The organism is Pseudomonas sp. GW821-FHT09H03 (assembly GCF_059415945.1).
In genome coordinates this window covers 1-57161 of sequence record NZ_JBWKOF010000001.1, presented here as the reverse complement: position 1 = coordinate 57161, position 57161 = coordinate 1, and the positions used below count along the sequence as shown (strand labels likewise).

50 protein-coding genes and 2 pseudogenes (1 of these 52 running past the window's edge) are annotated in these 57161 nt (G+C 59.3%); 23 read left to right on the top strand and 29 right to left on the bottom strand.

What is annotated here, in order from left to right; translation table 11 throughout:
* Together choW and AC07OG_RS00255 are read right to left on the bottom strand one after the other, a co-directional pair.
* Positions 1-350: the 5' portion of a choline ABC transporter permease subunit gene (gene choW / locus AC07OG_RS00260; protein WP_495065955.1), read on the bottom strand. The gene continues 496 nt to the left of window position 1, outside the view; only the first 350 of its 846 coding nucleotides appear in the window; the start codon lies at positions 348-350; the stop codon falls past the left edge of the window.
* Positions 351-415: 65 nt separating this feature from the next.
* A complete protein-coding gene (locus AC07OG_RS00255) occupies positions 416-1363 on the bottom strand; it encodes a choline ABC transporter substrate-binding protein (protein WP_495065954.1) in 948 nt (315 codons plus the stop codon).
* Positions 1364-1797: 434 nt separating this feature from the next.
* Here AC07OG_RS00255 and AC07OG_RS00250 point away from each other — a divergent pair, with 434 nt between their 5' ends.
* Positions 1798-3174: an L-serine ammonia-lyase gene (locus tag AC07OG_RS00250; protein WP_060542351.1), complete on the top strand. Its 1377-nt coding sequence runs from the start codon at positions 1798-1800 to the stop codon at positions 3172-3174.
* A 514-nt stretch (positions 3175-3688) separates the two neighbouring features.
* Positions 3689-4792, top strand: coding sequence for a choline metabolism transcriptional regulator GbdR (gene gbdR, locus AC07OG_RS00245; RefSeq protein ID WP_060542350.1), 1104 nt, complete (start codon positions 3689-3691; stop codon positions 4790-4792).
* Between the two features lie 103 nt (positions 4793-4895).
* Here the strand turns inward: gbdR and AC07OG_RS00240 are convergent, their stop codons facing one another.
* The 6 genes from AC07OG_RS00240 to AC07OG_RS00215 all read right to left on the bottom strand — a co-directional run bounded on the left by AC07OG_RS00240 (position 4896) and on the right by AC07OG_RS00215 (position 10374).
* Positions 4896-5162, bottom strand: coding sequence for a hypothetical protein (locus tag AC07OG_RS00240; protein WP_060542349.1), 267 nt, complete (start codon positions 5160-5162; stop codon positions 4896-4898).
* 333 nt (positions 5163-5495) lie between these two features.
* The gene (locus AC07OG_RS00235) at positions 5496-6659 is read right to left on the bottom strand and encodes a gamma-butyrobetaine dioxygenase (protein ID WP_495065953.1); all 1164 of its coding nucleotides are present in this window, start codon (positions 6657-6659) and stop codon (positions 5496-5498) included.
* Positions 6660-6671: 12 nt separating this feature from the next.
* Positions 6672-7148, bottom strand: a complete 477-nt coding sequence (locus AC07OG_RS00230; RefSeq protein ID WP_060542347.1) for a thioesterase family protein — start codon at positions 7146-7148, stop codon at positions 6672-6674.
* Between the two features lie 124 nt (positions 7149-7272).
* Positions 7273-8238: an L-carnitine dehydrogenase gene (locus tag AC07OG_RS00225; RefSeq protein WP_495065952.1), complete on the bottom strand. Its 966-nt coding sequence runs from the start codon at positions 8236-8238 to the stop codon at positions 7273-7275.
* 203 nt (positions 8239-8441) lie between these two features.
* Complete coding sequence (gene cdhC / locus AC07OG_RS00220; protein ID WP_008019488.1) at positions 8442-9329, bottom strand: 3-dehydrocarnitine:acetyl-CoA trimethylamine transferase CdhC; 888 nt, start codon at positions 9327-9329, stop codon at positions 8442-8444.
* Between the two features lie 100 nt (positions 9330-9429).
* Positions 9430-10374 carry a choline ABC transporter substrate-binding protein gene (locus tag AC07OG_RS00215; RefSeq protein WP_060542344.1) on the bottom strand — a complete coding sequence of 315 codons (945 nt, stop codon included), beginning with the start codon at positions 10372-10374 and terminating at the stop codon, positions 9430-9432.
* A gap of 209 nt (positions 10375-10583) precedes the next feature.
* On the opposite strand from AC07OG_RS00215, the gene AC07OG_RS00210 reads away from it, so the two are divergent.
* The gene (locus AC07OG_RS00210; protein WP_495065951.1) at positions 10584-11528 is read left to right on the top strand and encodes a GlxA family transcriptional regulator; all 945 of its coding nucleotides are present in this window, start codon (positions 10584-10586) and stop codon (positions 11526-11528) included.
* 122 nt (positions 11529-11650) lie between these two features.
* Here AC07OG_RS00210 and AC07OG_RS00205 read toward each other — a convergent pair whose 3' ends face one another.
* The 4 genes from AC07OG_RS00205 to AC07OG_RS00190 all read right to left on the bottom strand — a co-directional run bounded on the left by AC07OG_RS00205 (position 11651) and on the right by AC07OG_RS00190 (position 13275).
* On the bottom strand, positions 11651-12067 hold the full coding sequence (locus AC07OG_RS00205) for a DUF3010 family protein (protein ID WP_495065950.1): 417 nt from the start codon (positions 12065-12067) through the stop codon (positions 11651-11653).
* Between the two features lie 32 nt (positions 12068-12099).
* Entirely contained in the window at positions 12100-12423 is a 324-nt protein-coding gene (locus tag AC07OG_RS00200) for a helix-turn-helix domain-containing protein (protein ID WP_060542341.1), read from the bottom strand.
* Entirely contained in the window at positions 12407-12661 is a 255-nt protein-coding gene (locus AC07OG_RS00195) for a type II toxin-antitoxin system RelE family toxin (RefSeq protein WP_495065949.1), read from the bottom strand. The genes AC07OG_RS00200 and AC07OG_RS00195 overlap by 17 nt, the downstream gene beginning before the upstream one ends.
* Positions 12662-12873: 212 nt before the next feature.
* Complete coding sequence (locus tag AC07OG_RS00190; protein ID WP_495065948.1) at positions 12874-13275, bottom strand: lysozyme inhibitor LprI family protein; 402 nt, start codon at positions 13273-13275, stop codon at positions 12874-12876.
* 224 nt (positions 13276-13499) lie between these two features.
* Here AC07OG_RS00190 and AC07OG_RS00185 point away from each other — a divergent pair, with 224 nt between their 5' ends.
* The 7 genes from AC07OG_RS00185 (at position 13500) to AC07OG_RS00155 (ending at position 22465) form a co-directional block, all read left to right on the top strand.
* The gene (locus AC07OG_RS00185; RefSeq protein ID WP_427681121.1) at positions 13500-14477 is read left to right on the top strand and encodes a dipeptidase; all 978 of its coding nucleotides are present in this window, start codon (positions 13500-13502) and stop codon (positions 14475-14477) included.
* Between the two features lie 106 nt (positions 14478-14583).
* Positions 14584-15114, top strand: coding sequence for a DUF5943 domain-containing protein (locus AC07OG_RS00180; RefSeq protein WP_495065947.1), 531 nt, complete (start codon positions 14584-14586; stop codon positions 15112-15114).
* A gap of 15 nt (positions 15115-15129) precedes the next feature.
* Positions 15130-17190, top strand: coding sequence for a dimethylglycine demethylation protein DgcA (gene dgcA / locus AC07OG_RS00175; protein WP_060542337.1), 2061 nt, complete (start codon positions 15130-15132; stop codon positions 17188-17190).
* Between the two features lie 222 nt (positions 17191-17412).
* Positions 17413-19362: a dimethylglycine demethylation protein DgcB gene (gene dgcB, locus AC07OG_RS00170; RefSeq protein ID WP_495065946.1), complete on the top strand. Its 1950-nt coding sequence runs from the start codon at positions 17413-17415 to the stop codon at positions 19360-19362.
* The gene (gene etfA / locus AC07OG_RS00165) at positions 19362-20582 is read left to right on the top strand and encodes an electron transfer flavoprotein subunit alpha (protein WP_495065945.1); all 1221 of its coding nucleotides are present in this window, start codon (positions 19362-19364) and stop codon (positions 20580-20582) included. Before dgcB ends, etfA begins: the two co-directional genes overlap by 1 nt.
* Before the next feature lie 15 nt (positions 20583-20597).
* On the top strand, positions 20598-21368 hold the full coding sequence (gene etfB, locus AC07OG_RS00160; protein ID WP_218423684.1) for an electron transfer flavoprotein subunit beta: 771 nt from the start codon (positions 20598-20600) through the stop codon (positions 21366-21368).
* A gap of 143 nt (positions 21369-21511) precedes the next feature.
* Positions 21512-22465, top strand: coding sequence for an RHS repeat-associated core domain-containing protein (locus AC07OG_RS00155; protein ID WP_082457567.1), 954 nt, complete (start codon positions 21512-21514; stop codon positions 22463-22465).
* 843 nt (positions 22466-23308) lie between these two features.
* On the opposite strand, the gene gbca is transcribed toward AC07OG_RS00155, so the two are convergent.
* Positions 23309-24604, bottom strand: a complete 1296-nt coding sequence (gbca, locus tag AC07OG_RS00150) for a glycine betaine monooxygenase oxygenase subunit (RefSeq protein ID WP_060542333.1) — start codon at positions 24602-24604, stop codon at positions 23309-23311.
* A 283-nt stretch (positions 24605-24887) separates the two neighbouring features.
* Here gbca and gbcB point away from each other — a divergent pair, with 283 nt between their 5' ends.
* A complete protein-coding gene (gene gbcB / locus AC07OG_RS00145; protein WP_060542332.1) occupies positions 24888-25988 on the top strand; it encodes a glycine betaine monooxygenase reductase subunit in 1101 nt (366 codons plus the stop codon).
* 117 nt (positions 25989-26105) lie between these two features.
* Here the strand turns inward: gbcB and AC07OG_RS00140 are convergent, their stop codons facing one another.
* Together AC07OG_RS00140 and AC07OG_RS00135 are read right to left on the bottom strand one after the other, a co-directional pair.
* Entirely contained in the window at positions 26106-26930 is an 825-nt protein-coding gene (locus tag AC07OG_RS00140) for an SDR family oxidoreductase (RefSeq protein WP_060542331.1), read from the bottom strand.
* A gap of 231 nt (positions 26931-27161) precedes the next feature.
* On the bottom strand, positions 27162-28199 hold the full coding sequence (locus tag AC07OG_RS00135; RefSeq protein ID WP_060542330.1) for a threonine aldolase family protein: 1038 nt from the start codon (positions 28197-28199) through the stop codon (positions 27162-27164).
* A 131-nt stretch (positions 28200-28330) separates the two neighbouring features.
* Here AC07OG_RS00135 and AC07OG_RS00130 point away from each other — a divergent pair, with 131 nt between their 5' ends.
* From AC07OG_RS00130 to fdhA, 8 genes are all read left to right on the top strand, one after another.
* Positions 28331-29059 carry a TraX family protein gene (locus AC07OG_RS00130; protein ID WP_495065944.1) on the top strand — a complete coding sequence of 243 codons (729 nt, stop codon included), beginning with the start codon at positions 28331-28333 and terminating at the stop codon, positions 29057-29059.
* A 292-nt stretch (positions 29060-29351) separates the two neighbouring features.
* On the top strand, positions 29352-30605 hold the full coding sequence (gene glyA, locus AC07OG_RS00125; protein WP_060542328.1) for a serine hydroxymethyltransferase: 1254 nt from the start codon (positions 29352-29354) through the stop codon (positions 30603-30605).
* Between the two features lie 23 nt (positions 30606-30628).
* Positions 30629-31879 (top strand): sarcosine oxidase subunit beta, encoded by a 1251-nt coding sequence (locus AC07OG_RS00120; protein ID WP_007980419.1) that lies wholly within the window; start codon positions 30629-30631, stop codon positions 31877-31879.
* Positions 31880-31894: 15 nt separating this feature from the next.
* Positions 31895-32224, top strand: a complete 330-nt coding sequence (locus AC07OG_RS00115; RefSeq protein WP_047534309.1) for a sarcosine oxidase subunit delta — start codon at positions 31895-31897, stop codon at positions 32222-32224.
* Positions 32221-35238: a sarcosine oxidase subunit alpha gene (locus tag AC07OG_RS00110; RefSeq protein WP_495065943.1), complete on the top strand. Its 3018-nt coding sequence runs from the start codon at positions 32221-32223 to the stop codon at positions 35236-35238. The genes AC07OG_RS00115 and AC07OG_RS00110 overlap by 4 nt, the downstream gene beginning before the upstream one ends.
* Before the next feature lie 156 nt (positions 35239-35394).
* A complete protein-coding gene (locus AC07OG_RS00105) occupies positions 35395-36027 on the top strand; it encodes a sarcosine oxidase subunit gamma (protein WP_060542326.1) in 633 nt (210 codons plus the stop codon).
* A gap of 440 nt (positions 36028-36467) precedes the next feature.
* Positions 36468-37325, top strand: a complete 858-nt coding sequence (gene purU / locus AC07OG_RS00100) for a formyltetrahydrofolate deformylase (RefSeq protein WP_060542325.1) — start codon at positions 36468-36470, stop codon at positions 37323-37325.
* A gap of 200 nt (positions 37326-37525) precedes the next feature.
* Positions 37526-38725, top strand: a complete 1200-nt coding sequence (fdhA, locus tag AC07OG_RS00095; RefSeq protein ID WP_060542324.1) for a formaldehyde dehydrogenase, glutathione-independent — start codon at positions 37526-37528, stop codon at positions 38723-38725.
* A gap of 43 nt (positions 38726-38768) precedes the next feature.
* Here the strand turns inward: fdhA and AC07OG_RS00090 are convergent, their stop codons facing one another.
* Together AC07OG_RS00090 and AC07OG_RS00085 are read right to left on the bottom strand one after the other, a co-directional pair.
* Entirely contained in the window at positions 38769-39776 is a 1008-nt protein-coding gene (locus AC07OG_RS00090) for an RHS repeat-associated core domain-containing protein (RefSeq protein ID WP_495065942.1), read from the bottom strand.
* Between the two features lie 249 nt (positions 39777-40025).
* Positions 40026-40517, bottom strand: a complete 492-nt coding sequence (locus tag AC07OG_RS00085; RefSeq protein WP_495065941.1) for a DUF3757 domain-containing protein — start codon at positions 40515-40517, stop codon at positions 40026-40028.
* Between the two features lie 266 nt (positions 40518-40783).
* Between AC07OG_RS00085 and AC07OG_RS00080 the strand changes: the two genes are divergently transcribed.
* A complete protein-coding gene (locus tag AC07OG_RS00080) occupies positions 40784-41338 on the top strand; it encodes a DUF2780 domain-containing protein (RefSeq protein ID WP_218423691.1) in 555 nt (184 codons plus the stop codon).
* 1 nt (position 41339) lies between these two features.
* Here AC07OG_RS00080 and yihG read toward each other — a convergent pair whose 3' ends face one another.
* A complete protein-coding gene (gene yihG, locus AC07OG_RS00075) occupies positions 41340-42227 on the bottom strand; it encodes a 1-acylglycerol-3-phosphate O-acyltransferase, YihG family (protein ID WP_495065940.1) in 888 nt (295 codons plus the stop codon).
* A 289-nt stretch (positions 42228-42516) separates the two neighbouring features.
* On the opposite strand from yihG, the gene rloA2 (AC07OG_RS00070) reads away from it, so the two are divergent.
* The gene (gene rloA2 / locus AC07OG_RS00070) at positions 42517-43023 is read left to right on the top strand and encodes a retropepsin-like aspartic peptidase RloA2 (RefSeq protein ID WP_060542320.1); all 507 of its coding nucleotides are present in this window, start codon (positions 42517-42519) and stop codon (positions 43021-43023) included.
* 474 nt (positions 43024-43497) lie between these two features.
* Here rloA2 (AC07OG_RS00070) and AC07OG_RS00065 read toward each other — a convergent pair.
* Positions 43498-43812, bottom strand: a pseudogene (locus AC07OG_RS00065) (RHS repeat-associated core domain-containing protein); the annotation flags it as partial.
* Between the two features lie 182 nt (positions 43813-43994).
* On the opposite strand from AC07OG_RS00065, the pseudogene rloA2 (AC07OG_RS00060) reads away from it, so the two are divergent.
* Positions 43995-44426, top strand: a pseudogene (rloA2, locus tag AC07OG_RS00060) (retropepsin-like aspartic peptidase RloA2); the annotation flags it as partial.
* 62 nt (positions 44427-44488) lie between these two features.
* On the opposite strand, the gene AC07OG_RS00055 reads toward rloA2 (AC07OG_RS00060), so the two are convergent.
* The 10 genes from AC07OG_RS00055 to AC07OG_RS00010 all read right to left on the bottom strand — a co-directional run bounded on the left by AC07OG_RS00055 (position 44489) and on the right by AC07OG_RS00010 (position 56319).
* On the bottom strand, positions 44489-45520 hold the full coding sequence (locus AC07OG_RS00055; protein WP_495065939.1) for an RHS repeat-associated core domain-containing protein: 1032 nt from the start codon (positions 45518-45520) through the stop codon (positions 44489-44491).
* Between the two features lie 102 nt (positions 45521-45622).
* Positions 45623-46252 (bottom strand): glutathione S-transferase family protein, encoded by a 630-nt coding sequence (locus AC07OG_RS00050; protein WP_495066151.1) that lies wholly within the window; start codon positions 46250-46252, stop codon positions 45623-45625.
* Positions 46253-46425: 173 nt separating this feature from the next.
* Complete coding sequence (locus AC07OG_RS00045) at positions 46426-47718, bottom strand: MFS transporter (protein WP_495065938.1); 1293 nt, start codon at positions 47716-47718, stop codon at positions 46426-46428.
* Positions 47719-47978: 260 nt separating this feature from the next.
* Positions 47979-48158 (bottom strand): hypothetical protein, encoded by a 180-nt coding sequence (locus AC07OG_RS00040; RefSeq protein ID WP_495065937.1) that lies wholly within the window; start codon positions 48156-48158, stop codon positions 47979-47981.
* Positions 48155-49285 (bottom strand): PepSY-associated TM helix domain-containing protein, encoded by a 1131-nt coding sequence (locus tag AC07OG_RS00035; protein ID WP_495065936.1) that lies wholly within the window; start codon positions 49283-49285, stop codon positions 48155-48157. Before AC07OG_RS00035 ends, AC07OG_RS00040 begins: the two co-directional genes overlap by 4 nt.
* 72 nt (positions 49286-49357) lie before the next feature.
* A complete protein-coding gene (locus tag AC07OG_RS00030; protein WP_495065935.1) occupies positions 49358-51796 on the bottom strand; it encodes a TonB-dependent siderophore receptor in 2439 nt (812 codons plus the stop codon).
* A 135-nt stretch (positions 51797-51931) separates the two neighbouring features.
* Positions 51932-52906 carry a FecR domain-containing protein gene (locus AC07OG_RS00025; RefSeq protein WP_495065934.1) on the bottom strand — a complete coding sequence of 325 codons (975 nt, stop codon included), beginning with the start codon at positions 52904-52906 and terminating at the stop codon, positions 51932-51934.
* Positions 52903-53421, bottom strand: coding sequence for an RNA polymerase sigma factor (locus AC07OG_RS00020; protein ID WP_495065933.1), 519 nt, complete (start codon positions 53419-53421; stop codon positions 52903-52905). Before AC07OG_RS00020 ends, AC07OG_RS00025 begins: the two co-directional genes overlap by 4 nt.
* 253 nt (positions 53422-53674) lie before the next feature.
* A complete protein-coding gene (locus AC07OG_RS00015; RefSeq protein WP_060542312.1) occupies positions 53675-54382 on the bottom strand; it encodes a 3'-5' exonuclease in 708 nt (235 codons plus the stop codon).
* Complete coding sequence (locus AC07OG_RS00010) at positions 54379-56319, bottom strand: putative nucleotidyltransferase substrate binding domain-containing protein (protein WP_218423697.1); 1941 nt, start codon at positions 56317-56319, stop codon at positions 54379-54381. Before AC07OG_RS00010 ends, AC07OG_RS00015 begins: the two co-directional genes overlap by 4 nt.
* A 253-nt stretch (positions 56320-56572) precedes the next feature.
* Between AC07OG_RS00010 and AC07OG_RS00005 the strand changes: the two genes are divergently transcribed.
* The gene (locus AC07OG_RS00005) at positions 56573-57019 is read left to right on the top strand and encodes a response regulator (RefSeq protein WP_060542310.1); all 447 of its coding nucleotides are present in this window, start codon (positions 56573-56575) and stop codon (positions 57017-57019) included.
* Positions 57020-57161 lie beyond the last annotated feature (142 nt).

Here is a 57161-nt window from a genome sequence, read left to right as displayed (position 1 = left end):
GCAGCGACGATGCCCAGTGGCACACCGATCAGCACGCACACCAGGGTGGCGAACAGCACCTGGGCGAGGGTTTCCATGGTTTCCTGCCAGTACCCCAGGTTGAGGATCAGCAGAAAGGAAGCGACGACGAACGCGGTCAGGCCCCATTTGCGTTGGATGAAGTGTGCCAGCAGTGCAATCAGGCCGATCAACGCCAGCGGGTTGAACCAGGTCAGCGCAAACGTCACGCCGTGGATCATCGTTTCCAGGGTCACGGCGATTGCGTCAAAGGTGTTGGCGCCGTGTTGCGTCAACCATTCAACGAAGCCCGCGATGTACTGGCCTAAAGGGATTTTCTGATCAATCAGCATGGTATTGAACGTCCGCATGCAAGGAAATAACAGCCCGGACGGCCGGAGCCGTCCGGCATAAACAATTACTGCGCAAGCTTGGCTTTCACGGCCTCCAGGCCAGGTTTACCGTCAATGGTGGTCACGCCAGCGAGCCAGGTATCGAGCACCTGTGGATTGTTTTTCAGCCAGGCCTTGGCGGCCTTCTCAGGCTTCATCTTGTCGTCCAGGATGTTGCCCATCAGTTCACTTTCCATGTCGACGGTGAACTCCAGGTTCTTGAGCAACTGACCGACGTTGCTGCACTCCTGCGCATAGCCCTTGCGGGTGTTGGTCGCCACGGTGGCGGCACCGAAGTCCGGGCCGAAGAAGTCATCACCACCGGTCAGGTATTGAATCTTGAAACGCTTGTTCATCGGATGCGGCGCCCAGCCGAGGAACACCACGGAGGTGTCGCGTTTCTGTGCGCGTTCGACCTGCGACAGCATGCCAGCCTCGCTGGACTCGACCATTTTGAAACCGGCGTCCTTGAGGCCAAAGGCGTTCTTGTCGATCATGGTCTGGATCAGACGGTTACCGTCGTTGCCGGGCTCGATGCCATAGATCTTGCCGTCGAGTTCTTTCTTGAATTTGGCGATGTCGGCGAAATCGTGCAGCCCCTTGTCGTACAAGGCTTGAGGAACGGCGAGGGTGTACTTGGCGCCCTTGAGGTTGGTGCGCACGGTTTCCACGGTGCCGGCCTCGCGATAAGCCTTGATGTCGTTTTCCATGGTCGGCATCCAGTTACCGAGGAACACGTCCATGTTCTTGCCATCGGCCAGGGACTTATAGGTCACGGGCACGGAAATCATGGTGGTCTTGGTCTTGTAGCCCAAGGCGTTGAGCACGACGCTGGTGGTCGCGGTTGTTGCGGTGATATCGGTCCAGCCGACATCGGAGAAGTTTACGGTGCTGCATTGCGCCGGTTCTGCGGCATGCGCCAGAACCGGCAGACTTAGCATGGCGGCCAACAACAACGACGGGGAACCTTTCATGGATGGACTCCTTGGTGTTTTTTTTGGCAGTGTTCCGACTGGACCACCGCACTTATAGGTTGCGGTTGGGTGGCGTTTGGAGACAGCTCTACTACGGCGCCGTGCAATCGAGTCGATATGATCATGTACCAGTGAAAATCTGACGCCTACAGGGTGCGTCGTATCCAGTACAGGGAGGGTCGCATCCAGTGTCGGTGACGTCGTTTACAGATTTTTTCAGCCCTCTTTGTCCCTCTGATCCGCAAAAAAACGGCGAAAACGCTGCGTAAAAGACACGCGGCGTTAGTGGGCATGAGTGCGTCGGTGTGAGACGTCGAAAGACACGGTAAAAGCCCGATCATGCGGCCATCTCGGCGGATTGCAGCTTGAGCGTAGCAGCTCCGCCACCGGGCGCTTTTGCGTGCGGCGCAGGTACACCCAGGAGTTCGGCAGTCATGGCTATCAGTGTTTTCGATCTGTTCAAAATCGGTATCGGCCCTTCCAGTTCCCACACCGTGGGGCCGATGCGGGCTGCGGCTTTGTTCGTGCAAGGCTTGCGTGAGCGTGGGTTGCTGGAACAGGTACGGCGTGTCGAGGTCCAGCTGTTCGGTTCGTTGTCGGCCACCGGTATCGGTCACGGCAGCGACAACGCGGTGATCATGGGCCTGATGGGGGAGTGGCCGGATGCGATCGATCCGTCGCAAATCGGCCTGCGCATCGACATCCTGCGCGAAACGGATACGTTGTTGCTCGACGGACGTTTGCCGGTCCCGTTCATCTGGTCCAGGGACATGCGCCTGATCGATGAAAACCTGCCGTTTCACCCCAACGCCATGACCCTGATTGTCGAAGGCGATGACGGCGAGTTGCATCGCGACACCTACTATTCGGTCGGCGGCGGTTTTGTCGTCGATGAGGCGCAAGCCAGCAGCGGGGTGGTCGACATGGATCGCACCGAGCTGCCATACGATTTTTCCAGCGCGGCCGAGTTGCTGGAACTGTGTAAAACGCACAACCTGCGGGTGGCCGAACTGATGATGGCCAACGAGAAGGTCTGGCGCAGCGAAGAGGAAATCCGCAGTGGCCTGATGCACCTGTGGCGCGCCATGCAGGATTGCGTCGAGCACGGCCTCAAGCACGAGGGCATCCTGCCCGGTGGCCTGAATGTGCGCCGTCGCGCGGCCAAATTGCATCGCAGCCTGCAGGAGCTGAACAAACCCAACGTGATCGGCTCGACGCTGAGCGCCATGGAGTGGGTCAACCTGTTTGCCCTCGCGGTCAACGAAGAGAACGCCGCCGGCGGGCGCATGGTCACGGCACCGACCAATGGCGCGGCGGGGATCATTCCAGCGGTGTTGCACTACTTCATGAAGTTCAGCGAGGACGTGACCGACGCCAATGTCGTCGACTACCTGCTCGGCGCGGCTTCGGTGGGGATCCTGTGCAAGAAGAACGCCTCGATCTCCGGTGCCGAAGTCGGTTGCCAGGGCGAAGTCGGTTCGGCCTGCGCCATGGCGGCAGCGGGTTTGGCGGAAATCCTCGGGGCCACACCGGAACAACTGTGTAACGCGGCGGAAATTGGCCTGGAGCACAACCTGGGACTCACGTGCGATCCGGTGGGCGGCCTGGTGCAGGTGCCGTGTATCGAGCGCAACGCGATTGCTGCGGTGAAAGCGATCAACGCGGCGCAAATGGCTTTGCGCGGCGATGGTCAGCACTTTATCTCGCTGGATCGGGTGATTCGCACAATGCGCGATACCGGTGCCGATATGCATGACAAATATAAGGAGACGTCGCGGGGTGGGTTGGCGGTCAGTGCGGTGGAGTGCTGAGACCGAGTCGCCTCCATTCGCGAGCAAGCCCGCTCCCACATTGAAATGCGTTCCCCTGTGGGAGCGGGCTTGCTCGCGAAGGCGCCAGACCAGTCAAAACTGCGCGCTAAGTGAACACGTATTCCCAAGCGCGCCACCTTTTGGCGCGTCGCTTACAGATAAGTACCTGACTTCAAAATCAGGACCACTCCTGTCCCTGACCACCCGCCACCCGTGCCTGCGGTGACACTCTTACCGGGCGGCCCGCAGCCCTGTTCCCACAAGTGCTACCGATTTGCTCACAGGCAACGGAGCAGGGCACTCGCCGCCGCTGATGGCACTTATAACCCCTACTCCCTGCGCGTCATATATAGACACATTCCGACGTCGTTTTCAGGAGTTATTGAACGCGCATTCAAATTTAGGCATGGCAATTGCTCTGTCATTACAAAGCCCGTCTCCCACGCGAGAACGATGGCCATAACAAGAGCCTCCGCCTGAGGCCATCACCCGCTTTGTGTGAGGAGATACCGCGATGACGTCGTCCAACTCTGGGGCCCAACCCCAGAACCGTGCGCCTCAATCCATCGGCTTTTTGCTGCTGGACAATTTCACGCTGATTTCCCTGGCCTCGGCAGTGGAGCCCCTGCGCATGGCCAACCAATTGTCCGGTCGTGAGCTGTATCGCTGGACGACCCTCACCGTCGACGGCGGTCAGGTATGGGCCAGTGACGGTCTGCAGATCACTCCAGATGCTTCCATGCACAAAGCTCCGCCGATGGACACCATCATTGTTTGCGGTGGCATTGGTATTCAACGCACTGTTACCCGCGAACACGTGTCATGGCTGCAGAGCCAGGCCCGTCAGTCCCGCCGCCTCGGAGCCGTGTGCACCGGCAGCTGGGCGCTGGCCTGTGCGGGTCTGCTCGATGGTTTCGATTGCAGTGTGCACTGGGAATGCCTGGCAGCAATGCAGGAAGCGTTTCCGCGGGTGGCCATGAGTACCCGTCTGTTCACCCTCGACCGTAACCGCTTCACCAGCTCCGGTGGCACCGCGCCGCTGGACATGATGCTGCACCTGATCAGCCGCGATCACGGCCGTGAGCTGTCGGCCGCGATCTCGGAGATGTTCGTTTACGAACGCATCCGCAACGAACAGGATCACCAGCGCGTCCCGCTCAAGCACATGCTCGGCACCAATCAGCCGAAGTTGCAGGAAATCGTCGCACTGATGGAGGCCAACCTCGAAGAGCCGATCGACCTCGACGAACTGGCGGTGTACGTCGCCGTGTCCCGTCGTCAGCTTGAGCGGTTGTTCCAGAAATACCTGCATTGCTCGCCGTCGCGTTACTACCTGAAGCTGCGCCTGATCCGCGCGCGTCAGTTGCTCAAGCAAACGCCGATGTCGATCATCGAAGTGGCGTCGGTCTGTGGCTTCGTGTCCACGCCGCACTTCTCCAAGTGCTACCGCGAATACTTCGGCATTCCGCCGCGTGACGAGCGCGTAGGGTCCAATACCACGCAGCAGGTGGCGATGATGCCGCTGCCACAGGCCTTGGTACTGTCGCCGTTGTCGGGGCCGTTGTCGGCGCTGAGTCAGGCGCGTAATGAGTCGACTTTTGCCAGTGTAAGGCTCTAGACCGAGGCGCCTTCATTCGCGAGCAAGCCCGCTCCCACATTCAACCGCATTCCCATGATGGAACTCGGTTGAATGTGGGAGCGGGCTTGCTCGCGAAGGCGTCTTAACGGGCAGTCTGGCTCTGCTGGTACTCCGCCAATGCCGGCAGCAATTGCCTGTCAATGGCCTGGCGCACCGCCGGCAGGATCGTCGCGCTGCTGGTGTACATCTGCTTGACCATGGTGCGCAGCACGATGGCCCGCTCGTTGTTCAAACCTCGCACCGCAAACTCGCAAGCCTGCTCAGCCGTGGCGCCGGTCGGCACTTGAAAGCCCAATGACTTGAGCTGACCCAACAGGTCTTCCTGGTCTATCAAATCGGCGTGCATCATGACGCTAATCCTTCTTCTGGGAATGATGTCGTGGCTCGATTCTGGTAGGGGCACGCAGTGGCGGCAAGGGCGATTTGTCGTAATGGCAGCATTGACTATGAACAGGTCGTTTTCGGGCTATTTCCCTGCGCTGAGAGTCGGCACACTGGACCCAGCTTGCTTCACGAGGGTTTGGTCACCTTTCCACGGCAGCTCCTCAACAGTACCTTCTGCCTCGATCCTGTCACGGCTTGATCGGGGCTTTTTTTTGCCTGTGAATCTCCCACATTGGATCAATGTCGTGCACGGATCCCCTGTGGGAGCGGGCTTGCTCGCGAAGAAAGATGACGCGGTCTAGCGTTGCAACACAAGAATGCGCGACAACAACTCATCCCGATCCACATAACACCCCTGGAAATGCCGCGCCCCGGTAGCGGGATCAAAGGCATTGCGCGCATGCAAAGTGCGACGGTTGTCGAAGCACCAGAGCTCGCCCGGATTGAGCCTTTGCTTCAGCCTGAATCGGGGTTCACGAGTCATCGCAATGAAGCGCCGATAGGCGTGATAAAGCGTGGGCATCTGCTCCACCGACGCATCGAACGGCCCCCGCAAAAAGTTCGCCATGCGAATCTCCGACACCTGCCCCAATGCATCCAGGGCGATGATCGGCGCGAGGCAGCGGTAGTCGCTGTAGCGGTCCTTGTTGCGAAACTCCACGGGTATCTCGCAAAGGCTGGTGAATGCCGCCGGGTCTTCGCGGCGCAAGGCGTCGGCGATGGCAAAACCGTCGACGAAAATACTCTCGCCACCCTCGGCATCGTTGACCAGGCAATGCAGGAATTGCAGCCCCGGTTGTAACTCGCGGGTCGGCAGGTCGCTGTGCAGCGGCAGGTTGAAAGCGGTGTAGGCGTTGCTGTCGGCATCGGCCTTGGATTGCACGTTGAACAGCACGCCGAAATTGCTCTCGCGGATGAAGGAAATGCGCTGGGCGATCAGCTTCAGCGAGCCGGGCTCCGTTGGGACGCCACGGACCTGGGTCAGGCCGGTGTCGCGCACGGCCAGCAGCCATTGCAGCAGGGCGTCGTTGTCCTTCATCAGCGCTTGATAGTCGAACACCGGCAACTGCAGATCACTGTGCCAAAGCCTGGCTTTGGGCTTGCCGGCCAGGCGCTCGGCGCGGGATTCGTCGTCATAGGCGTGGGCCCGCAACCAGCCGGGGTCGAAGCGGCTGAGGTGGCCATCCTGCCATTGCACGCTCAGGCAACCTTCAGCGTCGATGCTGGTTTGGGCGGGCATCAGGTTTTCCGGTACATCGACGATTTCCAGCACCTGTTCGCGGGTCACCGTGTAGACGCATGACGGGCACGGGCAATTGTCCCGCAGCCAGGGGTGGTGAAAGGGGCTGACGCGGTTGTCGGCCCACTTCACCAGGACACGATCGGCCATGGCCTGCACGCCGGTCAGCGCGCTGATCAATGGATAAGTACGGAAGTCGGCAAAAGCGGCGGCGGTGTTCATGCGATCTCCTGGTTATTTTTTTGGCGGTAATGCGATCACTCGGCCGACGTAGGCGGGGGCGGGCAGGTCGGTCTGTTCGGCGACGATGGCTTGCAGTTTGCCCAGGGTATCTTCGTTGAATGGTGTAGAGCGCGGCCCGGCGAGGTCGACGTGCAGCAGCATTTGTTCATTACCCGCGAGCTCTTGGTCGTCACCGACCCGATGCAGGCTGTGATAGAGGTGCAGGCGTTTGCTGTCGTGGGCGATGATTTGTGTGTGCACCTCGACCTCGGCGTCGAGCTTCACCTCGTGCAGGTAATTGAGGTGCAGTTCGAGGGTGAACAGCGAGTGGCCGCTGGCTTCGCGGTTGTTGCTGTCCATGCCGAGGCGATCCATCAGGGCGTCGGTGGCGTAGCTGAAAATCAGCAGGTAGAAAGCGTCGCGCAGGTGGCCGTTGTAGTCGACCCAGTCGGGGATGATTTTGGTTTGGTAGCTGGTGAGGGTGGGCATGATGGCTGATCCAGAACAGATTGTGATTGGAATGCCGTCATCGCCAGCAGGCTGGCTCCCACATTGGACTGCATTCTCCTGTGGGAGCCAGCCTGCTGGCGATGGGGCCAGTCCTGATAGTCGATTACTCGCTGAACGCCATCCCATGCTTCTCTTTGGTGGTCTTCACCGCCTCCAGCACGGCCAGCAGGCAGTCATCACGATAGCGCTCCAGCGCCGAAATGCTGTGTTTGCCCAACTGATCGCTGGTACCGTCCACCACATCGTCGATCAACTTGTCGGTCAGCTCCGGCGCCGGCAGGTAAGTCCACGGCAACTGCAAGGCCGGGCCGAACTGGGCCATGAAGTGGCGCATGCCCGCATCGCCACCGGCGAGCGTGTAAGTCAGGAACGTGCCCATGAACGACCAGCGCAAACCGGCGCCAAAACGGATCGCGTCATCGATTTCGCCGGTGGTCGCCACGCCGTCGTTGACCAGATGCAACGCCTCGCGCCACAGCGCTTCGAGTAGACGGTCGGCGATAAACCCCGGTACTTCCTTGCGCACATGCAGCGGGCGCATGCCGAGGGATTCGTAGACTTTCATCGCCGCTTGAACGGCTTCGGGGGCGGTGTTTTTTCCGCCGACCACTTCCACCAGCGGCAACAGGTAAACCGGGTTGAACGGGTGTCCGACTACGCAGCGTTGCGGGTGCGTCGAACTCTCGTAGAACTCGCTTGGCAACAGGCCGGAGGTGCTGGAGCCGATCAATGCATTCGGCTTGGCTGCGGCGCTGATTTTGCTGTGCAGTTCCAGTTTCAGTTCCAGGCGTTCGGGGGCGCTTTCCTGGATGAAGTCAGCGTCGCGAACGCATTCTTCGATGGTCGCGACAAAGCGCAGGCGATCCTGTGACGCACCGGGTGCCAGGCCCTGTTTTTCCAGTGCGCCCCAGGCATTGGCGACGCGTTTGCGCAGGGCGGCCTCGGCACCGGGGGCCGGGTCCCAGGCGACTACGTCCAGGCCATGGGCGAGGGCGCGGGACACCCAGCCGCTGCCGATGACACCGCTGCCCAGGGCTGCGAAGGTTTTGATTTCGGTAATGAAGCTCATGGCGACTTCCTGAATAAGTATGAAGACCCTGTGGAAGCGGGCTTGTGTGGCGAGGGGGCTTGTCGGAACGCCGCATCGCCCCGTTCGGCTGCGCAGCAGTCGTAAAGCTTTTAGGGCCGCTTCGCGACCCAACGGGGCGATGCGGCGTTCCGACAAGCCCCCTCGCCACACAGACTCGCTCCTACAGTGGTTTTTGTGAGGTTTCAGCCGCGCTGGGTCAGGCCCATTTTCTTGCGGCCTTCAGCGGGCGTTAGCACACGAGCGCCGAGGCGGCTGAGGATTTCCGTGGCACGCTCGACCAACTGGCCGTTGGTCGCCAACACACCCTTGTCCAGCCACAGGTTGTCTTCCAGTCCGACCCTTACGTTGCCACCGAGCAGCACCGCTTGCGCAGCCATCGGCATTTGCATGCGGCCGATGCCGAAACCGGCCCAGACGGCGTCTGCAGGCAGGTTGTCGACCATGGCTTTCATGGTGGTGGTGTCGGCCGGCGCGCCCCACGGGATGCCCAGGCACAGCTGGAACAGCGGATTGTCGAGCAGGCCTTCCTTGATCATCTGTTTGGCGAACCACAGGTGACCGGTGTCGAAAATCTCCAGCTCGGCCTTCACGCCCAGCTCCTGGATGCGTTTGGCGCCAGCACGCAGCTGCGCCGGGGTGGAGACGTAAATGGTGTCGCCATCGCCGAAGTTCAGGGTGCCGCAATCGAGGGTACAGATTTCCGGCAGCAGTTCTTCGACATGAGCCAGGCGGGTCAGCGGGCCGACCAGGTCAGTGTTGGGGCCGAACTCCATCGGGTTCTCGCCAGCGCCGATTTCCAGGTCACCACCCATACCGGCGGTGAGGTTGACGATGATGTCGACATCGGCCTCGCGGATGCGCTCCATCACTTCGCGGTACAGCGCGACATCGCGGCTGAATTTGCCGGTTTGAGGGTCGCGAACGTGGCAATGAACCACGGTGGCGCCGGCCTTCGCGGCTTCCACGGCGGCTGCGGCGATCTGTTTGGGGGTGACCGGCACGTGTGGGCTCTTGGCGGTCGTGTCGCCAGCACCGGTGAGTGCGCAGGTGATGATGACGTCGTGGTTCATTTGGCGGTTCCTTACAAGCGAGTGCGTATTAGGTAAAAGGCTGGGTGTGACGAACCCGTCCGCAGCCCGCGCGGGCTGCGAATCGGTGGCTCAACAGGATTTATTTGCTGGTCAGTTGCAGGTTTTCAGCGGCCGGCTTGCCATCGAAGGTGGTCACGCCTTGCAGCCAGCGCTCCTTGTCTTGCGGGTGATCCTTGAGCCATTGTCTGGCGGACTCGAAGGCGTCCTTGTGATCCAGCAACGGCTGCATCATCCGGCTCTCGTCTGCGGCGGTGAATGTCAGGTTGCTCAGCAGGCGTCCGATGTTCGGGCATTGTTCGGCGTACTTGGGCGCGGTGACGGTCCATACGGTGGCCATGCCTTCGTTCGGACCGAGCGCGTCGTCGCTGCCGGTGAGGTAGGTCATCTTGATGTTCACGTTCATCGGGTGCGGTGCCCAGCCGAAGAACACCACGGCTTCGTTGCGCCGCACGGCGCGGTCCACGGCGGAGAGCATGCCGGCTTCACTGGACTCCACCAGCTGGAACTTGCCGAGGCCGAACTGGTTCTTGGTGATCATCGCCTTGATCTGTGTATTGGCGCCTGAACCTGGTTCGATGCCGTAGATTTTGCCGCCCAGTTCTTTTTCGAATTTGGCGATGTCAGCAAAGGTTTTCAGACCCTTGTCGGCGAGGTAAGTGGGTACGGCGAGGGTGGCGCGGGCATCTTTCAGGCTTGGGGCTTGAAGTACCTTGACCTGGTTGGCGTCGACGAACGGGGTGATGGTCTGGGTCATCAGCGGGTTCCAGTACCCCAGGAACAGGTCCAGACGCTGATCGCGGATCCCGGCGAAGATGATTTGCTGGGAAGCGCTGGTTTGTTTGGTGTTGTAGCCGAGGCCGTCGAGCAATACCTGGGTCATCGCACTGGTGGCGATCACGTCGGTCCAGTTCACCACACCCATGCGTACTTTCTGGCAAGAGGCGGGTTCGGCGGCCATGACGCTGGCGCTCAGCAAAGCGGTACCACTGAGTGCAAGAACACAGCTGCTGATCAGTCGTTTCATTCTCAGGTTCCTCGGCAGTTCATTATTGTGAGTTCCGGTGTCTGATGCGCCGGTGATGCCAAGTTACGCAGCTATGCGGCCATGAAAGCGCACTGCGGCGACCAGCACTTGCACTGCAGCGACCTGTGCTCTTGAATGCCTGTTGCAAGTGGCGTATCAACGTCCTCACGTTACCCGCCCCCTCGTTACCGGCTAATCGAGTGCGCTCCATGTCCCAGGATTTCTATTTCTTGTTGATGCCGGGTTTCTCGGCCATTGGATTTATCTCGGCCATCGAGCCATTGCGGGTCGCCAATCGCTTTCGTGGCGAGCTCTATCGCTGGCATGTACTGAGCGCCGATGGCGGGGCGGTACTGGCCAGTAACGGCATGTCGGTCAACGCCGATGCGGCACTGGAGCCGCTGAAAAAAGGTGCAACCCTGTTGGTGGTCGCCGGCTTCGAACCTCTGAAATTCGCCACCCCGGCACTGGAACACTGGCTGCGGCGGCTCGACATTGAAGGTGTGACCCTCGGCGCCATCGATACCGGCAGCTTTATCCTCGCCGAAGCCGGGCTGCTTGATGGCTATCGCATGACCCTGCACTGGGAAGCCATCGACGCCTTCAAGGAATCCTATCCACAGCTCAGCGTCACCCAGGAACTGTTCGAGATAGATCGTCGGCGCATCACCTCCGCCGGCGGCACCGCCTCCATTGATTTAATGCTGGACCTGATCGCCCAGGCCCATGGGCCGGATCTGGCGATCCAGGTCAGTGAGCAATTCGTACTTGGCCGCATCCGTCCGCGCAAAGACCACCAGCGTATGCAAATCGCCACGCGCTATGGCATCAGCAACAAGAAACTCGTGCACGTGATCGGCGAGATGGAACAGCACAGCGAGCCGCCGCTGAGTACGCTGGAACTGGCGGAGTTGATCAAGGTGACGCGTCGACAATTGGAGCGATTGTTTCGGTTGCACCTTAACGACACACCGAGCAACTTCTACCTGCGTTTACGGCTGGAAAAGGCCCGGCAGTTACTGCGCCAGACCGACATGAGCGTGCTGGAAGTGAGCATTGCCTGCGGGTTTGAATCGCCGTCGTATTTCACCCGTAGTTATCGGGCGAAGTTTGAGCGGTGCCCGCGGGAAGATCGGCGCACCGCAAAAGCATAGACACCTGGGAACCCTGTGGGAGCGGGCTTGCTCGCGAAAGCGGTGTGTCATCAACAATGATGGCGACTGACACTGCGCCTTCGCGAGCAAGCCCGCTCCCACAATTTGATCTGTTTTTGCGGTTATTTCTTCAGCAACGCCGAACACGCCGCCTTGTAAGCCTCATGCTGATACTTGTTCAGCGTCGCCGGAGGCTCAAACCCGTGCTTCTTGGCCTGGGCATTGATCGTCTGTGGTGACAACAACGTCACTTCGCAATTCTCCAGCAACTGGAAAACCCCTTCGATCTTGAACGTCGTCGGCCCACCGGCAAACTCGCCTTTCTTGCTGCGCTTCTTGATCGCAATGCGATCAATCGAATTCTCCCGCACGAACGACGCCACCTGAGCCGCGAACACTTTGACGTTGGCGGCTTCGTCGTCATCCTCGAGGGCGATTTTCTTGGTGGCGAGCGCCAAGTGGCCCAGGGCCGAGCCTTCGAGGGTGGCCACGGCAATGATCGCTTCACTGCCTTTGATTTCGATGCCGCAGACTTTCATGTTGAATCCCTTTATGGCTGATGGCGTGCAGCTTACAGCTCAAGTTGACTGGCGTTGATGCCGAAAGCCGCAGCTATTTTTTCGCGGGTTGCCCTGCGTGGCTTTGCGACCGTCTCTTGCTGAGCGAAAGCCGGTTGGGAAATGCCCATACGTTTGGCCACCTCATCCTGTGTAAGGTTCAGGTGTTCGCGCCATGCTCGAATAGGCGTGGCGCCATCGACCATTCGACTGACCACATCATGAGGGATCAGGTCGGACTCTACCTTTTGCGCTACATACTGCGCATAGGGAATGACCACGAATGCGGGGTTGCCGTGTTCATCATTGATGATTTGAACGTCAGTAGGTGCGTTCATCGCGTTTTTTGACCTCTTGAATACTGACCACTTTGATTGCGCCATCCCAGTCAAACATCACCCGATAATTGCCGACGCGTAACCGGTAAGCGTAATCATGACCAACCAGAGCTTTGACTTGAGCCACATCTGGCATGTCGGTTAGCGCCGTGATGGCATCACGAACCTGAATCTGGTGAACGGAATGCAATCTCAAGAGTTGCTTAACGGCCTTTCGAGTCCAGTGGATGCTGTTCATGGAATAATATAAGTCTTTTATAAGATATGCGAATTTTCACTTATATTTCTCAGCCGGCCAACGCATGAAATTTGTCGGGATATTGCGCGCAAAGCGCGCCGAACGGCGAACTCAAACCGCAGTAGAGGACTTTTCAGAAGGCGCTGTGGGAAAGTAATGTTCTGAAGTTGAAAGCTGGTCGGCAATACCAGCTTTCGACGGACAATGCGGGACTACTCCTGCCCAATCGACTCCAGAAACTCCGACCGTTCGTCACTCATCCGGGCGATGCAATCGTTCTGCGCAATGGTGTACGCCTTGCTGCCAGCTGCTGCCGCAAAGGCTTCCACGGCGCAGTCGGCATCGCGGGTTTTCAGCCATTGTTGCTGGGCGGCCTTGATCCTGGCGGTGATGTCGGCCAATTGCGACGGGTTCTTGCCGTAGAGCGACTGCATGCGCTCGGTCAGGCTCTGGTAGTTGTCTTTGAGCAGATCTTCGGCGGTGGTTTTGCTGAAAGCCGAACATTCCATGGTCTGGATGTCGTTTTCGACCTTGTCGCAGGGGGTATCCTCAGACTCCTCTGCCGCGTGTACGCCGGTCGCAATGAGTGCCAAAGCCAGGAAGATCGATTTCATTCGTCGCCGCCCCAAATTTCAGTAGTTTGGCGAATTCTGGCCCAAGCCGCAGGCGTTGAACAGGGCGACGATTGTGTCCTGTATTGGCCCTTTGTCGCGGATTGACGCTTTCGGCAATTCCCCTGTCGTTTTTGCACCCGGCTGCCGAGTCACCGAGGCATATGCTGGCCCCAAAGCGCCGGCAGACGATTCGGCGCATGAATCGCTAATAAGGGGACAGCCTGATGAGCCCAGCCGAATTGCACGCCGACAGCATCGTTATCGACGGGCTGATTATTGCCAAGTGGAACCGTGAGCTGTTCGAAGACATGCGCAAGGGCGGCCTGACTGCGGCCAACTGCACCGTGTCGGTGTGGGAGGGCTTCCAGGCCACCGTCAATAACATCGCCGCCAGCCAGAAGCTGATCCGCGAAAACAGCGATCTGGTGATGCCGGTGCGCACCACCGCCGACATCCGCAAGGCCAAGGAACAGGGCAAGACCGGCATCCTTTTCGGCTTCCAGAATGCCCATGCCTTCGAAGACCAGATCGGCTACGTCGAGGTGTTCAAGCAGCTCGGCGTGGGTATCGTGCAGATGTGCTACAACACCCAGAACCTGGTGGGCACCGGTTGCTACGAGCGTGATGGCGGTCTGTCGGGCTTCGGTCGGGAAATCGTCGCCGAGATGAACCGCGTCGGTGTGATGTGCGATTTGTCCCACGTCGGTTCCAAGACCTCCGAGGAAGTCATCCTCGAATCGAAAAAGCCGGTGTGCTATTCCCACTGCCTGCCGTCGGGGCTCAAGGAGCACCCGCGCAACAAGTCCGATGAAGAACTCAAGTTCATTGCCGACCACGGAGGCTTTGTCGGCGTGACCATGTTCGCGCCGTTCCTCGCCAAGGGCATCGATTCGACCATCGACGACTACGCCGAAGCCATCGAATACGTGATGAACATCGTTGGCGAAGACGCCATCGGCATCGGCACCGACTTCACCCAGGGCCACGGCCAGGACTTCTTCGAGTACCTGACCCACGACAAGGGCTACGCCCGCCGCCTGACCAGCTTCGGCAAGATCATCAACCCGCTGGGCATCCGCACCGTCGGCGAGTTCCCGAACCTGACCGAAACCCTGCTCAAGCGCGGTCATAGCGAGCGCGTGGTGCGCAAGATCATGGGCGAGAACTGGGTCAACGTGCTCAAAGACGTTTGGGGCGAATAACGCTTACCTGAGACCGCCGCCGATCTGCCCCCTCTCCCATTGGGAGAGGGCTGGGGTGAGGGCTGCGGCCAACACGAATCTAAAATTTTTCTGGAGTTGAGTTTCCATGGCCAAGATCGCCCCGCAATTGCCAATCGAAGTCGACAGCGAAACCGGTGTCTGGACTTCCGACGCCCTGCCGATGCTGTACGTACCGCGCCATTTCTTCGTCAACAATCACATGGGCATCGAGGAAGTGCTGGGCGCTGACGCCTACGCCGAGATCCTCTACAAGGCCGGCTACAAATCCGCCTGGCACTGGTGTGAAAAAGAAGCTGAATGCCACGGCCTGGAAGGCGTCGCGGTATTCGAGCACTACATGAAACGCCTGTCGCAACGCGGCTGGGGCCTGTTCAAGATCCAGGACATCGACCTCGACAAAGGTACTGCAAGCGTCAAGCTCGAACACTCGGCGTTCGTCTACGTGTACGGCAAGGTCGGGCGCAAGGTCGACTACATGTTCACCGGCTGGTTTGCCGGCGCGACGGACCAGATCCTCGCCGCTCGCGGCAGCAAGATCCGCACCGTGGCCGAGCAAGTCTACGGTGGCTCCGAAGAGGGCCACGAAGACGGCTTGTTCACCGTCAAGCCGTTGTAAGTCGAGGAACCCGCCATGGCTTTCGAAGCAATGTTCCAGCCGATCCAGATCGGCAAACTGACCATCCGCAACCGTGTGCTCAGCACCGCGCACGCCGAGGTCTACGCGACCGACGGCGGCATGACCACCGACCGGTACGTCAAGTATTACGAAGAGAAGGCCAAGGGCGGGATCGGCCTGGCGATCTGCGGCGGTTCGTCCGTGGTGGCGATCGACAGCCCGCAGGAATGGTGGAGTTCGGTCAACCTGTCCACCGACCGTATCATTCCGCACTTCCAGAATCTTGCCGACGCCATGCACAAGCACGGCGCCAAGATCATGATCCAGATTACCCACATGGGCCGTCGCTCGCGCTGGGACGGCTTCAACTGGCCGACCCTGATGTCGCCATCGGGCGTGCGCGAGCCAGTGCACCGTGCCACCTGCAAGACCATCGAGCCGGAAGAGATCTGGCGGGTGATCGGCAACTACGCGCAGGCTGCGCGCCGCGCCAAGGCCGGTGGCCTGGACGGCGTTGAACTGTCGGCGGTGCACCAGCACATGATCGACCAGTTCTGGAGCCCACGGGTCAACAAGCGCACCGACGAATGGGGCGGCACCTTTGAAGGCCGGATGAAGTTCGGTCTGGAAGTCTTGAAAGCGGTGCGCGCCGAGGTCGGTGACGATTTCTGCGTGGGCATGCGTATCTGCGGTGACGAGTTCCACCCGGACGGTCTGTCCCACGAGGACATGAAGCAGATCGCCAAGTATTACGACGACACCGGCATGCTCGATTTCATCGGCGTCGTGGGCTCGGGTTGCGACACCCACAACACCCTGGCCAACGTGATTCCGAACATGAGTTATCCACCGGAGCCGTTCCTGCACCTGGCCGCCGGCATTAAGGAAGTGGTCAAGGTTCCGGTGCTGCATGCGCAGAACATCAAGGACCCGAACCAGGCCACGCGGATTCTGGAGGGCGGTTACGTCGACATGGTCGGCATGACCCGCGCGCACATTGCCGACCCGCACCTGATCGCCAAGATCAAGATGGGCCAGATCGACCAGATCAAGCAGTGCGTCGGCGCCAACTACTGCATCGACCGTCAGTATCAAGGTCTGGATGTGCTGTGCATCCAGAACGCCGCGACGTCCCGTGAATACATGGGCGTGCCGCACATCATTGAGAAAACCACCGGCGTGAAGCGCAAAGTGGTGGTCGTGGGTGCCGGTCCTGCGGGGATGGAAGCGGCTCGCGTCGCTGCTGAACGTGGCCACGAGGTGACGCTGTTCGAGAAGAAAGAATTCATTGGCGGGCAGATCACCACCGCATCGAAAGCCCCGCAACGGGACCAGATCGCCGGTATCACCCGCTGGTATCAACTGGAACTGGCACGCCTCAAAGTCGACCTGCGCCTGGGCACCGCGGCTGACGCACCAACCATTATGGACCTGCGTCCGGATGTGGTTGTGCTGGCTGTCGGCGGTCACCCGTTCATCGAGCAGAACGAGCACTGGGGCGCGGCTGAAGGCCTGGTGGTCAGCAGCTGGGACATCCTCGACGGCAAGGTTGCGCCGGGCAAGAACGTGCTGGTCTACGACACCATTTGCGAATTCACCGGTATGTCGACCGCCGACTTCATCGCCGACAAGGGCAGCCAGGTCGAGATCGTCACCGACGACATCAAGCCGGGTGTGGCCATCGGCGGTACGTCGTTCCCGACCTACTACCGCAGCATGTACCCCAAAGAAGTGATCATGACCGGCGACATGATGCTGGAGAAGGTCTATCGCGAAGGCGACAAGCTCGTAGCGGTGCTGGAAAACGAGTACACCGGCGCCAAAGAGGAGAGGGTGGTTGACCAGGTGGTCGTGGAAAACGGCGTGCGTCCGGACGAGGAAATCTACTACGCGCTGAAGGAAGGCTCGCGCAACAAAGGCCAGATCGACGTCGAAGCCTTGTTCGCGATCAAGCCGCAACCTTGTCTGGAACAGAGCGGTGACGGTTACCTGCTGTTCCGTATCGGCGACTGCGTGGCCCAGCGTAACGTGCACGCGGCGATCTACGACGCGCTGCGGCTGTGCAAGGATTTCTAACGGCATCACCACCATCACCTGTGGCGAGGTCGCTTGCCCCCGTTGGGCTGCGAAGCGGCCCCAATTCAACCAATGCGGTCTGTCGGGAAAATGCATTGGGCGGATTTACGACTGCTTTGCAGCCGAACGGGGGCAAGCCCCCTCGCCACAAGTAGGTGCATAGCCTTCATCGGCACGCACATGAATCCTTGCAAGACCCCGAGGTCTTTGGGAGCAACACCTATGTTGAACACCCTTCTTCCAATCCTGCTGTTCGCTGCCCTGGGCCTCGCGGTTCTAGGTGCGTTGCGGCGGGTGGCCATGTGGCGCCGGGGCCGGGCCTCGAAGGTCGACCTGATCGGCGGCCTGTTCGCCATGCCCAAACGCTACATGGTCGACCTGCACCATGTGGTGGCGCGGGATAAATACATCGCCAACACCCACGTGGCCACGGCCGGTGGTGCGGTGGCTTCGGTCGTGCTGGCAATTTTGGTCCACGGTTTCGGCCTCCATAACCGATTCCTCGGCTATGCGCTTCTGCTGATGTCGGCGGTAATGTTCGTTGGCGCGATCTTCGTTTATCTGCGCCGTCGCAACCCGCCATCGCGTCTGTCCAAAGGCCCGTGGATGCGCCTGCCGAAAAGCCTGCTGGCGTTCTCGGCGTCGTTCTTTCTAGTGACACTGCCTGTGGCCGGGATCCTGCCGGAGAACTTCGGTGGCTGGCTGTTGGCGGCAGTTCTCGGAGTCGGCGTGTTGTGGGGCGTTTCGGAACTGTTCTTCGGCATGACTTGGGGTGGGCCGATGAAGCATGCCTTTGCCGGTGCCCTGCACCTGGCGTGGCACCGTCGGGCCGAGCGCTTCGGTGGCGGTCGTTCCACCGGTCTCAAACCTCTGGACTTGAACGACCTGAGCGCGCCACTGGGCGTGGAAAAACCCAAGGATTTCACCTGGAACCAGTTGCTCGGCTTCGACGCCTGCGTGCAGTGCGGTAAGTGCGAAGCGGCGTGCCCGGCCTTCGCCGCCGGTCAGCCGCTGAACCCGAAAAAACTGATTCAGGACATGGTCGTCGGCCTGGCCGGCGGCACCGATGCGAAGTTCGCCGGCAGCCCTTATCCCGGCAAATCGATTGGTGAGCACGCCGGTAATCCGCATCAACCGATCGTCAACGGTCTGGTGGACGCCGAAACCCTGTGGTCCTGCACCACCTGCCGTGCCTGCGTCGAGGAATGCCCGATGATGATCGAGCACGTCGATGCCATCGTCGACATGCGTCGCCATTTGACTCTGGAAAAAGGTGCCACGCCGAACAAGGGCGCCGAAGTCCTGGAAAACCTGATCGCCACCGACAACCCGGGCGGTTTTGCGCCAGGCGGGCGGATGAACTGGGCGGCAGATCTGAACCTCAATCTGCTCAGCGAAAAGAAATCCACCGACGTGCTGTTCTGGGTTGGCGACGGCGCCTTCGACATGCGCAACCAGCGCACCCTGCGCGCCTTCGTCAAAGTGCTGAAAGCAGCGAAAATCGACTTCGCCGTGCTCGGCCTCGAAGAGCGCGACAGTGGCGACGTGGCCCGACGTCTAGGCGACGAGGCGACCTTCCAGTTGCTGGCCAAACGCAACATCCAGACCCTGGCCAAATACAGCTTCAACCGCATCGTTACCTGCGATCCACATAGCTTCCACGTGCTGAAAAACGAATACGGCGCCTTCGATGGCAACTACCTGGTGCAGCACCACAGCACCTACATGGCGGAAATCATCGGCGCCGGCGCGCTGAACCTCGGCCAGCACAAGGGCGACAGCGTGACCTATCACGACCCGTGCTACCTCGGCCGCTACAACGGCGAATACGAGGCGCCGCGCCAGGTCCTGCGCGCCCTTGGTATCGAAGTGAAAGAGATGCAACGCTCCGGCTTCCGTTCACGTTGCTGCGGCGGTGGCGGCGGTGCGCCGATCACTGACATTCCGGGAAAACAGCGTATCCCCGACATGCGCATGGAGGACATCCGCGAGACGGGCGCCGAACTGGTGGCCGTGGGCTGCCCACAATGTACCGCGATGCTTGAAGGCGTGGTCGAGCCTCGACCGTTGATCAAGGACATTGCCGAACTGGTGGCCGACGCGTTGCTTGAAGACCAGGCACCGAGCAAGCCAGCCACACCGGCGCAACGTGAACCTGCGGAGGTGCATTGATGAGCGACATTATTCGCCGCGACCCCCGTGCCGAATGGATTGCGCGCAATCGCCTGCACCCGCTGCACGCGGCCATGCAGACTGCGCAACATAGCTGGATGGGACCTAACGGCGTCATCCGCAAGAACCCCCACGGCATCGGCTTCCTCGGTCCCAACGGGATCAAGCGCATCGACCGCAGCGGCGCGCAGCAGGGCGGGGCGACCAAGCGCACGGCCGCCGTTGAAGTGCAGTTGCCGCTGCATCAGGTGCCTGCACCGGCGTTCTACATCAGCGTGGTGCCGGACATGGTCGGCGGCCGCTTGAGCAGCCACGACCGCGACTTGCTCGGCCTGGCGCATCAATTGGCGGGCAAGGACGGCGCGGTATTGGCCGTGGTCTTCGGCGAGCACAAAGAGAATGCCTTCGCTACGGCTGGCGTCGATCGCTTGCTGGTGCTCGAAGGCGACGAGTTCAGCGGTTATGCACCGGAGCAACGGGTCCAGGGCCTGCGGGCTGTGGATAACCAGTTCAGCCCACGTCATTGGTTGCTGCCGGACAGTCGCACCGGTGGCGGAGAACTGGGTCGACGCTTTGCCGCCGCACTGGGCGAACGCCCGGCCACGCGAGTCTGGCAGGTCAAGGATCAGGAGTGCATCGGTCGCGCCGGTGCCGGTTTGCAAGACCTCGCTCGCCCGGTCGCACGGCTGATCCTGGCGGCTGCTGAATGTGCCGAACCGGTCAGCGAAACCCGTCACGAAGCCTTGCCGGTGGAGTTATCCACAACCGTCGCGCGCAGCTTGTCGCGCATCGAGGATCTGGGCGCGGTGGCGGTGGACCCGGCAGCGATTCCAATGGCCGAAGCGGAATTCATTTTCTCCGGGGGCAACGGGGTCAAGGATTGGGGACTTTTCCACAGGACCGCCGAAGCATTGGGCGCCACCGAAGGCGCGTCCCGGGTGGCGGTGGACGACGGCTTCATGGCCCGCGACCGCCAGGTCGGAGCGTCCGGCACCTGGGTCACCGCACGGGTATACGTGGCGGTGGGGATCTCCGGGGCGATCCAGCACCTGCAGGGCATCGGTGCCTGCGACAAGGTGGTGGCGATCAACCTCGACCCGGGCTGCGACATGATCAAACGGGCCGACCTGTCGGTGATCGGCGAGAGCGCCGGGATTCTTCAAGCCTTGATCGCGGCGGTAGAGGCCTACCGCAACGACGCCAAGCGCGATGCGGCTTAAGGGAAGGAAGGGGTTATGAGTACGAAAATCATCAGCCTGGTGTCCGTCGGCGCCCACCCGACCTCGGGTCGACCACGACGTGCGGATCAGGATGCGCGGGCGGTGGAACTGGGTTTGCAACTGGCTGGGGATAACTTGCAGGTACTGCATGCCGGCGATATCGCGGAGCCTGCGTTGCGCGCTTATCTGGGCATGGGGCTGGAGCAATTGCATGTGCTGGAACAACCGGAAGGCGCCGATGCGCTGCCGGCGCTCACCGCGTATTTGCGTGATGCCGGGGCCCAGGTGGTGCTGACCGGCAGCCAGGCGGAGACCGGCGAAGGCTCGGGCATGTTGCCGTTCCTGTTGGCCGAAGGTTTGGGCTGGCCGCTGGTGGTAGGGCTGGCGCAGGTCGAGTCGATCGACGGCAACTCGGCGCTGGTGCTGCAAGCCTTGCCCCGTGGTCAGCGCCGTCGCTTGAAAGTGCGCTTGCCATTCCTGGCCACTGTGGATAACGCCGCACCCAAGCCACGGCAAAGTGCCTACGGCCCGGCCCGGCGGGGCGTGCTGAAGGCGCAGGACGTTGAAGTGATCGACGACGAGCTGCTTGCAGTCGCCACCCTGCAACCGGCCAAGCCACGGCCTAAACGCTTGAAAGTGATCAAGGCCAAGAGCGGCGCCGACCGGATGAAGGCTGCAACGGCCAAGGCCAGCGGCGGCGGTGGGCAAGTGCTCAAGGGTGTGACTGCGCAAGCGGGGGCTGAGGCGATACTCAAACTGTTGATTGAAGAAGGGGTGATTCGCTGACGGTTAATCCGCGCAGGATCACAATGGCAATCATTTTTTTCCAGATCCGGGGAAACCCTAGCAGAACTGCTAGTGTCGATTTTGTGGGTGGTTTGTTAGTTTGAGAAACAGAGGCTATCTACTTGCCGTGAGCGCGATAGTGGATGGTTCTGTCCGCGAATCCTGTTTCAGGGCGCGGGTCAACAAGACTGCTCAAGGATCCTCCGATGCCTGCTCCTCATCCACTTCAGAATCAAGGTCCGGTCCGTTCTCGCACAATGGATCCTGCCTTTTCACGAACGCTGTTGCTGGCAACGGACCTGCAACAGAGCATCCTTGCCGAACTAGATCGCAGTGGTCCGAATCGACTCGCTTATAGCCCATATGGTGTGCAAAGCAGCCTGCGCGCGCCTGGTACGCACTTGGGGTTCAACGGACAACTCCGGGAACGGCCAACCGGCTGGTATTACCTGGGTAACGGGTATCGCGTATATAACCCGGTGTTGATGCGATTCCACAGTCCGGATCGGTTGAGTCCGTTTGGTAGGGGTGGAGCCAATGCGTATGCCTATTGTACGGGCGATCCGGTTAACTTCGAGGATCCTACTGGGCAGTATGGGGAAATCATTGCCCGACTCGTTCAACTTACAGCCACCACCGCGCTGCATGCGGGAATAGTGACAACCAACCTGGTGGGAGCCACGGCGCGGGGCTGGCTACTGCACGCTGCACGGATGAGTACGGTGGCATCGTCGACTGCAATTGTCGGCACTGTTGGGCAATTGGCGGGGTTACCTGGCGCCGTTTACATTTCGAACGTAGCTACCACAGTCTCTGCCGCTGCAACTATGGTCCGATATGTTCCAGCAATTGTTAACGGTCTGCGTGCACGTACTTTGTGGGCGACGGTTAGAGGCAACGTTCGCAACCTGGTCAGGGGAACGGCATTTCCGAAATCTGCGGAGGTACCATCCACGTCATTGCCGGGAGGAGCGGCTCCTGCGTCAATCGAGATTCCGATGACTTCCCAAACACATGTTCCGGCTCCAGCGCAGCGGCAGGATGATTTCGCCCAATCCGGGAGTGTCATCAGAGGTAGTTTGAAACGCGAAAATTAATTTGAGCTTTACCTGCGTAGCTCCCTTCCAACTACAGTTTTTTCCAGCCTTTACCCACAATCCCTGTTAATGGAGCTGTGGATAACATGTTCACCCATCTCTACACCTCATACAGATCAAGCTCTGCAAGGCGTCGATTAAAAAACGATCAGGGTTCTCGTGGATTTTTCCAAGCTTTTTCAAGGGGATAAATCTGGCAGGTGGATCAGACTTGCCCCCAATCTCTGTTGGCGCTTCTGTGGATAAGATGTTCGCTATCCTCTGTAAGCCATATAAAACGGGGCTTTCATGCTCGTGATCAAAAAATGAGCAAATCGAGGTTCAAACACATGATGTCCTTTGGAAACGTTGATTCCCAGCGCGTTTCAGGGGTTTTCCACAGACGGGGTAAAGTTGCCCCCAAAGTCTGTTGGCGCTTCTGTGGATAAGGTGTTTGCGATCCTCTACAGGCCAGGCGTGGCGGGGCTTGTAAGCCTAAGATCAAAAAATGATCAATTGCTTCGAGAAACCCTGGCTTTGGATAAGTCACGGTTTTTCTGTGGTTTGTGGAAATTTTTTTGAGCATTTTCCACAGTTGTCCCCATTAGCTGTGGGTGGAGGTGTGGATAACTTGTTTGCGGAAGGCTGGAAGGCGCGTAGATCATAGTGCTGAACGCAATAGATCATATTTCGTACAATTCTGAATGGTGGGGGAATGTATGGCTGGAAGAGAACCTGCTGCGAGCAAGCCCCCTTGCAGGAGCGAGCTTGCTCGCGATGGAGGTCAACGATGACGCAGGGAGCCTGACACCCCGCGGTGCTCTCAGGTTTTTCGCGAGCAGGCTCACTCCTACAGGGGGGGCATTAGCCTTGAACGGGTACGCCTTTGAGGTACGGCGCAGGCTCGGCGCCCAGGTTGCTCAGCAGACGCTCGCTGTACCAATCCACGAAGTTGACCACCCCGAACTCGTAGGTTTTGGAGTACGGGCCAGGCTGGTACGCGGTGGAATTGATGCCGCGCTGGTTTTCTTCCGCCAGGCGACGGTCTTGGTCGTTGGTCGCATCCCATACCTTGCGCATGCGCTCGACGTCGTAGTCCACACCTTCAACCGCGTCCTTGTGCACGATCCACTTGGTAGTGACCATGGTTTCCTGGGCGCTGATCGGCCACACGGTGAACACGATGATGTGGTCACCCATGCAGTGGTTCCAGGAGTGCGGCAGGTGCAGGATGCGCATCGAGCCCAGGTCCGGGTTCTTGATGCGGCCCATGAGCTTGGCGCAGCCCTGTTTGCCGTCCAGGGTCATCGATACGGTGCCCTTGAGCAGCGGCATGCGCACGATGCGGTTACGCAGGCCGAAGCTGGCGTGGGCGTAAGGGATCTTCTCGGCTTCCCAGGCGGCGGCGGAGGCGGCTACGTGGTCCTTGAACGCCTGGTCGGCGCGTGGGTCGGTGACGTCGTCCCACTCCAGCAGGGTTTTCAGCAGTTCCGGGTGCGACGCGTTGCAGTGGTAGCATTCGCGGTTGTTTTCCAGTACCAGCTTCCAGTTGGCCTTTTCCATCAAGGTGGTGGTGATCGCCACCTTGGTGTTTTCCATGTCGTACGGTTCCATGTAATGGCTGAGCGTCGACAGGAAGTCATCGATGGCCGGCGGATTTTCCGCCAGGCTGATGAAGATGTAGCCACCGGCGGTCTTCACGTTCACCGGCTTGAGGCCGTACTGCTTCATGTCGAAGTCGGCGCCCATTTCGGTGCCGGCGAACAGCAGGCGACCATCCAGTTCGTAGGTCCACTGGTGGTAATGGCAGACCAGCTTGGCCACCTTGCCCTTTTCACTGGTGCACAGGCGTGAGCCACGGTGGCGACAGACGTTGTGGAAAGCATGCACTACGCCCTCGGCGCCACGAATCACGATGATCGGGTTCTTGCCGACCTGCAGGGTCAGGTAGTTGCCCTTGGCAGGGATTTCGCAGGTCATGCCGGCGATCAACCACTCTTTCTGAAAGATTTCCTGCATGTCGATATCAAACAGGCGGTCGTCGGAGTAAAACGGCTGCGGCAGCGAGAACGTGCGCTCGCGCTCTTGCAACATCTGCGCGGTGGCCTTGCGTGCGGGTTCCAGCGGATCGCCCAGGCTCAGGGTAGTAGTGACGTCCATCGATTTAGTCCTCATGGCCATTTTGTGTGGCCGGCGAATTGTGGCTACGGTTGTGCGACGCAAGACAAAAAACAGCAGTTATCTGTTGAGGCGAGTGTGGGGCCGGCGCTGGCCAGAACCTTATCCATGGGCGACATGGTGCAATCTGTTCCCGACGCGCAAGCCCCGGTAGTTGGGGGCTGGTCGCGATAAGCATGTGAATGTCGCAGATAGGTAAACGGGTGGTTCGTGCTATACGCAGAATCGCCAACATGAAGGCCGACAGTCGGCCGTGGAGATCAGCATGTCCAACAACTTCCTGAACCCGGTAACCACCCAGACCTGGGCCAATGGTCGACACATCGTCCGTTGCGTCAAAGTCATCCAGGAAACCTGGGACGTGCGCACCTTTTGCTTCATGGCCGACCAGCCGATCATGTTCTTTTTCAAGCCGGGGCAGTTCGTCACCCTGGAACTGGAAATCGAAGGCGAGCCGATCATGCGCTCGTACACCATTTCCAGCTCGCCGTCGGTACCCTACAGCTTTTCCGTGACCATCAAGCGCGTGCCGGGTGGGCGGGTTTCCAACTGGCTGCATGACACCCTGCACGAAGGCCAGGAACTGGCGGTGCACGGACCGGTCGGGCTGTTCAATGCCATCGATTTTCCCAGCCCTAAAGTGCTGTACCTCAGCGGTGGCGTGGGGATCACGCCGTGCATGTCCATGGCGCGCTGGTTCTACGACACCAACGGCAACGTCGACATGACGTTTATCCACAGCGCCCGTTCACCCAAGGACATCATTTACCACCGCGAGCTGGAACACATGGCGTCGCGAATCGATAACTTCAGCCTGCACCTGATTTGCGAGAAGCATGGTCTGGGCGAGCCATGGGCTGGTTATCGCGGCTACCTGAACCACAAGATGCTGGAACTGATGGTGCCGGACTTCCTTGAGCGCGAAGTATTCTGCTGCGGCCCGACGCCGTACATGAACGCGGTCAAGCGTTTGCTGGAGAACGCCGGCTTCGACATGAAGCGTTACCACGAGGAGTCCTTTGGTGCGACGCCACCGGAAGCCCGCGCCGATGCTGTAGAGCAGGCCGAACAGGCTGCCGACGCGCCGCAAGTTGATGTGGCGGATCTGCATCAGGTGGAGTTCACGGCGTCCGGCAAGAGCATTCGTGTGGCGCCGGGCGAGACTGTGCATGCGGCGGCGGCGAAGGTTGGGCTGATGATTCCGAAAGCTTGCGGGATGGGGATTTGCGGCACCTGCAAGGTGTTGAAGCTGGGTGGCGAAGTGGAGATGGAACACAACGGCGGTATTACCGAGGAAGACGAAGCCGAAGGGTTCATCCTGTCGTGCTGCAGTGTGCCGAAGGGCGATGTGCGTATCGATTTCTGACGGTCACGCAATAACCCCTGTTGGAGCGAGCCTGCTCGCGATGAACCTGAGAACGCCGCGAGGTGTCAGGTTGCCAGCGTTCATCGCGAGCAGGCTCGCTCCTACAGGGGAGGGTGTTTAGTCGATAAACAAGTCTGTCATGAGTTTGTCGCTGCTGTCCGGCGCGAAGCGATAGTGCTCGAACTCGGTCACACCGCTTTCCCGCAGTATTTCCTCATCAATCAACAAACGGCCGGTCAGGCTGCGGTTTGTGCTGTTCAGAATGACGTGGGCCGCATCCGCCATGATCGCAGGCGTACGCGCATGTTTGAACGACTCCCTCGACCCCAACTGAAACTCAATAGCGGCGGTGGCAATCATGGTCTGCGGCCATAGCGAATTGACGCTGATGCCGTAGTTCTTGAATTCCTCACTCATGCCCAACGTCAGCATGCTCATGCCGTACTTGGTGACAGTGTACGGGCTGTATTGGGCGAACCATTTGGTCGCGAGATTCAGTGGCGGGGACAGGTTGAGGATGTGGCCGTTGGACTTCTTCAGATACGGCAGCGCCGCCTGACTGCACAGCAGCACGGCACGGGTGTTGATCTGGTGCATCAGGTCGAAACGCTTGAGTTCGAGGTGTTGAACCCCGGTCAGCTTGATTGCCCCGGCGTTGTTGACCAGCGCATCAATGCCGCCGAAATGTTCGTTGGCCTGGGCCAATGCCTGATGCACGCCATCTTCATCGCGCACATCCACCTGCAAGGCCAATGCCTTGCCGCCTGCGGCCTCGACTTCCTGGGCGACGCTGAATATCGTCCCGGGTAGCTTGGGATGCGGCGAGGCACTTTTGGCCGCAATCACGATATTCGCCCCGTCGCGCGCAGCTCGCAGCGCGATCTCTCGGCCGATGCCACGGCTGGCGCCGGTGATGAACAGGGTTTTGCCTTGCAATGACATGCTGACGCTCCTGATTGTTTTTATGTGAGCACGGGCTCGACAAACAATGTAGACGAAGTCTTTCAGGAGCAGTGGCGGGGGAACGGTTGTGGCGAGGGGGCTTGCCCCCGTTGGCCTGCGAAGCAGGCCCAAACCCTGAGAATGCGAGCAGCCAGACAGACCAGCATTTGCTGGTTTACGACGGCTGCGCCGCCGAACGGGGGCAAGCCCCCTCGCCACAGGGGATTGCGGTTATGCCATGACTTCACGGATATCCCGCGCTAATTCACGCACCCGCTCTTCCTCGGTATCCCACGAGCACATGAAGCGTGCGCCGCCGTTGCCGATGAAGGTGTAGAAGCGCCAGCCCTTGGCGGTCAGTGCGGCGATGGCCGGTTCCGAAAGTTGCAGGAACACGCCATTGGCCTGTACCGGGAACATCAGTTCCACGCCTGGAATGTCGCTCACCAGTTCGGCCAGCAATTGTGCGCAGTGGTTGGCGTGCTGGGCATATTTGAGCCAGGCGCCGTTTTCCAGAATCCCGACCCAAGGCGCCGACAGGAAGCGCATTTTCGACGCCAGTTGCCCGGCCTGTTTGCAGCGGTAGTCGAAGTCTTCGGCCAGTTTGTGGTTGAAGAACAGGATTGCTTCGCCCACTGCCATACCGTTTTTCGTACCACCGAAGCACAGTACATCGACGCCGGCCTTCCAGGTCAGGTCCGCCGGTGTGCAGCCGAGGAACGCGCAGGCGTTGGAGAAGCGCGCGCCATCCATGTGCAGGTTCAGGCCCAGTTCTTTGCAGGTGGCGCTGATGGCGCGGATTTCGTCCGGGGTATAGACGCTGCCAACTTCGGTGGCCTGGGTCAGGGTCACCACGCGGGGTTTGGGGTAGTGGATATCCTGGCGCTTGAGGGCAACCTCGCGGATCGAATCCGGGGTCAGCTTGCCGTTCTCGGTACGGGCGATGAGCAGTTTGGAACCGTTGGAGAAAAATTCCGGGGCGCCGCACTCGTCGGTTTCGACGTGAGCCGTTTCCGAGCAGATCACGCTATGGTAACTCTGGCACAGTGACGACAGCGCCAACGAGTTGGCAGCCGTACCGTTGAACGCGAAGAACACCTCGCAATCAGTCTCGAATAACTTGCGGAAGTCATCGGACGCGCGGGCGGTCCATTCGTCGTCGCCATAAGCGCGCTGGTGGCCATGGTTGGCCTGTTCCATGGCGGCCCAGGCTTCAGGGCAAATGCCGGAATAGTTGTCGCTGGCGAATTGTTGGCTCTTATCGGTCATGGCCTGCTTCCGTGGTCGAGACGCCTATGGTGAAGTGTCTCGTGGTCAATGATGGTGCGCACTTTACCCAAGATCGTCAGGAGAGCACACGGGATGTTGCTTTCAAGAAAATACACAGTCAAAGGACGATTATGCACGCGACTCTGCACTTAAAGCAGCGCGACGGAGCACTGGATCTGCTCAAGTGGCTGGCGCTGTTGAGCATGGTGCTCGATCACCTGCGATATGTCGGTTACTCCGTCGATTTGTTGTATGTGCCGGGGCGGTTGGCGTTTCCTTGGTTTTGCCTGGCGATGGCCGCCAATCTTGCGCGAAAGCCTGCCGTGGAGAGTGGTGGGCAATGGCGCTATCTGGGTTGGTTGTTGCTGTTTAGCGCCGTGAGCGAAATCCCGTACCGGATGTTCATACCCGAGCACGACACGTTGAACGTAATGCCCACCCTGGTCCTTGGCCTGTTGGTGGCGCGCGGCTGGCAGCAGCCGACGCTGCATTCCCGATTGCTGGCAGCCGTCGCCTTGTTGCTGGCGGCGCTGTTCACGCAAAAAGTGATGTTCGGTTTCTTTGGGGTTTTGTTGCCATGGACGCTGTTGCTGGTGATTCGTCGCCCCTGGTATTACGCGCTGCTGCCGGGGCTGGTTTGTCTGGCGGCCAATCAATGGCAGGTGTTGTATTACGCCGTGCGGCTGGGCAACAGTGCGGCCATACCCGCCATCGTCACTTGTCTGATTGCGCCATGGCTGGGGCTGTTCTTGTTGCGACACATCAAAGACGTAAAACCACCACCGATGCGCCGCTGGGCCTATGCGCTGTATCCCGCGCATTTCCTTATGTTGTTGGCGTTGCGCCTGCTGATTGCCTGACCTCCTTTGACCCTGTGGGAGCGGGCTTGCTCGCGAAGCAGGCACCTCGGTGTTTCAGGCAGACCGTGTCATCGTTCTTCGCGAGCAAGCCCGCTCCCACAGGGGACTCCTGTTGATTTGGGGATTGTGTTCGGCCTGCCATTTCAGTCCATGTCGTAAACGCACCTTTGCGTGGCGCCCGTAGGCATTTGACCACTTGAAGCCGGCCATACCATCGCTATCAAAGGGCACTGCCGAAAAGCCAGGGCCTCACCGAGACGAAAGGCGCACCGCCGCCGCTGGGAGAGACGCGATGTTCAGCAAGCAAGACCAGATCCAGGGTTACGACGATGCACTGCTGGCGGCGATGAATGCCGAGGAGCAACGTCAGGAAGATCACATCGAGCTGATCGCGTCAGAGAACTACACCAGCAAGCGCGTCATGCAAGCCCAAGGCAGTGGCCTGACCAACAAATACGCCGAAGGCTATCCGGGCAAGCGCTACTACGGTGGCTGCGAGCACGTGGACAAGGTTGAAGCCCTGGCCATCGAACGCGCCAAGCAACTGTTCGGTGCCGATTACGCCAACGTCCAGCCGCACTCCGGTTCCTCGGCCAACAGCGCCGTGTACCTGGCGCTGCTGCAAGCCGGCGACACCATACTGGGCATGAGCCTGGCCCACGGCGGTCACTTGACCCACGGTGCCAAAGTGTCGTCCTCGGGCAAGCTGTACAACGCCGTGCAGTACGGCATCGACACCAAGACCGGCCTGATCGATTACGACGAAGTTGAGCGTCTGGCCGTCGAATGCCAACCGAAGATGATCGTTGCCGGTTTCTCGGCTTACTCCAAGACGCTGGACTTCCCGCGCTTCCGTCAGATCGCCGACAAGGTCGGGGCGCTGCTGTTCGTCGACATGGCCCACGTAGCCGGTCTGGTCGCCGCCGGTCTGTACCCGAACCCGCTGCCCTACGCCGACGTGGTCACCACCACCACCCACAAGACCCTGCGCGGTCCACGTGGCGGCCTGATCCTGTGCAAGTCCAACGAAGAAATCGAGAAGAAACTCAACGCTGCAGTGTTCCCCGGCGCCCAGGGCGGCCCGCTGATGCACGTGATCGCCGGTAAGGCGGTGTGCTTCAAGGAAGCGCTGGAGCCAGGCTTCAAGGTCTACCAACAACAAGTGATCGACAACGCCCAAGCCATGGCCGGCGTGTTTATCAAACGCGGCTACGATGTAGTGTCCGGCGGCACCGACAACCACCTGTTCCTGGTCAGCCTGATCCGTCAGGGCCTCACCGGCAAAGAGGCGGATGCAGCCCTGGGTCGCGCCCATATCACCGTGAACAAGAACGCCGTGCCGAACGACCCGCAGTCGCCGTTCGTGACCTCCGGCCTGCGCATCGGCACCCCGGCGGTGACCACGCGCGGCTTCAAGGTGGCCCAGTGCGTCACGCTGGCCGGCTGGATCTGCGACATCCTCGACAACCTCGGCGACGCCGATGTCGAGGCCAATGTCGCCGAGCAGGTTTCGGCCCTGTGCGCGGACTTCCCGGTTTATCGCTGAGTGCGGTTTTGGAGTAAATGACTATGCAACGCTACTCGGGCTTCGGCCTCTTCAAGCACTCCCTCAGCCACCACGAAAACTGGCAGCGCATGTGGCGCACACCGACCCCGAAAAAGGTCTACGACGTGGTCATCGTCGGCGGTGGCGGGCATGGTCTGGCGACCGCCTACTACCTGGCCAAGGAGCACGGCATCACCAACGTGGCAGTGGTCGAGAAAGGCTGGCTGGGCGGCGGTAACACCGCGCGCAACACCACCATCGTTCGCTCCAACTACCTGTGGGACGAGTCGGCGCACCTGTACGAACACGCGATGAAACTGTGGGAAGGGCTGTCCCAGGACCTCAACTACAACGTGATGTTCTCCCAGCGCGGTGTCTACAACCTGTGCCACACCCTGCAAGACATTCGTGATTCCGAGCGTCGGGTCAGCGCCAACCGCCTCAACGGCGTGGACGGTGAACTGCTCGATGCCAAGCAAGTGGCGGACGAAATTCCGTACCTCGACTGCTCCAAGAACACCCGCTACCCGGTGATGGGCGCCACCGTCCAGCGTCGCGGCGGCGTGGCCCGTCACGATGCCGTGGCGTGGGGCTTTGCCCGTGCTGCCGACGCCTTGGGCGTGGACTTGATCCAGCAGACCGAAGTGATCGGTTTCCGCAAGGAAAACGGCGTGTGCATCGGTGTTGAAACCAACAAGGGCTTCATCGGCGCCAAGCGCGTCGGCGTGGTCACGGCCGGTAACTCCGGGCACATGGCCAAACTGGCCGGTTTCCGTCTGCCGATCGAATCCCACCCGCTGCAAGCGCTGGTGTCCGAGCCGATCAAGCCGATTATCGACAGCGTGATCATGTCCAACGCCGTGCACGGTTACATCAGCCAGTCCGACAAGGGCGACCTGGTGATCGGCGCCGGTATCGACGGCTACAACGGCTACGGCCAGCGTGGTTCGTACCCGGTGATCGAACACACCATCCAGGCCATCGTCGAGATGTTCCCGGTGCTGTCGCGCGTACGCATGAACCGTCAGTGGGGCGGCATCGTCGACACCACGCCGGATGCGTGCCCGATCATCTCGAAAACCCCGGTACCGAACATGTTTTTCAACTGCGGTTGGGGCACCGGCGGCTTCAAGGCAACACCTGGCTCGGGCAACGTATTTGCCGCGAGCCTGGCCAAGGGTGAAATGCACCCATTGGCCGCACCTTTCTCAATCGACCGTTTCCACAACGGTGCGTTGATCGATGAACACGGCGCTGCGGCCGTCGCCCACTAACAGGAGAAATTTCCTATGTTGCATATCTTCTGTCCTCACTGCGGCGAACTGCGCTCCGAAGAGGAATTCCACGCATCCGGCCAGGCGCACATCCCGCGTCCACTGGACCCGAACAGCTGCACCGACGAGGAGTGGGGCGACTACATGTTCTTCCGCGATAACCCGCGCGGTCTGCATCACGAGTTGTGGATTCACGCCGCCGGTTGCCGTCAGTACTTCAACGCCACCCGCGACACCGTGACCTACGAGATTCTCGAAACCTACAAGATCGGCACCAAGCCACAATTCACTGACAAGACCGATAGCCCGAAAGCGGCCAGCACGGCTCTGGGAGAGAAGGTATGAGCCAGACCAATCGCCTGTCCAACGGCGGACGGATCGACCGCAATAAAGTCCTGACTTTTACCTTCAACGGCCAGAGCTACAAAGGCTTCGAGGGCGACTCGCTGGCCGCGGCCCTGCTGGCCAACGGCGTCGACATCATCGGTCGCAGCTTCAAGTATTCCCGTCCACGCGGCATCTTCGCCGCCGGTGCTGAAGAGCCGAACGCGGTGCTGCAGATCGGCGCCACCGAAGCCACGCAGATCCCGAACGTACGCGCCACGCAACAAGCGCTGTATCAAGGATTGGTCGCCACCAGCACCAACGGCTGGCCAAGCGTGAACAATGACATGATGGGCATTCTCGGCAAGGTCGGCGGCAAGCTGATGCCGCCGGGTTTCTACTATAAAACCTTCATGTACCCACAATCGTTCTGGATGACCTACGAGAAGTACATTCGTAAGGCTGCCGGTCTTGGCCGCTCGCCGACCGAGAACGACCCGGACACTTACGACTACATGAACCAGCACTGCGACGTGCTGATCGTCGGCGCCGGCCCTGCAGGCCTGGCTGCGGCACTGGCGGCTGCCCGCAGCGGTGCCCGTGTGATCCTCGCCGATGAGCAGGAAGAGTTCGGCGGCAGCCTGCTCGACTCCCGCGAAAGCCTCGACGGCAAGCCGGCGATCGAATGGGTTGCCGGTGTTATCGCCGAGCTCAAGGACACTCCGGACGTGTTGCTGCTGCCACGCGCCACGGTCAACGGTTACCACGACCACAACTTCCTGACCATTCACGAGCGCCTGACCGATCACCTCGGCGACCGCGCTCCGATTGGCCAGGTGCGTCAGCGCATCCACCGTGTTCGCGCCAAACGTGTCGTACTCGCGACCGGCGCCCATGAGCGTCCATTGGTCTACGGCAACAACGACGTGCCGGGCAACATGCTGGCCGGTGCTGTCTCGACTTACGTGCGCCGTTACGGCGTGGCACCGGGCAAAAAGCTGGTCTTGACCACCAACAACGATCACGCCTACCGCGTCGCGCTGGATTGGCTCGATGCCAGCCTGCAAGTGGTAGCGATCGCCGATGCCCGCAGCAACCCGCGCGGTGCGCTGGTGGAAGAAGCACGCGCCAAAGGCATCCGCATCCTGACCGGCAGCGCCGTGATCGAGGCCCGTGGCAGCAAGCACGTCACCGCTGCCCGCGTTGCCGCCATTGATGTGAAGGGACACAAAGTCACCAGTCCTGGCGAATGGCTCGACTGCGACCTGATCGCCAGTTCCGGCGGTTACAGCCCGGTGGTTCACCTGGCTTCGCACTTGGGCGGCAAGCCGACCTGGCGTGAAGACATCCTCGGTTTCGTTCCGGGCGAAGCACCGCAGAAACGTGTGTGCGTCGGTGGCATCAACGGCGTCTACGGCCTGGGCGATTCACTGGCCGATGGTTTTGAAGGCGGTGTGCGCGCGGCCAGCGAAGCTGGTTTCGGCGTGGTCGAAGCGACTTTGCCGAAAGCCTTGTCGCGTCTGGAAGAGCCAACTCTGGCGCTGTTCCAGGTGCCCCATGAAAAGAACACCGCTCGTGCGCCGAAGCAATTCGTCGACCTGCAGAACGACGTCACCGCCGCCGCCATCGAACTGGCGACCCGCGAAGGATTCGAGTCGGTCGAGCACGTCAAGCGCTACACCGCACTGGGCTTCGGCACCGACCAAGGCAAGCTCGGCAACGTCAACGGTCTGGCCATTGCCGCCCGTTCGCTGAACGTGACCATCCCGCAGATGGGCACCACCATGTTCCGCCCGAACTACACGCCGGTGACCTTCGGCGCCGTGGCCGGTCGTCACTGTGGGCACATTTTTGAGCCGGTGCGTTTCACCGCACTGCATCACTGGCACCTGAAAAACGGCGCCGAGTTCGAAGACGTCGGTCAGTGGAAGCGTCCGTGGTACTTCCCGAAATCCGGTGAAGACATGCACGCGACGGTCAAGCGCGAATGCAAGGCCGTGCGCGACAGCGTCGGCCTGCTGGATGCTTCGACCCTGGGCAAGATCGACATTCAGGGCCCGGATGCGCGCGAGTTCCTCAACCGCATCTACACCAACGCCTGGACCAAACTCGACGTGGGCAAGGCGCGTTACGGCCTGATGTGCAAAGAAGACGGCATGGTGTTCGACGACGGCGTGACGGCCTGCCTGGCCGACAACCACTTCGTGATGACCACCACCACCGGCGGCGCTGCGCGTGTGCTGCAATGGCTGGAAATCTACCAGCAGACCGAGTGGCCGGATCTGAAGGTGTACTTCACCTCCGTGACCGATCATTGGGCAACCATGACCCTGTCCGGGCCGAACAGCCGCAAGCTGCTCAGCGAAGTCACCGATATCGATTTGAGCAACGAAGCCTTCCCGTTCATGACCTGGAAAGAAGGCTTGGTCGGTGGCGTGCCGGCGCGGGTGTTCCGGATTTCGTTTACCGGCGAGCTGTCGTACGAAGTCAACGTGCAAGCGGACTATGCGATGGGCGTTCTCGAGAAAATCGTCGATGCCGGCAAGAAGTACAACCTGACCCCTTATGGCACCGAAACCATGCACGTGCTGCGCGCCGAGAAGGGCTTCATCATCGTCGGCCAGGACACCGACGGCTCGATGACCCCGGACGACCTGAACATGGGCTGGTGTGTAGGTCGCACCAAACCGTTCTCGTGGATCGGCCAGCGTGGCATGAACCGTGAAGACTGCGTGCGTGATCAGCGTAAGCAACTGGTTGGCCTCAAGCCGATCGATCCGGACAAATGGCTGCCGGAAGGTGCGCAACTGGTGTTCAACACCAAGCAGGCGATCCCGATGACCATGGTCGGCCACGTGACTTCCAGCTACGCGCACAACTCCCTCGGCTATTCGTTTGCCATGGGCGTGGTCAAGGGCGGGCTGAGCCGCATGGGTGAGCGGGTGTTCGCACCGTTGGCCGATGGCAGCGTGATCGAGGCGGAGATCGTTTCTTCGGTGTTCTTCGATCCGAAAGGTGAACGCCAGAACGTGTGATGACCTCGGGCCCTGTGGTGTGCTGGCTGCCGCTTTCGCGAGCAAGCCCGCTCCCACAGGGGGAACGCGGTCGAATGTGGGAGCGGGCTTGCTCGCGAAAGCGGCGGAACAGCCACCACAAGGACCGGAACCAACAGAATTCAGGAAAGGTGCTTTATGACGGCAGCCAATGTTTACCAACAACGTCCAACCACCGAGGCCAAGGCCGAGTCGTCGCTGCATCACGCCGACCTCGCCAGCCTGGTGGGCAAGGGACGTAAAAACGCCGGTGTGACGGTGCGCGAGAAAAAACTCCTGGGTCACCTGACCCTCCGTGGCGATGGTCACGATGCCGCGTTCGCCGCCGGTGTGCACAAGGCACTTGGCATCGAGTTGCCGGGTGCCCTGACTGTCATCGTCAAGGGCGAAACCAGTCTGCAGTGGATGGGCCCGGATGAGTGGCTGCTGATCGTGCCGTCCGGAGAAGAGTTCGTCGCCGAGCAAAAGCTGCGTGAGGCGCTGGGTGACCTGCACATCCAGATCGTCAACGTCAGCGGCGGCCAGCAGATCCTCGAACTGCGCGGCCCGAACGTGCGCCAAGTGCTGATGAAATCCACCAGCTATGACGTGCACCCCAACAACTTTCCGGTGGGCAAGGCTGTGGGTACGGTGTTCGCCAAGTCGCAACTGGTCATCCGCCACACCGCCGAAGACACCTGGGAGCTGCTGATCCGTCGCAGCTTCTCGGATTACTGGTGGTTGTGGTTGCAGGATGCTTCGGCTGAGTACGGGCTTAGCGTTCAGGCCTGAAAAAGCCACCCCCTCACCCCAGCCCTCTCCCCCAAGGGGGAGAGGGGGAAAGGGAGCCGATTGGTGTCGTGGTCAAAACCTGAGTTCGACTCGGTATTTCAGGTCGATGTAACTCGAAAGAACACCTCGGTCAGTCCCCTCTCCCCCAAGGGGGAGAGGGGGAAAGGGAGCCGATCGGTGTCGTGGTCAAAACCTGAGTTCGACTCGGTATTCCAGGTCGATGTAACTCGAAAGAACACCTCGGTCAGTCCCCTCTCCCTCACGGGGGGAGGGGAACGGGAGCCAATTTATGGTGTTGTTGCGATCTACATTCACCTTCGAAATTTCAGGTCGATGTGCTCGAAAGACACCTCGGTCAGTCCCCTCTCCCTCCGGGAGAGGGCTAGGGTGAGGGCAGCAATGTCCCTGACACCCAACACAAGAACAGGAGTCACCGCACTATGAGCCGCGCCCCAGACACATGGATCCTGACCGCCGACTGCCCCAGCGTCCTCGGCACCGTGGACGCGGTAACCCGCTTTCTGTTCGAGCAGGACTGCTACGTCACCGAACACCATTCCTTCGATGACCGGCTCTCGGCCCGTTTCTTCATTCGAGTGGAATTTCGCCAACCAGACGGTTTCGATGAACAGTCGTTCCGCGCGGGTTTGGCTGAACGTGGCGAAGCCTTTGGCATGATCTTCGAGCTGACGCCGCCACACCATCGCCCCAAAGTCGTAATCATGGTCTCCAAGGCCGACCACTGCCTCAACGACTTGCTCTACCGCCAGCGCATCGGCCAATTGTCGATGGACGTGGCCGCCGTGGTCTCCAATCACCCGGACCTCAAGCCGTTGGCCGACTGGCACCAGATTCCTTACTACCACTTCCCGCTGGACCCGAACGACAAGCCGTCCCAGGAACGTCAGGTCTTGCAGGTGATCGAGGAGTCCGGCGCAGAACTGGTGATCCTTGCCCGCTACATGCAGGTCCTGTCCCCGGAGTTGTGCCGCAAACTCGACGGCAAGGCGATCAACATCCACCACTCCCTGCTGCCCGGCTTCAAGGGCGCCAAGCCTTATCACCAGGCCTACAACAAGGGCGTGAAACTGGTCGGCGCCACCGCGCATTACATCAATAACGACCTGGATGAGGGGCCAATCATTGCCCAGGGCGTGGAGGTGGTGGATCACAGTCACTACCCGGAGGACTTGATCGCCAAGGGCCGGGACATTGAAGGACTGACATTGGCCAGAGCGGTGGGTTATCACATTGAGCGCAGGGTGTTTTTGAACGCCAATCGCACGGTCGTTCTTTAGATCGCCATCGCTGGCAGGCCAGCTCCCACAGGGTTTGGGTTGTTCACAAATCCAGTGTCTACCCCGAACAACTGTGGGAGCTAGCCTGCTAGCGATGAGGGCATTACAAGCGACACAAGATTCAGCATCTGTACCCGAGCACTTAACGCGCTGCCTGCCTGGGCAACGCGCTTCCATAAAAACAACAGCGAGGTGAAAGCATGTCTGGCAATCGTGGTGTGGTGTATCTCGGCGCTGGTAAGGTCGAAGTACAGAAAATCGACTATCCGAAAATGCAGGACCCACGCGGCAGGAAGATTGAACACGCTGTCATCCTGCGCGTAGTTTCCACCAACATCTGTGGTTCCGACCAGCACATGGTGCGCGGTCGTACCACTGCGCAAACCGGCTTGGTACTGGGCCACGAAATTACCGGCGAAGTAATTGAAAAGGGCAGCGACGTCGAGAACCTGCAAATCGGCGATCTGGTGTCCGTACCCTTCAACGTGGCTTGCGGACGCTGCCGCTCCTGCAAGGAAATGCACACGGGTGTCTGCCTGAGCGTTAACCCGGCGCGTCCCGGTGGCGCATACGGTTATGTCGACATGGGTGACTGGACCGGCGGCCAGGCCGAATACGCCCTGGTTCCATACGCAGACTTCAACTTGCTGAAACTGCCGGATCGCGACCGGGCCATGGAGAAAATCCGCGACCTGACCTGCCTCTCCGACATCCTGCCGACCGGTTATCACGGCGCCGTGACGGCCGGCGTTGGCCCTGGCAGCACCGTATACATTGCGGGCGCCGGTCCGGTTGGTCTGGCAGCAGCCGCTTCGGCGCGCTTGCTGGGTGCGGCGGTGGTGATCATCGGTGACGTTAACACCGTGCGTCTGGCCCACGCCAAGGCCCAGGGTTTTGAAATTGCCGACCTGTCACTCGACACGCCACTGCACGAACAGATTGCGGCACTGCTGGGCGAGCCGGAAGTGGATTGCGCCATTGATGCCGTAGGCTTCGAAGCGCGCGGCCATGGTCATGACGGAGTGAAACATGAAGCTCCGGCTACCGTGCTCAACTCACTGATGGGTGTGGTGCGGGTGGCCGGCAAGATCGGTATCCCGGGCCTCTACGTCACCGAGGATCCGGGTGCTGTGGACGCCGCCGCGAAAATGGGCAGCCTGAGCATTCGCTTCGGTTTGGGCTGGGCCAAGTCCCACAGCTTCCACACTGGCCAGACGCCGGTCATGAAATACAACCGCCAGTTGATGCAGGCGATCATGTGGGACCGTATCAATATTGCCGAAGTGGTAGGGGTTCAGGTGATCAGCCTGGATCAGGCGCCGCAAGGGTATGGCGAGTTTGATGCGGGTGTGCCGAAGAAGTTTGTGATTGATCCACATAAGATGTTTAGTGCGGCGTAAGGGGCTTTAAAAAATAAGAAGGGCGACTTGATGTCGCTCTTCTTCATGTGCGTCGAATTGATTTTCCTATTCTAACGACTTTTTCGGCATTCAGATGCCGAATGCTTTCTCCTTGAGTTTCATAAATAGTTGCCATGGAAGGTAGGTCATAAGTATTGTGGTGGCGAAATACTGGTTGCGGGAGTGACCATTGCGTATGGAGTCGTGCATTGGGTGGTAGTGGTGGTAAAGTCCCTGTTCGTGGTGTGATTATCCGATTTGCGGAGTTGGTCAGTGGCTGGTTGTAGACTGAGTCTATATAATGATCGGAAGTTATAGTCGTAGTGGCGCGCTGTGACGAAGAGGAGCGCTGTGACGAAATGGAACTGCGAGGTGATTGATAGAGGGGATTTTTTTTTACAGGGTTTTTATCCGCCCAAGGACCAAGTGACGTGCCGCTAAAGGTTCTCGTAAGTTCAGCGCCGCGTGCAGATGGTTTCATGAAATTTAATGACCTCATGATAGACTTTATCCAAGACCATGTGTGTCCCGTTCTATCACTCCGGTTAACTGGTTCTCCCCCACAATACGTATACATATTTAATCCGCCCTCCCCAAACGGACTCCAGCTGTCCGGGCTGTTAAAGCGCATCAATACCGGGTTAAACGCCCGATAGCCATTTCCCAATAGATACTGCCCGGTCAGCGGGTCCGCCCGTTCGCCGTTAAAGCCGAGCAGGCTGAGCAAACCTTTCTCCGGTGGGCGATGGCCATAAGGTGTGTAGGAAAGGAGATGAGGTCCGGTCACCGCGAGTAGGTTTAAGACTGAACGCTGCTGATCGGTGATGAGTAGGTTCGTTTCAGATATTTGATTCTGGCGTTGCTGTTGCGCCAATAGCTGATCGCCATGCTGCACGATCGACCACTGCACCGCGCCTTGGATCTCGGTGGCCAACCGATCCTTGAGGTAGAAGCGCTGGCTGCTCGCTTGTGCCGACAATGTGCAATTGACCAACCTGTCCAGCGGGTCGTAATTGTATTGGCAGAGCAGTATTTCGCTGTTTCCAGGCATCGGTTGGTCTCCCGCAGGCGCTATCGATTCAGGGGTTCACTGTGGCGCATTGGACCGCAGTCGCCTACTAGCAGAACTGATAGTCAGGAAAGCCTTGATGCGGTACTACAAGCAGGAATATGCGGGTGCGGGGCATAAAATATTTAGTGCTACGTATGAAAATGGCGATCTGAGATCGCCATTTTTTGCAACCTGCAACGGGTCGTGGAGATCCTTGCAGTCACGCTCTTTGAGAATTATGCGCACAGGTTATTTTTGAGAGGGCGCAGCCGACAGTGAAGAGTACTCAAAAGAACATTTTTCCTGTTGGCCGGATTTGCAAGTCTCCACATGTTGGGCGTTCTTGTTGGCAAGGGACGGTTGTTCCTTTACTTCACGCTTCCAAAAAGTATTTTTAGCGGATTCCCAGTCATTAAAGGAGTACAGCGTCAAGCGTGTGAACGCGAGAAACTCGTCTCCCTCATAATCGCAGGACACCACAAACTTGTTGCCTTCCGAGCTGACGTCGCGGTACAGAGCTCCGGTAAACTCAAAGGTCTCGAGGTGATGCTCTTCGGCATAAGGATTAGAGCCAACCCATACACGTTTATCAGGTCCGGGGGCGAAGTATTCATAGCCTCCCTCCTGTTCATCCTTGACTTGCACTATGTCTCGCACCGCCGGACAGGCAGTGCTTGCCGCGTAAGCATTGCCAACGGCCATTAATGTCATGAGTAAACTGGCAGTAATTGTAGATCGCATGATTGACACTCCATTGTTTGAGAGTGTTCATCTTTACGAACTATGGTCTTGAACACTACTGTCACTTCTGATAGTTAGTTGTGGCCTATTGAGTCATGGTTTTTCAGGGTTTGATCTCGCACTTGCGCTTGATCCCGGTGCGACAAGTTCTGCGGACGCCTGGAAAATGTAGACTTTGTCGAGGAACACATCAACGAAAGCCCGGTCAAACCTGCAGCTTTGTGTCCGTTAACCGGGCGCTTTTCATGGCACAAGAGGATGTCTGAATGAAGATTTCACGCGGTTTTGCACTGGCTTCGCTGCTGGCCCTGGCGACCAGCCCGGCCTTTGCGCAGTTCAGCCTCAACGATGCGGCCAATGCAATTTCGGGCATGAACGGCGGCAATGCTGCCACGGCTGCCGCACCGACTTCGGAAACGGCGGACCTGCTGGGTGCGCTCACTCAATTGAACGTGACGCCACAGCAAGCCGTCGGTGGTGCCGGGGCGATGCTGGGGCTGGCGAAGAACCAGCTGAGTTCGACTGATTATTCGGAGCTGGCCAAAAGCGTGCCGGGGATCGACAAGCTGTCGGGCGGCGGTGAGCTGGGCGCGCTTGCCGGGTTGCTGGGGTCGTCAGGCAAGGCCGCGGGGCTGGATAACGCCTTGGGCAATGTCAAGGACACCAACGACCTGAACAGTGCATTCAGCGCCCTGGGCATGGACACCGGCATGATCGGCCAGTTTGCCCCGGTAATCCTGCAATACCTCGGTCAGCAAGGTGTTGGCGGCTCGCTGCTGCAAAGCCTCAGCGGGATCTGGGGGGCAGGTACCAGTAGCTGATTCAGCTGAGCTCGGTGCGCAGTGCGTCGATGCGTCGATCCTTTTCGATCCAGAGCTGGTTGACCCAGTTCTGGATTTTTTCACGAAACAGCGGATCGTTTTCGTAATCGCCCTGCCACAACGCCGGGTCCAGTTCGCGGGTCTGAATGTCGATAATGACCCTCGGCACGTTGCCGCTGATCAAGTCCCAGAAACCCGGAATCCTCTGCTGCGGGTACACCACCGTTACATCGAGAATGGCGTCCAGCTGTTCGCCCATTGCTGCCAGCACAAAGGCCACACCGCCGGCCTTGGGCTTGAGCAGGTGGGTGAAGGGTGACTGCTGGCTGGCGTTTTTCGCTGCAGTGAAGCGCGTGCCTTCCAGATAATTGACCACGGTGACCGGCTGGCGCTTGAACAGCTCACACGCCGCCTTGGTGATCTCCAGATCCTTGCCCGCCAGCTCCGGGTTTTTCGCCAGGAACGCCTTGGTGTAGCGCTTCATGAATGGGTAATCCAGCGCCCACCACGCCAGGCCCAGGAACGGTACCCAGATCAGTTCTTTCTTGAGGAAGAATTTGAAGAACGGAGTGCGCCGGTTCAGCGTCTGGATGAGTGCCGGGATATCGACCCAGGATTGATGGTTGCTGATCACCAGGTAGGAAGTATCGCGACGCAGATCGTCACCGCCGCGAATGTCCCATTGCGTGGGGATGCACAGACGGAAAATCAGTTTGTCGATTTCGGACCAGGTCTCGGCGATCCACATCACCACCCATGAGGCGTAGTCGCGAAACCGCCCCGGCAGGACCAGCTTGAGCAGGGCAAACACCATCAATGGCCCGATCAGGACCAGGGTGTTGAGTAAAAGCAGCAGGGCAACGAAACAGCCGGTGAGCAGGCGGCGCATAAGGAACTCTTGCAAACATTTGGGCGCGCCATGATAAGCAGCTTCGCGCGACAGGCCAAATCGAGTGGTGACGAATGTTTCACTATTACATGGGTATGCTGGGCTGAAATTGATAAGAGTATATGGCTGTGGCGATTGCTCCAGCCTCTTCGCGGGCAAGCCACGCTCCCACAGGGTTTGCGCAGAATCTGTGGGATCCTGGCTTGCCCGCGAAGCGATTTCAGAAACGAACGAATTGCCAACTGACGGTCTAAAATTGCGCTGCCCATTTTTCAAGGACAATCATTACGTGAAATCCCTCCTTGCACTGCTGTCCCTCATAGCCCTGCCAGTCATGGCCGCCGAACCCACCCTGTACGGCCGTTACGAATACATCGCGCTGCCGGAAATCGGCGGCGAAGTACTCAAGGCGAAAATGGACACCGGCGCCCTGACCGCGTCGCTGTCGGCCAAGGATATCGAGACCTTTACTCGTGACGGCGAGGACTGGGTACGTTTCCGCCTCGCCACCAAGGACGCGAGCAACAAGGTCTATGAACACAAGGTTGCGCGGATCAGCAAGATCAAGACTCGCTCTGAAGAAGATGAGGATGACAATGAAGTGATCGCACCGACCAAGCGGCCGGTGGTGGATCTGGAGTTGTGTCTGGGCAATGTAAAACGCACGGTCGAGGTCAACCTCACCGACCGCAGTAGCTTCAATTACCCGCTGCTGATCGGTGCCAAGGCGTTGCGCGAGTTTGGCGCGGCGGTGAACCCGGCTCGACGCTTTACGGCGGATAAGCCGGATTGTTAATCCAAAAAAAGCTGTAGCTGATCGAAACCGCAGTCAGCGCTTGGAGTATCAGGTGTTTCGAATAAGGGGGTTTTGAGTGCCTGGTGAGGGCGGCTTCGATGCGGCGATTTTTTGTTCGAAAAAGTCGTTGTAGCTACCAAGTGTGTTGGTATTTCGTTTGCGTGGTGCTCGAGGCGTTGCCGAAGTACTGGCTACCGGGCCGGTGGGGATTTCAACTTCTATCGCACGGCGGAGCGAGTCGCGAAATTCGAGGTCGATATGATCTGACAGTGCCGGGGGTTTTTTAGCCACTCTTGTGGCGTTCTTGGGTAAAATTTCAGTGGGAATGGGCGGATTTTCGATAACCTTTACTGATCCCTTGGCCGTTGAAGGTTCATTTTCCTCCTTGATTACCGGCAGTGATTTTTTATGTCCAACTCCACCTTTAGAAACCTTATTTGTTTTCAGCGGTAGCTTTGGTTGAGGTTTGAACATATGCCCGCTTCGGTCATTCCGATTGACCGGCTCACCTGCGCAATAGGCATAAGCATTCAACCCACCTTTGCCAAACGGACTCCAACTATCCGGACTGTTAAACCGCATCAATACCGGATTGAACTGACGATACCCATTCCCCAAAGGATAGTGCCCGGTCATTGGGTCGGGCAATTCGCCGTTAAAGCCAAGCAGGCTGAGCAAACCGTTTTCACCTGGGCGATGGCCGTAGGGGGTATAGGCGAGGTGATGGTGTTGCGTTGCGTCGAGTGCGTTCATCACCGAGCGCTGTTGATCGGTAGCCAGCAGGATTGTTCTGCGTGAAGACGTAGACATGGGTTGAACTCCGATGCTGAATGGCCATGAAAGCGGTCTTTCAGCATCGGAGCTTTTTCGGGCTTTGCCAACTATCAGAACTGCTAGGGTGATGGCGCTTTCTGGGTCAAACCTTCGGCATCGTCGCCAGCATCGAAGGCCGCTGGCTCACCTCGAAATGTTACGAATACATCGCGCTGCCGGAAATTGGCGGCGAAGTGCTCAAGGCGAAAATGGACACCGGCGCCCTGACCGCGTCGCTGTCGGCCAAGGATATCGAGACCTTTACTCGTGACGGCGAGGACTGGGTACGTTTCCGCCTCGCCACCAAAGGCGCGAGCAACAAGGTCTATGAACACAAGGTCGCGCGGATCAGCAAGATCAAGACTCGCTCTGAAGAAGATGAGGATGACAATGAAGTGATCGCACCGACCAAGCGGCCGGTGGTGGATCTGGAGTTGTGTCTGGGCAATGTAAAACGCACGGTCGAGGTCAACCTCACCGACCGCAGTAGCTTCAATTACCCGCTGCTGATTGGCGCCAAGGCATTGCGCGAGTTTGGCGCGGCGGTGAACCCTGCTCGGCGCTTTACGGCGGATAAGCCGGATTGTTGATTGACTACATCGGATTGTCTTGAACTGAGTCATCCAAGAGAACTTGACCTTGCCAAAGGGGGCTATGTTAGCTCCCTTACACGTGAATTTCTAATCGCTGGTGTTGTGTTTTTTTCAATTTTTAATAGGTGCTCTACATGGCTTTTTTGTTCGCTGTAGTACATCGCTTGCGAGTGTAGTTCTATTACGGCGAAGTCTTTAGGTGTAGAAGGGTTTGCAATCGTCGGGAATTGAATTCTGTGTTCTTTGAAGTTCTTTATTGCGTTGAGTTTTTCATTGCTTTCTGGCATTCGCTCAAGCAGTATTTGCGTTCTTTCTTTTAATTTGTCGGTATTGTCTTTGATTATGCTGGTGTATTTATTGATTTTTTCAATGCTTTTTTTGTTTAGGTCCAATCTGGAGGATTTCTCGCCAAGTTGATAGCCAAGCGTTTGCCCTTTATAGCGTATTCCCTGTTCCATGTTTGCAATTTTGGCGGCGGTATTTAACGTCTTTTGTTTGATTGCAGGAACTCTAGTTAACGAGTTTGAAGGTCTGACGAAGGGTAAAAGAGCCCAAAAGGAATGTCCTGTCGGATCTGTTCTGTTAATAGGGTCTCCGGAGCAATAAGCATACGCATTTATTCCCCCCTCCCCAAAAGGACTCCAACTATCCGGACTGTTAAACCGCATCAACAACGGGTTGAACTGTCGATACCCATTGCCCAGATTATAGTGCCCCGTCACTGGGTCCGGCGGTTCGCCGTTGAAGCCTAGCAGACTGAGCAAGCCGTTTCCTCGCGGGCTATGACCGTAAGGCGAGTAGGCAAGGGCGATGAGTCGAGTCGCGTCGAGCGCGTTCAACACCGAGCGTTGTTGATCGGTCGCCAGCAAGGTGGTGTCGACCGTGGTGCCCATGTGCCGCTGTTGCGCGAGCACCTGGTCTTCATGCTGGAAGACGCTGTGCTTCGCCGCAGCCCGGATGTCCGTGGTCAGACGCTCTTTGCAATAAAAGCGCTGGCTGTCGGGCTGTCCGACGGAAGTCCGATCCGTCATACGATCTAAAGGGTCGTAGAAGTAATGGCACAGCAGGGTTGGTCGAGGTGAGGTTGGCATTGACTGAACTCCTGGCAAGGGCCATAAAGACAGACTTGAGCATGGGAGTTTTTCCAGCTGTTGCCTACTATCAGAACTACTAGGTTTCCGGTGTCTTTCGCGTCAAACCTTCGGCATCGTCGCCAGCATCGAAGGCCGCTGGCTCACCTCGAAATACCACGCCGCCAACTGCGGATTGGAGTCGCGCCATGCCAGGTCCGGATGGCGCAAGTCCAGGTAACCCAAGGCACACGCCACGCTGATTGCCGCCACGTCGAAATGGCTGGTCAACTCGGCTATCGCATCTTTTTCCAGCAACGCCAGGGCACGGCGGATCTTGTCGCGCTGGGCGTCGAGCCATTCGTCCCAGTGCTTTTCCGGGGCGCGGAGAACGAGTTCGTAGCGCACCATCACCGAAGCATCCATGATGCCGTCGGCCAGGGAGGCGAGGGTCAGGCGCCGCCAGCGGGCCGAGCCTTCACGCGGGATCAGCGGGTTGCCGACGTGCTGCTGGTCGAGGTAATCGAGGATCACCCGGCTGTCGTGAATGATGGTGCCATCGGCCAGGCGCAGGGCCGGGATCTTGCTCAGGGGGTTGTCGTCGATCAGGGCTGAATCCGGGCTGACCGGCGTCAGCACACAGTCTTGCAGCGCCACGCGGTCCTGCTGACCGGTTTCGTGCAGCAGCACCATGACTTTACGGACGAAGGGCGAAAGGGAGTTGTGGTACAGGGTCATGCTCGGGGCGGACATGGCGGTGACTCGGTCGATGGCGGTGTCACGCAGCATAGCGCGTTGATGCGAACCCTGTAGGAGCGAGCCCGTCGCACTGTCGCGATGGACGTTAACGATAACGCGGGCATTCTGAATGCCCGCGGCGTTCTCGGGTTTTTCGCGAGCAGGCTCGCTCCTGCAGATTCTGCGTTTTAGCAGGCCGGTTGCAACTCGCCTTGATGGCCTGAAACGGTCTGAGGCTTGAGTTCACGCGCTACGGTCCAGACAATGAATGCGGCGACGATGTCGAAAATCGCCAGCACCACGAACAGTGGGCTGTAGCCGATCTTGGTGACCATCACGCCAAACACCAAAGTGAAAGCTGCAGCGCCAAGGTAGCCAAACATGCCGCCCATGCCAGTGGCGGTGGCCACTTCGTTCTTGCCGAACGAGTCGGAAGTAATCGCATACAACGCGCCGGACAATGTCTGGTGCGCGAAGCCGCCGACGCACAGCAATGCAATGGCGGTGTACGGACTGGCGACAAGACCGATGCAAGCCGGGCCGATCATGCACGATGCACCGAACAGCAGGACCATTTTACGCGAGGTGAACAGCGACACTTTGCAATGCTTGTGAAAGAACGGGCTCAGGTAGCCACCCAGCACGCAACCGAGGTCGGCGGCCAGGAACGGCAGCCAGGCGAACATCGCGATCTCCTTGATATTCATGTGCCGTTCGGTCATCAAGTACAGCGGGATCCATGCGTTGAAGGTTTGCCAGGCAGGCTCGGAAAGAATCCGCGCGCTGGCGATGGCGTAGAAGTTGCGGCTGCCGATGATTTTTTTCCAGCTGCCTTTCTTCCTGACGGGCTCTTTGAAGCGATCTTCCTGACCGCTGAGGATGTAGTCGCGCTCGCCGTCACTCAGAAGCTTTTGGTCCCGAGGATGCTTGTAGAGGATCACCCAGAGCAAGCTCCATAGCACGCCCAGGCCGCCCACCATCAGGAATGCCAGTTCCCATCCGCTGTGCAGGATCGCCCAGACTACCAGCGGCGGCGCCAGCAGTGCGCCAATCGACGAACCAATATTGAACCAGCCGATCGCCACCGAACGCTCCTTGGCGGGAAACCATTCGGTGGTGGCTTTCACGGCCGCCGGCAAACCTGCGGCCTCCGTCAGCCCCAGCAGGCCCCGGACAAACGCCAGACCCTGCCAGCCGCTGGCCAGCGCAGCCAGCGCACAGGCAATCGACCAGGCGAAGGCAAAAATGGCGAAGCCCATTTTGGTGCCGATGGCATCGATGATGTAGCCGGCTACCGGTTGCATCAGTGCATAGCAGACCTGCCAGGCTACGACGATGTGCGAGTACTGCTCGGTGGAGATGTTCATTTCGCTCATCAGGGTCGGGGCGGCCACTGAGAGGGTATTGCGAGCCAGGTAGTTGACTATGAGGCCGGCCGTCACCAGACCGACCATCCACCAGCGGATGCCTTTGACTTTCATCACTTCACCGTCGTTTTATTTTTGGAGTTATGGTGCGTTGTAGGTTGTCGTACAACGTGCGCCTTTATAGAAGCGCGGGGATTAAATTGTCAACAAATATGTCAGAGGGTGGCGATGCTGAAGTGACGGACGGGGGCGGTGTTGTCGTATGACCAAGTGTTTCACTGGACCTGTGGGAGCCTGCTCGCGATGGGAGCCATGCAATCAGGTTGAGTGACCGCGGCGCTGGCATCGCGAGCAGGCTCGTTCCTACAGGTGAATCAGCGGCGCTGCAGCAGACCCCGCAGGGAAAACACAGCGGGGATGCCGAGGCCAAGCCAGCTCAGGGCATCCCACACGCCATCGCCCAATAACGCGGCAAACAGCCCCGCTGCGCTGAATAAAGCGATGATGATGGGGGTCTCGAAGACTTTCCAGAAGTTCGCTTTCCTGGGTTTCATGCCGGGCTCTCCGCTGTTTCCACGGCAGGCTTCAGGGCTTTACGCCGCACTACCCACAGGTAAACGCCGCTGCCGAGCACGATGATTGTCAGCACATCGAGGGTTGCCCAGAGGATTTTCATCGGCATGCCGCCGTAGTCACCGAAGTGCAGCGGTTGCGACATGCCCATGACGTCCATGTACCACGGCCGTTCGACTACGGCAGTGACTTGCAGGGTGCTGGCGTCGATCAGGACCGGGGTCATCAGGTGCGAGGTCAGGTGCGTGTCGCCGTTCATGAACACCGCGTAATGGTGCTCGCTGGAAAAGCGTGTGCCGGGAAAGGCGATGAAGTCCGGCTGCATGTCCGGAGCAGCCTCGTTGGCGATGTCGAACAAGCGGGTCGCGGGCGCCAGTTGCGTCAACGGCGGCGCATCGCGGTACGGCGCAATCATCTCGGTCAGGGCTTCATTGCGCCACGCGGCGATCAGCAAGTCGGCGCAGGCACTGACGACGCCTGTCACGCCAACCACCAGTGCCCATGTCAATGTCACCACGCCAATCAGGTTATGCAGGTCGAGCCAGCGCAGGCGAGTGGATTTGTCCCGGCGCACGGTGGCGAACTTCAGACGGCGCATGAACGGCAGGTACAGCACGGTGCCAGACACGATCGCCAGTACAAACAGTATCCCCATGAACGCCAGCAACAACTTGCCCGGCAAACCGGCAAACATGTCCACGTGCAGGCGCAGCATGACCATCATGAAGCCGCCATTGGCCGACGGCATCTCCAGCGCTTCGCCGGTACGGGCGTCGAGCATGAAGGTGTGGGACAAGTTCGGTTCGGTGCCTGCAGTGGGCGCCATGATCGCTATCACGCCGTTGGGTTCATCGTCCTCGAAACCGAAATACTGCATGACTTCGCCGGGGCGATGCTGCTCGGCCGCCTGCACCAGTTGTTGCAGATTCAGACGCGGGGTGTCCGCCGGCATCTCCTTCAACTCGGGGGCATCGCCCAGCAAGTGGTCGATCTCGTGGTGAAAGATCAATGGCAGGCCGGTCAGTGCCAACATCAGCAGGAACACCGTACAGATCAGGCTTGTCCAGGTGTGAATGGCGGACCAGCGGCGAATTGTTTTACTTTTCATTTCATAGCCTTCAGAAAAACCAAAGCCGTCCTCGAAGGACGGCCTGGTCGTTGGGCGTGTCAGCTCAAACCATTACCACTTGTACGTGGCACTGGCGACGACACTGCGCTGGTCGCCGTAGTAGCAATAGAAGCCGTCGCACGTCGAGATGTAATCTTTGTTCAGCAGGTTGGTCGCATTCACTGCCAGGGATGCGCCTTTGAGGCTGTTGTCCAGGCGACCGAGGTCGTAGTGAACCGCAGCATCGAACACGGTGTAGGCGTCGGCCTTACCCAGCCAGGTATTGCCCTGGTCACCATAAGTGTTGCCAGTGTAACGGGCACCGGCACCAATGCCGAAGCCATTCAGCACGCCGTCGTGCCAAGTGTAATCGCCCCACAGCGACGCTTGCTGGTTAGGCATCAGTTGCAGGCGATTGCCCTTGTAAATGCCATCTTGTACTTCTGACTTGGCCAGGGTGTAGGCAGCGGTGATCGAAAGGTTCTCGGTCACGTCGGACACGGCTTCCAGTTCCAGGCCTTTGACCCGCACTTCGCCGGTCTGGCTGGTGACCGTCACGTTACCCACGTTGCTGGTTACGGAGACGTTCTTCTGGGTCAGGTCATAAACGGCGGCGGTCAGCAGGGTGTTGCTACCCGGCGGTTGGTACTTGATGCCCAGTTCCCATTGCTTGCCTTCGGTGGGCTTGAACGATTCGGTTGGCGAAGCTGTAGCGTTGCTGGTCGGCTGGAACGACTCGGCGTAAGACAGGTAGGGTACGAAGCCCGAGTCGAACACATAGCTGATGGCCGCGTTGCCGCTGAATTTCTTGTCTCGCTCGGTGTTGGTCGCATCACCTTTATTGAGGAACCTGGTGCCGGTATGGACCCAGTCTTCACGACCGCCCAGGGTCAGGCGCCATTGGTCGAGGGCCATCTGGTCCTGGACATACAGACCGGTCTGATAGGTTTTCTGGTTGTAGTCGTAGAACGCGGTGGAGCGTGCCGGGCGCTCGATCGGCAAGCCATGGATCGGGTCGTTGACGTTGATCGGCGGTGCGGAACCGAAGATCGAGAGGTAGTTGGTGTTAGTACGCTGATGGTCCAGGCCAAGCAGCAGGGTGTGATGGACATCGCCGGTGGCGAAGTCGGCCTGGAAATTGTTGTCCACGGCGAACTGGCTGATGTCTTCGTCGACATTGGTGGTGCCGCGACCGGTATTGCCCTGATCGTCGACAAAAAAACCGGGTGTGGGGGGGAAGTAGCTGTTGACAGTAACCGCCTGGAACGACAGATCCGACTTGGTATAGCGCAGGTTCTGGCGGAACTGCCAGACATCGTTCAGGCGATGCTCGAAGGCATAGCCCAGAGCGTAGTAGGTGCGGTCGTAATAGTCGTAGTCCGGATCGCCCAGGTTCTTGTGGTGGGAGATATCGCCGAACGGCATGTCGATCTTGGTGCCCTGGATCGGGTAGAACTGGCTGGTGATCCCGGTATCGTCACGGGTGAACTGGGTCAGCAGGGTAAACTTTGTGTCTTCGCTGATGTTCCAGGTCAGGCTCGGCGCAATGTTGTAGCGCTTGTCGTCGATATGGTCGATGGGGGTTCCGCCATCGCGCAGCACGCCACTGAGGCTGTACAGGAACTGGCCTTCATCGTCGATTTTGCCGGTGCTGGCGAAGTTGATCTGGCGATGATTGTCACTGCCGTATTGCAGCTGGATTTCGTTGCTGGACTCTTCGCTTGGGCGGCGGCTGACCATGTCCAGCAGACCGCCCGGCGGGGTCTGGCCGTATACGGACGAAGCCGGGCCACGCAGCAGGGCCAGACGGTCGAGGTTCCAGGTTTCCTGTTTCGGGTTGGCGTACACGCCTTTTGGCAGTGGCAGGCCATCGAGGAACTGGGTCGGTTCAAAGCCGCGTACACGCAACCAGTCGGCGCGGGTGTCGCTGCCGTAGCTGCTGGCGGTGATGCCGGGCAAATAGCGTACGGCGTCATCAAGGGTGTGCGCGTTCCTGTCGTCCAGCTGCTGGCGGGTGACGACCGAAATGGAGCGCGGTGCTTCGACCAGCGCGGTGTCGGTCTTGGTGCCGGCGGCGGTGCGCTTGGCGACGTAACCTTGCACCGGCCCCCATGCGCTTTCGCTGTCTTCCACACCAATCACGCTGGTCGCCGGCAGGTCCAGCACGCCCTCGGGTACCGCCGCCAGGCTATATGTGCCGGCACTGCTTTGTTCCAGTTGCAGACCGGTGCCGCGCAAGGCTTCGCGCAGGGCGCCGGGAGCATCGAACTGGCCCTGGACCGGTGCCGAAGTCTTGCCTGCGGCCAGCGACGGGTTCAGCGACAGGGCCAGGCCTGCCTGGCTGGCGATCTGGTTCAGGGTGCTGGCCAATGGCGCAGCCGGCAGGCTGTAGGCGCGAACGCTAGACGCCTGCTCGGCGGCGACCAGATGGCTGCTGGCCAGAGGGGTGCAAAGGGCAATGGCAACCGCCAGCAAACTGGGGCGCAACAAGGTGTCTAGCGAGCGGGACATATAGCGGCTCCTGAAAGGGAATACTTCTCAATTGCCTAGGTGCCGAACGAGAATCAAAAAGTGATAGGGCTGGATGAAAATAATTTCGATTTATCAATTGGGTCCGTGAAAGCGTCGGCTCGGGCTCTGCGTCTTTCAGGGTTTGGCATCCACCCTGGCCGCCACCGTCACCCACCATTGCGTGTGCTGCTCGATCTGCACCGGCAAGGTCGGCAGCAGGGTATTGAGCGCCAGGTCGGTGTCGTGCAGCGGGAAGCTACCGGTAATCCGCAGGTCAGCCACTTGCGGTGCGACACCCAAATGTCCGGGTCGATAACGACCGATCTCACGGACCAGATCTTCCAGTCGCGCGTTGTCCACCACCAACATGCCGCGAGTCCAGGCATCGGCGCCCATGTTCACCGCCAGAATTGGTCCCAGGCCGTTGTTGCGGATCAGTACTTGCTGGCCTTCACGCAGGATCTGTTCCTGCGGGCTGGCTTCGGCATGAGCGGCCACCGCCGACTGCAGAACGCTTAAGCGCGTGCCTTGCTCTTCGCGCTTGACCAGGAAGCGCGTCCCCAGCGCGCGCATGCTGCCCTCGCGGGTTTCGACGATGAACGGCCGGGGATCGCCATGACCGGTTTCGACGAGGATTTCGCCTTCCTGAAGGACGATCAGCCGCTGCCTGGCATCGAAGCGCACGTCCAGGGCACTGTGGGTGTTGAGGTTGATCAGCGTACCGTCGCTCAGGCGAAGGGTGCGCTGTTCTCCGGTCGCGGTGCGCTGGTCGGCCAGCCAATAGTCGAGCGGCAAGTAACGTTCACCGGCGAACAGCGCCAGGCCGATCACCGCAACGACACTGGCCACACCACTGCCAAGCTTGCGCACGCGCCGACGAATGCCTTCACGCGATTGCAGCAGGGCGGCGCGGGCCGGGCCGCTGGCGACGCTGAAACGCTGGTCGAGCATGCCCAACTGGCGCCAGGCGCGAGCGTGTTCTTCGTGGGCGGCGTGCCATTTTGCGAACTCTGCGCGCTGCACCGGGTTGGCGCCGTCCATGGACAGTTGCCAGGCGATCGCGGCATCCAGTACTTGCGCCGAAACCGGCTTGGAACGGGTCGGGCTCATGTCGGCTCACCGTACAGCGCGATGTAGCACTGGCGCATACCTTGCGCCAGGTACTGCCGCACACGAGGCACCGACACACCCAGGCGTTCAGCGATTTCGGCGTGGCCCAGACCGTCAAGGCGGTTGTAAAGGAACGCCGCCCGGGCTTTGCTCGAAAGCGTGCCGAGCAGGTGGTCGATGTTTTTCAGGTCTTCGAGGATCATTTGCTGTTCTTCCACCGACGGCTGCTCGGCTTCGGGAATCAGCATCAATTCGGTGATGTAGGCCTGCTCCAGTGCGGCACGACGGAAATAGTCGAACAGCAGCCCCTTGGCAATCGCTACCAGGAACGCTCGCGGCTCGCGCGGCGCCTTCAGTTCCTCACGGCCCAGCAGGCGCACGAAAGTGTCCTGGCTGAGGTCTTCGGCCCGTTGCGGGCAGGCAACGCTGCGTCGAAGCCAAGCCAAAAGCCAGCCACGATGGTCGCGATACAGCGCACCGACGAGCTCACTTTGGGGGCTTGGGACTGACGACACGCAGTATCACCGATTGGGAAATTTTAACTAACGAGAATTGTTCGCGATTGTCGCAGAGGCGAAGATTGTACGCAATTGGCGCTGGTCGGGCAGGCGTTTACGCCTCGCAATTGACGCAAATCCTGTAGGAGCGAGCATGCTCGCGAAAAACCTGAGGGCGCCGTGGGCGTCCAGGATGCCCGCGTTATCGTTGACGTGTATCGCGACGGTGTGGCGATCCGCCAGGCTCGCTCCTGCAGGACATCGGCAGCGATCAAAAAGAATGCGTATGTTGGCGGCGCTTCCACTGATTGAGCCGCTGTTGCAGATTCAACGGACTATGAATCTGTTGCTGGCGCGCCCGGCTGAACAGAATCAACGCCAGTTCGGCGGTGGCCAGGGCATCGGCGCTGGCGTTGTGGCGCTCGAAGACTTGCAGTTTGAACCAGTCGATCCATTCATCCAGACCGGCCTCGCGAATGTTGGCCTGAGGGCACAACAGCGGGGCGATGTCCGCTACGTCCAGGAACGGATGCTGCAACTTGTAGCCCAGGTGGTCCTTGAGTGCGCGGCCGAGCATGTGCTGGTCGAAGGGAGCATGAAAGGCCAGTACCGGGCTGTCCCCGACGAACTCCATGAACTCCAGCAATGCCTCGGCAGGGGCGCTTCCAGCAGCTATCGCGCTGGGGCCAAGACCATGAATCAGCACACTGGGGCCCAGCTTGCGTTCGGAGCATTGCAGGGTGCGTTCGAACTGTTGGCTGAAGTCGATCGCACCGTCCTCGATCACCACCGCGCCGATTGACAGTACTCGGTCCCTGTTCAGGTTCAGTCCGGTAGTTTCCAGATCGAGAACCACCCAGCGCTGTTCACGCAGGCTGCACTCACTTAACCCGCTCGCCGCTGGCAAGCGCTGTAGACGTTGTTGCAGATCACCGGACAGGATCGGGCCGCCAGGGCGTAACCATGAGAACAGGCTCATAGCTGATACCGCAGCGTCAGACTGCTTTGCAGGCGTTGAGCCTGGCGCAGGGACTCACGCAGGATTCGTCGATCCAGGTGGTTGAGGCTGTCAGGATCGACCCGGTTGGAGTAGGGCAGATTCTCCCGGGTCTGTAGCTGGTGTTGCTGCATGCGGGTTTGCTGAATGAAATGATAGGCCTCTTCGTAGGCAGCGCCATCGAGCGGCTCAATGACCTCTTTGGCCACCAATTGACGAAAACGCTCCAGCGTATTGTTGGCCTCGATACCGTGGGCCAACGCCAGTAGCCGCGCCCCGTCGACGAAGGGTGTCAGGCCTTGGGTTTTCAGGTCCAGCGTGGCTTTTTCGCCATTTTTGCGCGCCAGCACGAATTCGCGGAATCGCCCTACGGGCGGGCGATTGCGCAGCGCATTCTCGGCCATCATGCGCTGGAACAAGCGGTTGTCGCCGACCTGATCAAGAATTGCACGACGCAACTGTTCGCAACCTTGCTCGCTGCCCCAGACCACGCGCAAATCGAAATAGATACTCGAACCCAGCAGGTTCTCCGGTGTGGCCTCCCGGATAAACGCCGCAAAGCGCCGTGCCCATTCAGCCCTGGACAAACATAGCTCGGGGTTGCCCGCCATGATGTTGCCCTTGCACAGGGTAAAGCCGCACAGCGCCAGGCTTTGGTTGATCTGATGGGCGATTGGCAACAGCTTGCCGCGCACCTCGGCGGCATGCGCCGCGTCACGGGCTTCGAACAGAATGCCGTTGTCCTGGTCGGTGTGCAGCGTCTGTTCGCGCCGTCCCTCGCTGCCGAAACACAGCCAGCTGAATGGAATGCCGGGGTCGCCTTTCTCGGCCAGGGTCAATTCGATCACCCGGCACACGGTGTGGTCGTTGAGCAGGGTGATGATGTGTGTGATCTGGGTCGAAGACGCACCGTGGGCGAGCATGCGTTCCACCAGTTGGCCGATCTCGCCGCGCAGCAGCACCAGGTTTTCCACCCGTGGCGCATTGCGAATGGTGCGCGCCAGGTGCACCAGGTCGACCCGTTGCAGGGAAAACAGGTCGCGCTCCGAAACCACGCCACACAGGCGTTGATCCTTGACCAGGCAGACGTGGGCGATATGCCGCTCGGTCATGGCAATCGCGGCATCGAAGGCGCTGTGGTCCGGCGACAGGAAGAACGGCGACGGGGTCATGTGCCGTTCGATGGCTTCGCTGAAATCAGCGGTGCCGTTGGCGACCACGTGACGCAAGTCGCGCAGGGTGAAAATCCCCAGCGGTGCTTTATGTTCATCGACCACCACGATGCTCCCCACCTGCTGCTCATGCATCAGCGTCACGGCTTCTCGCACAGGGGTGGCCGGGCTGCAACTCACCGGATGACGCATGGCCAATTCACCCAGACGGGTATTGAGCGAGTACTGGGTGCCGAGGGTTTCCACGGCTTTCTGCTGGACTTGCTGATTGACCTGATCGAGCAGGCTGCTCACGCCGCGTAGGGCAAAGTCGCGAAAAGTGCTGGAAAGGGCGAACAGTTTGATGAACGCGAGCTTATTAAGCTGTAGGCAAAAGGTGTCTTCGGCGGCGAGATGTTCGGTGCGGGTAGCCCGTTCACCCAGTAACGCGGCGAGGGGAAAACACTCGCCGGTGGTGATTTCGAAAGTGGTTTCCGTACCCCCCCTGGCCGTGTGCGGACGTTCGCCGACGACTCGACCCTGTTTAACGATGTAAAAGTGTTCAACCGGGCCGTCGGCGGGCTTGATGATGCTCTCGCCAGGGGCATAAAAACGCAGCTGACACTGTTCCACCAGATAGGCCAGGTGCCCATGTTCCATCTGATTGAAGGGCGGGAAGCGCTGAAGGAATTGCAAAGTGCCCTGGATGTTTTGCAACACCGCGGTTTTCCCTGCCTGTGTGAAGGCGTCCGCTTTACTCATAACCATTACCGCAGTCTTTTTTCGATTTATTGTTGTCGGATGACTCCGTCATGGTCGACCTCCAGGGCCGGAATGCCCATTGGACGTAAGTCTATCTAGGCACCAGGTGCGATGAAGTCGGAAAAACCTTACGTCATTGAAAGAAAAACCGCTCTGATTGCCTATTGGAAAATTACCCGACCAAGTGCACATTGGAGCTACTGCATAGCGATGTCTCACCACTGCGCCAGGCAACTGAATTGAACAGCTAGAGAACGCCATGTCCGACCACGATATTTTGAGCGACGCCGAGCGCGAGGCACTGAGTGCCGTCATGCACGAACCCGACCTGCCGCCGCAACGGGTGCTGATCGTCGACGACGATAAAGATGCCCGGGAAATGCTCCTGGAAATGCTGGCCATGGAGGGTATTCGTTGCCTGACGGCGTCCAGTGGCGAAGCCGCGCTCAAAATGCTGGAAGAAAAACCATCGATCGGACTGGTGATCACTGATCTGCGGATGGGCAATGTCGACGGGCTGGATCTGATCCGCCAGGTACGCGAGTCGGTGCGCGCGGCGTTGCCAATCATCATTGTCTCGGGCGACGCCGACGTGGAAGACGCCATCGCCGCGATGCATTTGAGCGTGGTGGACTTTCTGCTCAAGCCGATTGATGGCGATAAATTGCTGGAACTGGTCAAGCATGAGCTGGGGGTGGATTTGTAAGCCGCTAAAAGTTCGCAGTAAACAAAAAAGCCCTGATCGCAAGATCAGGGCTTTTTCGTTTCCGGTGTCCCGTCCTGAATAAGGTTTACACCTTCTGACCTATTTTCAGGAGGGAGCAATGGATTCGGGGAAAAGGCGCAGT

Bases quoted from the DNA above. Each gene is read 5' to 3' on its own strand.
- glyA (WP_060542328.1), top strand. From the start codon at position 29,352: ATGTTCAGCAAGCAAGACCAGATCCAGGGTTACGACGATGCACTGCTG.
- AC07OG_RS00040 (WP_495065937.1), bottom strand. From the start codon at position 48,158: ATGAAACCCAGGAAAGCGAACTTCTGGAAAGTCTTCGAGACCCCCATC.
- yihG (WP_495065940.1), bottom strand. From the start codon at position 42,227: ATGCGCCGCCTGCTCACCGGCTGTTTCGTTGCCCTGCTGCTTTTACTC.
- AC07OG_RS00105 (WP_060542326.1), top strand. From the start codon at position 35,395: ATGACGGCAGCCAATGTTTACCAACAACGTCCAACCACCGAGGCCAAG.
- AC07OG_RS00080 (WP_218423691.1), top strand. From the start codon at position 40,784: ATGAAGATTTCACGCGGTTTTGCACTGGCTTCGCTGCTGGCCCTGGCG.
- AC07OG_RS00140 (WP_060542331.1), bottom strand. From the start codon at position 26,930: ATGTCATTGCAAGGCAAAACCCTGTTCATCACCGGCGCCAGCCGTGGC.
- AC07OG_RS00235 (WP_495065953.1), bottom strand. From the start codon at position 6,659: ATGAACACCGCCGCCGCTTTTGCCGACTTCCGTACTTATCCATTGATC.
- AC07OG_RS00115 (WP_047534309.1), top strand. From the start codon at position 31,895: ATGTTGCATATCTTCTGTCCTCACTGCGGCGAACTGCGCTCCGAAGAG.
- AC07OG_RS00255 (WP_495065954.1), bottom strand. From the start codon at position 1,363: ATGAAAGGTTCCCCGTCGTTGTTGTTGGCCGCCATGCTAAGTCTGCCG.
- gbdR (WP_060542350.1), top strand. From the start codon at position 3,689: ATGACGTCGTCCAACTCTGGGGCCCAACCCCAGAACCGTGCGCCTCAA.
- etfB (WP_218423684.1), top strand. From the start codon at position 20,598: ATGAGTACGAAAATCATCAGCCTGGTGTCCGTCGGCGCCCACCCGACC.
- AC07OG_RS00230 (WP_060542347.1), bottom strand. From the start codon at position 7,148: ATGCCCACCCTCACCAGCTACCAAACCAAAATCATCCCCGACTGGGTC.
- purU (WP_060542325.1), top strand. From the start codon at position 36,468: ATGAGCCGCGCCCCAGACACATGGATCCTGACCGCCGACTGCCCCAGC.
- AC07OG_RS00050 (WP_495066151.1), bottom strand. From the start codon at position 46,252: ATGTCCGCCCCGAGCATGACCCTGTACCACAACTCCCTTTCGCCCTTC.
- gbcB (WP_060542332.1), top strand. From the start codon at position 24,888: ATGTCCAACAACTTCCTGAACCCGGTAACCACCCAGACCTGGGCCAAT.
- AC07OG_RS00195 (WP_495065949.1), bottom strand. From the start codon at position 12,661: ATGAACAGCATCCACTGGACTCGAAAGGCCGTTAAGCAACTCTTGAGA.
- AC07OG_RS00200 (WP_060542341.1), bottom strand. From the start codon at position 12,423: ATGAACGCACCTACTGACGTTCAAATCATCAATGATGAACACGGCAAC.
- AC07OG_RS00005 (WP_060542310.1), top strand. From the start codon at position 56,573: ATGTCCGACCACGATATTTTGAGCGACGCCGAGCGCGAGGCACTGAGT.
- AC07OG_RS00185 (WP_427681121.1), top strand. From the start codon at position 13,500: ATGAGCCCAGCCGAATTGCACGCCGACAGCATCGTTATCGACGGGCTG.
- cdhC (WP_008019488.1), bottom strand. From the start codon at position 9,329: ATGAACCACGACGTCATCATCACCTGCGCACTCACCGGTGCTGGCGAC.
- AC07OG_RS00120 (WP_007980419.1), top strand. From the start codon at position 30,629: ATGCAACGCTACTCGGGCTTCGGCCTCTTCAAGCACTCCCTCAGCCAC.
- AC07OG_RS00045 (WP_495065938.1), bottom strand. From the start codon at position 47,718: ATGAAAGTCAAAGGCATCCGCTGGTGGATGGTCGGTCTGGTGACGGCC.
- etfA (WP_495065945.1), top strand. From the start codon at position 19,362: ATGAGCGACATTATTCGCCGCGACCCCCGTGCCGAATGGATTGCGCGC.
- dgcB (WP_495065946.1), top strand. From the start codon at position 17,413: ATGTTGAACACCCTTCTTCCAATCCTGCTGTTCGCTGCCCTGGGCCTC.
- AC07OG_RS00205 (WP_495065950.1), bottom strand. From the start codon at position 12,067: ATGAAAGTCTGCGGCATCGAAATCAAAGGCAGTGAAGCGATCATTGCC.
- AC07OG_RS00130 (WP_495065944.1), top strand. From the start codon at position 28,331: ATGCACGCGACTCTGCACTTAAAGCAGCGCGACGGAGCACTGGATCTG.
- AC07OG_RS00085 (WP_495065941.1), bottom strand. From the start codon at position 40,517: ATGCGATCTACAATTACTGCCAGTTTACTCATGACATTAATGGCCGTT.
- gbca (WP_060542333.1), bottom strand. From the start codon at position 24,604: ATGGACGTCACTACTACCCTGAGCCTGGGCGATCCGCTGGAACCCGCA.
- AC07OG_RS00210 (WP_495065951.1), top strand. From the start codon at position 10,584: ATGTCCCAGGATTTCTATTTCTTGTTGATGCCGGGTTTCTCGGCCATT.
- AC07OG_RS00215 (WP_060542344.1), bottom strand. From the start codon at position 10,374: ATGAAACGACTGATCAGCAGCTGTGTTCTTGCACTCAGTGGTACCGCT.
- AC07OG_RS00180 (WP_495065947.1), top strand. From the start codon at position 14,584: ATGGCCAAGATCGCCCCGCAATTGCCAATCGAAGTCGACAGCGAAACC.
- AC07OG_RS00010 (WP_218423697.1), bottom strand. From the start codon at position 56,319: ATGGTTATGAGTAAAGCGGACGCCTTCACACAGGCAGGGAAAACCGCG.
- AC07OG_RS00190 (WP_495065948.1), bottom strand. From the start codon at position 13,275: ATGAAATCGATCTTCCTGGCTTTGGCACTCATTGCGACCGGCGTACAC.
- AC07OG_RS00055 (WP_495065939.1), bottom strand. From the start codon at position 45,520: ATGCCAACCTCACCTCGACCAACCCTGCTGTGCCATTACTTCTACGAC.
- dgcA (WP_060542337.1), top strand. From the start codon at position 15,130: ATGGCTTTCGAAGCAATGTTCCAGCCGATCCAGATCGGCAAACTGACC.
- AC07OG_RS00240 (WP_060542349.1), bottom strand. From the start codon at position 5,162: ATGATGCACGCCGATTTGATAGACCAGGAAGACCTGTTGGGTCAGCTC.
- AC07OG_RS00035 (WP_495065936.1), bottom strand. From the start codon at position 49,285: ATGAAAAGTAAAACAATTCGCCGCTGGTCCGCCATTCACACCTGGACA.
- AC07OG_RS00015 (WP_060542312.1), bottom strand. From the start codon at position 54,382: ATGAGCCTGTTCTCATGGTTACGCCCTGGCGGCCCGATCCTGTCCGGT.
- AC07OG_RS00155 (WP_082457567.1), top strand. From the start codon at position 21,512: ATGGTTCTGTCCGCGAATCCTGTTTCAGGGCGCGGGTCAACAAGACTG.
- AC07OG_RS00135 (WP_060542330.1), bottom strand. From the start codon at position 28,199: ATGACCGATAAGAGCCAACAATTCGCCAGCGACAACTATTCCGGCATT.
- AC07OG_RS00090 (WP_495065942.1), bottom strand. From the start codon at position 39,776: ATGCCTGGAAACAGCGAAATACTGCTCTGCCAATACAATTACGACCCG.
- AC07OG_RS00225 (WP_495065952.1), bottom strand. From the start codon at position 8,238: ATGAGCTTCATTACCGAAATCAAAACCTTCGCAGCCCTGGGCAGCGGT.
- AC07OG_RS00250 (WP_060542351.1), top strand. From the start codon at position 1,798: ATGGCTATCAGTGTTTTCGATCTGTTCAAAATCGGTATCGGCCCTTCC.
- AC07OG_RS00025 (WP_495065934.1), bottom strand. From the start codon at position 52,906: ATGAGCCCGACCCGTTCCAAGCCGGTTTCGGCGCAAGTACTGGATGCC.
- AC07OG_RS00030 (WP_495065935.1), bottom strand. From the start codon at position 51,796: ATGTCCCGCTCGCTAGACACCTTGTTGCGCCCCAGTTTGCTGGCGGTT.
- AC07OG_RS00110 (WP_495065943.1), top strand. From the start codon at position 32,221: ATGAGCCAGACCAATCGCCTGTCCAACGGCGGACGGATCGACCGCAAT.
- fdhA (WP_060542324.1), top strand. From the start codon at position 37,526: ATGTCTGGCAATCGTGGTGTGGTGTATCTCGGCGCTGGTAAGGTCGAA.